Origin of the sequence: Parageobacillus sp. VR-IP (assembly GCF_013357975.1) — a bacterium.
GTDB lineage: Bacteria > Bacillota > Bacilli > Bacillales > Anoxybacillaceae > Saccharococcus > Saccharococcus caldoxylosilyticus.
In genome coordinates this window covers 230,686-288,356 of sequence record NZ_JABVYQ010000004.1, presented here as the reverse complement: position 1 = coordinate 288,356, position 57,671 = coordinate 230,686, and the positions used below count along the sequence as shown (strand labels likewise).

At 45.6% G+C, this 57,671-nt stretch carries 53 protein-coding genes, 1 tRNA gene, 4 pseudogenes and 3 other annotated features (1 of these 61 running past the window's edge); of the genes and pseudogenes, 2 read left to right on the top strand and 56 right to left on the bottom strand.

Annotated features, from left to right (window positions below):
- From HT574_RS12050 to HT574_RS11940, 23 genes and pseudogenes are all read right to left on the bottom strand, one after another.
- Positions 1 to 89, bottom strand: the beginning of a protein-coding gene (locus HT574_RS12050; RefSeq protein WP_175244785.1) for a sporulation initiation phosphotransferase B. Its footprint begins 454 nt before the window's first position; only the first 89 of its 543 coding nucleotides appear in the window; its start codon is at positions 87 to 89; the stop codon falls past the left edge of the window.
- A gap of 152 nt (positions 90 to 241) precedes the next feature.
- Positions 242 to 532, bottom strand: coding sequence for a 50S ribosomal protein L27 (gene rpmA / locus HT574_RS12045; protein ID WP_017435526.1), 291 nt, complete (start codon positions 530 to 532; stop codon positions 242 to 244).
- A gap of 15 nt (positions 533 to 547) precedes the next feature.
- Positions 548 to 880, bottom strand: a complete 333-nt coding sequence (locus HT574_RS12040) for a ribosomal-processing cysteine protease Prp (RefSeq protein WP_175244784.1) — start codon at positions 878 to 880, stop codon at positions 548 to 550.
- Positions 881 to 891: 11 nt separating this feature from the next.
- Positions 892 to 1,200: a 50S ribosomal protein L21 gene (rplU, locus tag HT574_RS12035; protein ID WP_017435524.1), complete on the bottom strand. Its 309-nt coding sequence runs from the start codon at positions 1,198 to 1,200 to the stop codon at positions 892 to 894.
- An 18-nt stretch (positions 1,201 to 1,218) separates the two neighbouring features.
- Positions 1,219 to 1,298 (bottom strand) — a sequence feature (ribosomal protein L21 leader region).
- Between the two features lie 115 nt (positions 1,299 to 1,413).
- Positions 1,414 to 2,277 carry a M50 family metallopeptidase gene (locus HT574_RS12030; RefSeq protein WP_175244783.1) on the bottom strand — a complete coding sequence of 288 codons (864 nt, stop codon included), beginning with the start codon at positions 2,275 to 2,277 and terminating at the stop codon, positions 1,414 to 1,416.
- Positions 2,270 to 3,037 (bottom strand): M23 family metallopeptidase, encoded by a 768-nt coding sequence (locus HT574_RS12025; RefSeq protein WP_175244782.1) that lies wholly within the window; start codon positions 3,035 to 3,037, stop codon positions 2,270 to 2,272. The genes HT574_RS12030 and HT574_RS12025 overlap by 8 nt, the downstream gene beginning before the upstream one ends.
- Positions 3,038 to 3,150: 113 nt before the next feature.
- Positions 3,151 to 3,954 carry a septum site-determining protein MinD gene (minD, locus tag HT574_RS12020; RefSeq protein WP_175244781.1) on the bottom strand — a complete coding sequence of 268 codons (804 nt, stop codon included), beginning with the start codon at positions 3,952 to 3,954 and terminating at the stop codon, positions 3,151 to 3,153.
- A 2-nt stretch (positions 3,955 to 3,956) separates the two neighbouring features.
- Positions 3,957 to 4,676, bottom strand: coding sequence for a septum site-determining protein MinC (gene minC / locus HT574_RS12015; RefSeq protein ID WP_175244780.1), 720 nt, complete (start codon positions 4,674 to 4,676; stop codon positions 3,957 to 3,959).
- 8 nt (positions 4,677 to 4,684) lie between these two features.
- Positions 4,685 to 5,203 carry a rod shape-determining protein MreD gene (gene mreD, locus HT574_RS12010; RefSeq protein ID WP_175244779.1) on the bottom strand — a complete coding sequence of 173 codons (519 nt, stop codon included), beginning with the start codon at positions 5,201 to 5,203 and terminating at the stop codon, positions 4,685 to 4,687.
- Positions 5,200 to 6,063 carry a rod shape-determining protein MreC gene (gene mreC / locus HT574_RS12005; protein ID WP_175244778.1) on the bottom strand — a complete coding sequence of 288 codons (864 nt, stop codon included), beginning with the start codon at positions 6,061 to 6,063 and terminating at the stop codon, positions 5,200 to 5,202. The genes mreD and mreC overlap by 4 nt, the downstream gene beginning before the upstream one ends.
- 21 nt (positions 6,064 to 6,084) lie before the next feature.
- Positions 6,085 to 7,107, bottom strand: coding sequence for a rod shape-determining protein (locus HT574_RS12000; RefSeq protein WP_017435517.1), 1,023 nt, complete (start codon positions 7,105 to 7,107; stop codon positions 6,085 to 6,087).
- A gap of 164 nt (positions 7,108 to 7,271) precedes the next feature.
- Positions 7,272 to 7,951 (bottom strand): annotated as a pseudogene (gene radC / locus HT574_RS11995) (RadC family protein).
- Between the two features lie 44 nt (positions 7,952 to 7,995).
- A complete protein-coding gene (locus tag HT574_RS11990; RefSeq protein ID WP_175244777.1) occupies positions 7,996 to 8,556 on the bottom strand; it encodes a Maf family protein in 561 nt (186 codons plus the stop codon).
- Positions 8,557 to 8,668: 112 nt separating this feature from the next.
- A complete protein-coding gene (locus HT574_RS11985) occupies positions 8,669 to 9,625 on the bottom strand; it encodes a stage II sporulation protein B (protein WP_175244776.1) in 957 nt (318 codons plus the stop codon).
- 113 nt (positions 9,626 to 9,738) lie between these two features.
- Positions 9,739 to 10,200: a type II secretion system protein gene (locus HT574_RS11980; protein ID WP_175244775.1), complete on the bottom strand. Its 462-nt coding sequence runs from the start codon at positions 10,198 to 10,200 to the stop codon at positions 9,739 to 9,741.
- Between the two features lie 19 nt (positions 10,201 to 10,219).
- Positions 10,220 to 10,975, bottom strand: a complete 756-nt coding sequence (locus HT574_RS11975) for a pilus assembly protein PilO (protein WP_254698662.1) — start codon at positions 10,973 to 10,975, stop codon at positions 10,220 to 10,222.
- Positions 10,974 to 11,686 (bottom strand): annotated as a pseudogene (gene pilM, locus HT574_RS11970) (type IV pilus biogenesis protein PilM); the annotation flags it as partial. The pseudogene pilM and the gene HT574_RS11975, both read right to left, overlap by 2 nt.
- Before the next feature lie 8 nt (positions 11,687 to 11,694).
- Positions 11,695 to 12,450, bottom strand: coding sequence for a prepilin peptidase (locus HT574_RS11965; RefSeq protein ID WP_175244774.1), 756 nt, complete (start codon positions 12,448 to 12,450; stop codon positions 11,695 to 11,697).
- Between the two features lie 21 nt (positions 12,451 to 12,471).
- Positions 12,472 to 12,933, bottom strand: coding sequence for a pilus assembly FimT family protein (locus tag HT574_RS11960; protein ID WP_175244773.1), 462 nt, complete (start codon positions 12,931 to 12,933; stop codon positions 12,472 to 12,474).
- A gap of 97 nt (positions 12,934 to 13,030) precedes the next feature.
- Positions 13,031 to 13,261: pseudogene (locus tag HT574_RS11955) on the bottom strand (type II secretion system F family protein); the annotation flags it as partial.
- A gap of 237 nt (positions 13,262 to 13,498) precedes the next feature.
- Positions 13,499 to 16,118: pseudogene (locus HT574_RS20645) on the bottom strand (VWA domain-containing protein).
- Between the two features lie 74 nt (positions 16,119 to 16,192).
- Complete coding sequence (locus HT574_RS11945; RefSeq protein ID WP_175244772.1) at positions 16,193 to 17,488, bottom strand: bifunctional folylpolyglutamate synthase/dihydrofolate synthase; 1,296 nt, start codon at positions 17,486 to 17,488, stop codon at positions 16,193 to 16,195.
- Between the two features lie 90 nt (positions 17,489 to 17,578).
- On the bottom strand, positions 17,579 to 20,221 hold the full coding sequence (locus HT574_RS11940) for a valine--tRNA ligase (protein WP_175244771.1): 2,643 nt from the start codon (positions 20,219 to 20,221) through the stop codon (positions 17,579 to 17,581).
- Positions 20,222 to 20,265: 44 nt separating this feature from the next.
- Positions 20,266 to 20,504, bottom strand: a binding site (T-box leader).
- Between the two features lie 155 nt (positions 20,505 to 20,659).
- On the opposite strand from HT574_RS11940, the gene HT574_RS11935 reads away from it, so the two are divergent.
- Complete coding sequence (locus tag HT574_RS11935) at positions 20,660 to 20,848, top strand: hypothetical protein (RefSeq protein ID WP_017435495.1); 189 nt, start codon at positions 20,660 to 20,662, stop codon at positions 20,846 to 20,848.
- Here the strand turns inward: HT574_RS11935 and ysxE are convergent.
- The 8 genes from ysxE to hemA all read right to left on the bottom strand — a co-directional run bounded on the left by ysxE (position 20,814) and on the right by hemA (position 29,404).
- Entirely contained in the window at positions 20,814 to 21,824 is a 1,011-nt protein-coding gene (gene ysxE / locus HT574_RS11930; protein WP_175244902.1) for a spore coat protein YsxE, read from the bottom strand. The genes HT574_RS11935 and ysxE overlap by 35 nt on opposite strands.
- Before the next feature lie 70 nt (positions 21,825 to 21,894).
- Positions 21,895 to 23,076, bottom strand: coding sequence for a stage VI sporulation protein D (gene spoVID / locus HT574_RS11925; protein ID WP_175244770.1), 1,182 nt, complete (start codon positions 23,074 to 23,076; stop codon positions 21,895 to 21,897).
- 123 nt (positions 23,077 to 23,199) lie between these two features.
- Positions 23,200 to 24,495 (bottom strand): glutamate-1-semialdehyde 2,1-aminomutase, encoded by a 1,296-nt coding sequence (hemL, locus tag HT574_RS11920; protein WP_017435492.1) that lies wholly within the window; start codon positions 24,493 to 24,495, stop codon positions 23,200 to 23,202.
- A gap of 16 nt (positions 24,496 to 24,511) precedes the next feature.
- Positions 24,512 to 25,489: a porphobilinogen synthase gene (gene hemB / locus HT574_RS11915; protein WP_017435491.1), complete on the bottom strand. Its 978-nt coding sequence runs from the start codon at positions 25,487 to 25,489 to the stop codon at positions 24,512 to 24,514.
- The gene (locus HT574_RS11910) at positions 25,470 to 26,273 is read right to left on the bottom strand and encodes a uroporphyrinogen-III synthase (protein WP_175244769.1); all 804 of its coding nucleotides are present in this window, start codon (positions 26,271 to 26,273) and stop codon (positions 25,470 to 25,472) included. Before HT574_RS11910 ends, hemB begins: the two co-directional genes overlap by 20 nt.
- A complete protein-coding gene (gene hemC / locus HT574_RS11905) occupies positions 26,273 to 27,205 on the bottom strand; it encodes a hydroxymethylbilane synthase (RefSeq protein WP_175244768.1) in 933 nt (310 codons plus the stop codon). The genes HT574_RS11910 and hemC overlap by 1 nt, the downstream gene beginning before the upstream one ends.
- A 14-nt stretch (positions 27,206 to 27,219) precedes the next feature.
- Positions 27,220 to 28,050, bottom strand: a complete 831-nt coding sequence (gene ccsA, locus HT574_RS11900; protein ID WP_175244767.1) for a cytochrome c biogenesis protein — start codon at positions 28,048 to 28,050, stop codon at positions 27,220 to 27,222.
- A 16-nt stretch (positions 28,051 to 28,066) separates the two neighbouring features.
- Positions 28,067 to 29,404 carry a glutamyl-tRNA reductase gene (gene hemA / locus HT574_RS11895; RefSeq protein ID WP_042406502.1) on the bottom strand — a complete coding sequence of 446 codons (1,338 nt, stop codon included), beginning with the start codon at positions 29,402 to 29,404 and terminating at the stop codon, positions 28,067 to 28,069.
- 172 nt (positions 29,405 to 29,576) lie between these two features.
- On the opposite strand from hemA, the gene HT574_RS11890 reads away from it, so the two are divergent.
- On the top strand, positions 29,577 to 30,062 hold the full coding sequence (locus tag HT574_RS11890) for a LiaI-LiaF-like domain-containing protein (RefSeq protein ID WP_175244766.1): 486 nt from the start codon (positions 29,577 to 29,579) through the stop codon (positions 30,060 to 30,062).
- A gap of 101 nt (positions 30,063 to 30,163) precedes the next feature.
- Here HT574_RS11890 and yihA read toward each other — a convergent pair whose 3' ends face one another.
- The 25 genes from yihA to HT574_RS11765 all read right to left on the bottom strand — a co-directional run bounded on the left by yihA (position 30,164) and on the right by HT574_RS11765 (position 57,635).
- The gene (gene yihA, locus HT574_RS11885; protein WP_042406505.1) at positions 30,164 to 30,745 is read right to left on the bottom strand and encodes a ribosome biogenesis GTP-binding protein YihA/YsxC; all 582 of its coding nucleotides are present in this window, start codon (positions 30,743 to 30,745) and stop codon (positions 30,164 to 30,166) included.
- Positions 30,742 to 33,078: an endopeptidase La gene (gene lon, locus HT574_RS11880; RefSeq protein ID WP_175244765.1), complete on the bottom strand. Its 2,337-nt coding sequence runs from the start codon at positions 33,076 to 33,078 to the stop codon at positions 30,742 to 30,744. The genes yihA and lon overlap by 4 nt, the downstream gene beginning before the upstream one ends.
- A 289-nt stretch (positions 33,079 to 33,367) precedes the next feature.
- On the bottom strand, positions 33,368 to 35,038 hold the full coding sequence (lonB, locus tag HT574_RS11875) for an ATP-dependent protease LonB (protein ID WP_175244764.1): 1,671 nt from the start codon (positions 35,036 to 35,038) through the stop codon (positions 33,368 to 33,370).
- Between the two features lie 117 nt (positions 35,039 to 35,155).
- The gene (clpX, locus tag HT574_RS11870; protein ID WP_017435482.1) at positions 35,156 to 36,421 is read right to left on the bottom strand and encodes an ATP-dependent protease ATP-binding subunit ClpX; all 1,266 of its coding nucleotides are present in this window, start codon (positions 36,419 to 36,421) and stop codon (positions 35,156 to 35,158) included.
- A 229-nt stretch (positions 36,422 to 36,650) separates the two neighbouring features.
- On the bottom strand, positions 36,651 to 37,937 hold the full coding sequence (gene tig, locus HT574_RS11865) for a trigger factor (RefSeq protein WP_175244763.1): 1,287 nt from the start codon (positions 37,935 to 37,937) through the stop codon (positions 36,651 to 36,653).
- Between the two features lie 178 nt (positions 37,938 to 38,115).
- Positions 38,116 to 39,099: a tetratricopeptide repeat protein gene (locus HT574_RS11860; RefSeq protein WP_175244762.1), complete on the bottom strand. Its 984-nt coding sequence runs from the start codon at positions 39,097 to 39,099 to the stop codon at positions 38,116 to 38,118.
- 114 nt (positions 39,100 to 39,213) lie between these two features.
- A complete protein-coding gene (gene leuD, locus HT574_RS11855) occupies positions 39,214 to 39,807 on the bottom strand; it encodes a 3-isopropylmalate dehydratase small subunit (RefSeq protein ID WP_175244761.1) in 594 nt (197 codons plus the stop codon).
- A gap of 13 nt (positions 39,808 to 39,820) precedes the next feature.
- On the bottom strand, positions 39,821 to 41,236 hold the full coding sequence (leuC, locus tag HT574_RS11850) for a 3-isopropylmalate dehydratase large subunit (RefSeq protein ID WP_017435478.1): 1,416 nt from the start codon (positions 41,234 to 41,236) through the stop codon (positions 39,821 to 39,823).
- 19 nt (positions 41,237 to 41,255) lie between these two features.
- Entirely contained in the window at positions 41,256 to 42,371 is a 1,116-nt protein-coding gene (leuB, locus tag HT574_RS11845) for a 3-isopropylmalate dehydrogenase (protein WP_175244760.1), read from the bottom strand.
- Between the two features lie 17 nt (positions 42,372 to 42,388).
- The gene (locus tag HT574_RS11840; RefSeq protein ID WP_175244759.1) at positions 42,389 to 43,936 is read right to left on the bottom strand and encodes a 2-isopropylmalate synthase; all 1,548 of its coding nucleotides are present in this window, start codon (positions 43,934 to 43,936) and stop codon (positions 42,389 to 42,391) included.
- Positions 43,923 to 44,948, bottom strand: coding sequence for a ketol-acid reductoisomerase (ilvC, locus tag HT574_RS11835; protein WP_175244758.1), 1,026 nt, complete (start codon positions 44,946 to 44,948; stop codon positions 43,923 to 43,925). The genes HT574_RS11840 and ilvC overlap by 14 nt, the downstream gene beginning before the upstream one ends.
- A 28-nt stretch (positions 44,949 to 44,976) precedes the next feature.
- The gene (ilvN, locus tag HT574_RS11830; protein WP_175244757.1) at positions 44,977 to 45,495 is read right to left on the bottom strand and encodes an acetolactate synthase small subunit; all 519 of its coding nucleotides are present in this window, start codon (positions 45,493 to 45,495) and stop codon (positions 44,977 to 44,979) included.
- On the bottom strand, positions 45,474 to 47,207 hold the full coding sequence (gene ilvB / locus HT574_RS11825; RefSeq protein ID WP_175244756.1) for an acetolactate synthase large subunit: 1,734 nt from the start codon (positions 47,205 to 47,207) through the stop codon (positions 45,474 to 45,476). Before ilvB ends, ilvN begins: the two co-directional genes overlap by 22 nt.
- Before the next feature lie 75 nt (positions 47,208 to 47,282).
- Positions 47,283 to 47,552, bottom strand: a binding site (T-box leader).
- 21 nt (positions 47,553 to 47,573) lie between these two features.
- Positions 47,574 to 48,473: a branched-chain-amino-acid transaminase gene (gene ilvE, locus HT574_RS11820; protein WP_061579366.1), complete on the bottom strand. Its 900-nt coding sequence runs from the start codon at positions 48,471 to 48,473 to the stop codon at positions 47,574 to 47,576.
- A 268-nt stretch (positions 48,474 to 48,741) separates the two neighbouring features.
- Positions 48,742 to 48,815: transfer RNA gene (locus HT574_RS11815), tRNA-Arg, on the bottom strand.
- 218 nt (positions 48,816 to 49,033) lie between these two features.
- A complete protein-coding gene (locus HT574_RS11810) occupies positions 49,034 to 49,543 on the bottom strand; it encodes a metallophosphoesterase family protein (RefSeq protein WP_026078486.1) in 510 nt (169 codons plus the stop codon).
- Positions 49,544 to 49,550: 7 nt separating this feature from the next.
- Complete coding sequence (locus tag HT574_RS11805; RefSeq protein ID WP_175244755.1) at positions 49,551 to 50,156, bottom strand: XTP/dITP diphosphatase; 606 nt, start codon at positions 50,154 to 50,156, stop codon at positions 49,551 to 49,553.
- On the bottom strand, positions 50,153 to 50,923 hold the full coding sequence (gene rph / locus HT574_RS11800) for a ribonuclease PH (protein ID WP_081159620.1): 771 nt from the start codon (positions 50,921 to 50,923) through the stop codon (positions 50,153 to 50,155). Before rph ends, HT574_RS11805 begins: the two co-directional genes overlap by 4 nt.
- A gap of 140 nt (positions 50,924 to 51,063) precedes the next feature.
- Positions 51,064 to 52,140 carry a GerMN domain-containing protein gene (locus HT574_RS11795; RefSeq protein ID WP_175244754.1) on the bottom strand — a complete coding sequence of 359 codons (1,077 nt, stop codon included), beginning with the start codon at positions 52,138 to 52,140 and terminating at the stop codon, positions 51,064 to 51,066.
- A 98-nt stretch (positions 52,141 to 52,238) separates the two neighbouring features.
- Positions 52,239 to 53,033: a glutamate racemase gene (racE, locus tag HT574_RS11790; protein ID WP_175244753.1), complete on the bottom strand. Its 795-nt coding sequence runs from the start codon at positions 53,031 to 53,033 to the stop codon at positions 52,239 to 52,241.
- A 9-nt stretch (positions 53,034 to 53,042) separates the two neighbouring features.
- Positions 53,043 to 53,486 carry a MarR family winged helix-turn-helix transcriptional regulator gene (locus HT574_RS11785; protein ID WP_175244752.1) on the bottom strand — a complete coding sequence of 148 codons (444 nt, stop codon included), beginning with the start codon at positions 53,484 to 53,486 and terminating at the stop codon, positions 53,043 to 53,045.
- Positions 53,487 to 53,744: 258 nt separating this feature from the next.
- Positions 53,745 to 53,969 carry a helix-turn-helix domain-containing protein gene (locus HT574_RS11780; protein ID WP_017435464.1) on the bottom strand — a complete coding sequence of 75 codons (225 nt, stop codon included), beginning with the start codon at positions 53,967 to 53,969 and terminating at the stop codon, positions 53,745 to 53,747.
- A gap of 498 nt (positions 53,970 to 54,467) precedes the next feature.
- Entirely contained in the window at positions 54,468 to 55,229 is a 762-nt protein-coding gene (gene sdhB / locus HT574_RS11775; RefSeq protein ID WP_175244751.1) for a succinate dehydrogenase iron-sulfur subunit, read from the bottom strand.
- A gap of 3 nt (positions 55,230 to 55,232) precedes the next feature.
- Positions 55,233 to 56,990, bottom strand: a complete 1,758-nt coding sequence (gene sdhA / locus HT574_RS11770) for a succinate dehydrogenase flavoprotein subunit (protein WP_175244750.1) — start codon at positions 56,988 to 56,990, stop codon at positions 55,233 to 55,235.
- 36 nt (positions 56,991 to 57,026) lie between these two features.
- Positions 57,027 to 57,635 carry a succinate dehydrogenase cytochrome b558 subunit gene (locus tag HT574_RS11765; protein ID WP_175244749.1) on the bottom strand — a complete coding sequence of 203 codons (609 nt, stop codon included), beginning with the start codon at positions 57,633 to 57,635 and terminating at the stop codon, positions 57,027 to 57,029.
- Between the last annotated feature and the right edge of the window lie 36 nt (positions 57,636 to 57,671).

Below are 57,671 nucleotides of genomic sequence, written 5' to 3'. Positions count from 1 at the left end.
GCCAGATTTCCTTTAATAAGCTGAATTTTATTTAGCCAGTCGTGGCGGGAATGGCGCAGTACATCGACAATTCTCCATTGTTTCTCCATCCATAGCGCTCCTATTCCTAATTTACACGACTTTATCTATCATTCATTTATCTTTACTATAGCATTTTTTTACAAAAAACGTGAATGGTTTTTCATCATTTTTGGAAAAACAAAAAACTCTAACCATATGGTTAGAGTTTCTTCACATTTGCTTATGCTTCTTTGCTGACAGGATAGACGCTTACTTTTTTGCGGTCGCGGCCAAGACGTTCAAAACGAACGATGCCGTCGATTTTTGCGTACAGCGTATCGTCACCGCCGCGTCCAACGTTCAATCCTGGATGAACTTTCGTGCCGCGTTGACGGTAAAGAATCGAACCGCCAGTAACGAATTGGCCGTCAGCGCGTTTTGCCCCAAGGCGTTTCGCAATGGAGTCACGGCCGTTTTTCGTCGAACCTACCCCTTTTTTCGAAGCAAAAAATTGGAGATCTAGTCTTAGCATCCTTGTCACCTCCTGCTATCGCTGAATAATGCGAATATATTCTCCGTAATCACGCTCTATCGTCTGCAGGGAAACGAGCATCGCTTCAAGAAGAAGCTGAACTTTCTCTGCCGTCGCTGCATCTTCAATTTCCGGAAGCTCACAGCGAAGATAGCCGCCGGTTTCCCCTAGTGAAACATGCGGCCGAATCTTTGTCAGCGCTTCGATCGCGTTGACGGTGCCGAACGATACGGCCGATGCGCCGGCACAGACAATATCTTGCCCATGTTTGGCAAAATGCGCATGCCCTTTCATCGTAAACGCGCAAATTTTGCCTTCCTTCGTGCGTTCAATTTCTACTTTAATCATTGGCAGCGCCTTTATGCGTTAATTTTTTCGATGACTACTTTCGTATAAGGTTGACGGTGACCTTGTTTGCGGCGATAGTTCTTTTTCGCTTTATATTTGAACACGATAATTTTCTTTTGACGGCCATGTTTTTGTACTTTCGCTGTTACCGTTGCCCCTTCGACTGTAGGGTTACCGATTTTTACCGTTTCGCCGCCGACCAGTAACACTTTATCAAAGGTTACCGTTTCACCTTCTTGGGCATCAATTTTTTCGATGTAAATTTCTTGCCCTTCCTCTACTTTAATTTGTTTACCGCCAGTTTCAATAATTGCGTACATATCAAACTGCACCTCCTTATATAGACTCAGACTCGCCAGCGACAAGGCGGTTCTTGGCAGAACGCTTTGCAACCCGCGCTGAGCGGTTGTAGTACGGGTGCTGTAAAATATATTAGCCGCACCATTTTTGTCCGCCTCCATGACGGCGGCACAAAAATTCTACAACGTAAAGTATAGTATCATACTAAAATGAAAAATGTCAACATCGTTTTCTTACGCATAAATGAGCTGGCCTAGCGAGGCATCGGTTTGTTTTTCGGCAAAAAAGGCGTGCAAAAGTTCATTTTCATCCAGCGTCACCCGTTCACGATTCGCTCTCGTGACAATGACGGAATGTTTTTGTCCACGGTAAAATTTTTGCAAGACATTGGAAATCCGCTCCTCTTCCGAAGCGGCAATCGTCCGCAATTTTGTATAATCGCTCCGTTTCCCGTAATAGCGCTCGAGCAAAAAACGCATGACGATATACCGATGATGCTTCCATTCCTGTTGCAACGATATCATTAAAAACGCGGCAACGATCCATAAATCAAGCTGTTTCGGCTCGATCAGCAAAATGCCGATGACGAAAAAAACAAGCGCCGCAGCGGAAAACAAAACCGTCTTTTGATGTGCTTCGCTAAACGGAAAATAATAAGTGAAAAGAAGAAACGCCAGCCTGCCGCCATCCAGCGGCCAAATAGGCAATAAATTAATAAGAAGAATGGCGGTATTGTAACGGGTAAACATCTCTAATCCTTCGCTTGTGATAAAGCCAATCTTCCATAAAAAAAACGCAACAGCCATCAGCCAAAGATGCTGTACCGGACCGGCGAGTGTTACAATCAGATCTTCACGGAACGGTCGGTTCCCGTATTCCTCGACTTCCGCCATGCCACCAAACGGCAAAAGCAAAATTTGCCTGATCCTCCAAGAAAAAAAAGCGGCGGCAACAGCGTGTCCCAGCTCATGGATAAACACGATCATAAATAATAGAAATAATTGCTGGAAGTGGGCGGTGATGACAGCAATGCCGCAAAACATCCATAATAGCGGATGCACATGAATTTTTGTCAATAACGCGATATACTTATTCAAAGGAAATCACCTGAATCGGATCAATGAAATGGTCTCCTTGTTTTATCGCAAAATAAAACACCCCTTTTGTTTGATCGTCAGCGCTCGCCATTGCTGTCCCAACTTGTTTGCCCGTTTCAACAAAATCATACAATTTGACAGAAATCGCGCCTAAATGGCCATACCACGATTCACTTCCATCCGCGTGTTGAATGATCACCGTTTTCCCCAGCTTCTCTTTCGTGCCGGCAAATGTCACGATCCCTTCATTCATCGCTTCGACTTTCGCATTGCTTGTCGTTTCAATCATCACGCCTTGGCCGTTTTTCTGAAAGCTTTCCAACACACGGCCCGAAGCAGGAACAGCGTACTGATTTTCGGTTGTTTTTGTTTCGCTTTCCGGTTTTTGCGAAATAAAGGCGAGCGGCTCGCCAAACTGTTTTTCATACCATTTGGAAACAGCCGCAAATTGAAATTCTTGCTCCATCGTGTTTTTGACAAACTGACGGGCAGGCTCTAACGAATCAGCTGGATTTTTAAATAAAATGGCTGTCACTAAAACAAGGCAAGCAGAAAGAAGCATTTTAAAAATGAACACCTCTTTGTGAAAAAGAGGATGCGGTTCTTCTAATGAATAGCGGTCGTACGTCACGACTGGCTGGCCGTACCGCTCTTCGTCGGTCAAGTCCCATACTGCCTGCCGGGGTGCCTCGTAGTGATGCGGCCGTGCTTTTCTCCGCTTTTCAATGCGCTTGCGAATTTCGCGGACACGTCGATTCATTATTCTCACCATCCTTCCAATATTGTTTGTACTAGTTTATTAGACAACCTTGTTAGATATGATTTCGATAAAAAAATCCCTGCTTGTTCATTTGCAGGGATTCATTGCGGCGATTAATGCACGCCAAATAGTTTTTTAATTTTCGAGAACAATCCTTTTCGGTCCTCCTCTAACGGCAGCAGTGGAACGGATTCGCCGAGAATTCTTCTGGCGATGTTTCGGTAGGCGATCGATGCTTTGCTATTTGGATCTAAAACGATCGGTTCCCCTTTATTAGAAGCTTTGATGACGTTTTCATCATCGGCAATAATTCCTAATAAATCAATCGACAAGTGCATAACAATTTCGTCCACATCGAGCATATCGCCGTTTTTGACCATATGGCCGCGAATGCGGTTAATGATCAGGCGAGGCGGCTTCATATGTTCTTCGCTTTCTAGCAGACCGATGATTCGGTCGGCATCGCGCACCGCAGATACCTCCGGAGTCGTTACGACAATCGCTTCATCCGCTCCTGCCACTGCGTTGCGGTAGCCTTGTTCAATACCTGCCGGGCAATCAATTAGCACATAATCGTAATCTTGTTTTAATTCGTCCACCAACTGTTTCATCTGCTCTGGGGTAACGGCGGACTTGTCGCTCGTCTGCGCAGCCGGCAATAAATAAAGATGATTGTCAAACCGCTTATCCTTTACTAGCGCTTTTTGCACGGTGCAACGCCCTTCGACAACGTCTACCAAGTCATAAATAATGCGGTTCTCGAGCCCCATGACGACGTCAAGATTGCGCAGCCCGATATCCGTATCAACAAGGCAAACCCGCTTCCCAAGTATAGCAAGCGCCGTGCCAACGTTGGCAGTTGTCGTCGTTTTTCCGACGCCGCCTTTTCCGGATGTAATGACGATAGCTTCTCCCACTGTCACATTCTCCTTTCTAACCGCGTCAAATTCGGCCGCAAATGCATAAGCAGCTGCAAGCGATCAACAACAATTTGGTTATGTTCATCGATATAGGCGCACTCCATTTCGTTCCCTTCATCCGTTTTATAATCGGGAGCCCGATTCATTACATCACTAATTCGCAGCTGTGTTGGCTTCATCACTGATGCAGCAATAACCGCTTCTTTATTCCCATAATACCCAGCATGAGCGATGCCGCGCAATGCTCCAAGTATAAAAATATTCCCGCCGGCAATCACCGTTCCCCCCGGATTGACATCGCCGATCAATAAAAGGTCTCCCTGCACATGCAGCACTTGACCGGAACGAACAATTTTAGAAACAGATACAATCTCTGTTTTTCGCTTCCACTCGAGCGCCTCTTCCTTTGTCAAGACATTGCTTTCGATAGAGGAGACGACAAAATTTTTTGTACGGCGGATTAACGTGCGCAATTCTTCCTCCTGCTCCGGTGTCAAATAACGGTTTCCGACTTTGAGATGAACGGAAACGAGCGGACTGTCCGGTTCTATTTTTTCGCTAACCGTTAACTTTTCTTCCAGCTCTCTCAACAAATCGTCATAGGAGCAATTGTCATCGAGATGCAACGTTAGCCCATCTTTCGTTCCTTTAATCATTACGTATTGTTTTTTTTTCGTCACAACGTTCACCTCAACGAATAATTCTACAAAAATACTCATTTTCCTTTTTAATGTTCCTGTTCGAGGCGTTTGATTTTTACGAGCCGCTGCTTTAACGGGTAAGAAAAGACAAGCAAAAATGCGCTGTTAAGCAGCAGCGTCGGCCATAACCGGTGTGAACAAAACGTTTGCCAAGGCATATCGGTCCGCCCGATGAGCAGTTGGATGCCGTACACATAAAATTCCAGAACGGTGATAAAAAAGAGAGCAAGCAAGCAGGCGATGAACCAATGTTGGTAAAGTACCTTCATCGCCTTGGCAGCGAGATAAGCGATTAATGTAAACGCAAACGCATAAACGCCAAGCAATTCGGTATAGACGCAATCATACAAGAGACCAAAAATAAGCCCGTAAATCATTGCGCGCATTTTTCCAATATAGACCGCCGTAAACACAAGAAAAACAAGAAAAAAGCGCGGCACAAAAAAATAATCGATATATAAATCATTCTTTGGCCACAAATCGACAAAAATGCTTTCGGCTACAAAACATAAAATCGCAAGGAAAGGAAGCATCCATTTTTTCACTCTGCTTCCTCCTTTTCTTGCAGCGTTTCATCAATTTTTCTTTTGACAATAATGACGTCATCAACGTCATATAAATTGGCGGCTGGCTTTACGTAAACGACTTTCGTAAGGCCATATTGATCCGGCTCTACTTTCGTCACTTCCCCGATAGGGAGTCCTTTTGGGAAAATACCGCCTAGACCGGATGTTAGCACTTTTTGCTTTTTCTTCACTTTTGCATCAAATGGAATTTCTTTTAGCAATAACTCTCTCCGCTTTTCATCGTATCCTTCGATGAGGCCGAAGACGTTTTCTTTCCCCTGTACGTACGCAGAAATGCGGCTATTTTGATCGAGCGCGCTCAATAATTGAACGGTGGAAGTAAATTGAGAAGCATGCTGCACTTTTCCGACTAATCCTTCCGGAGTAATGACAGCCATATCCTTTTTGACACCGTGCTGCTCTCCTTTGTTCACGATGATCGTTTCCCGCCAACGTTCCGGATTTCTGCCGATCACAGTGGCTTGAATTGGGATAAAATCGCGCAGGCTCTCTGTTTTATGCAACAAGGCGCGCAGGTTTTCATTTTCTTTTTTTAATGTTTGCACTTGCGCTTCTAGCGTGACATATTCCTCGAGTCTTTCTTTCAGCAGCTTGTTTTCTTTATATGTATTTTTAATGTCGTTGATATTCTCAAAGAAGCCCGCAACGAGCTGTGCGGGCTTATGGAAAATCAATTGTACAAAACCGGTTGTATCTTTCAAAAACTGCTCCGGCCATGTAAGTTGGCGATCTTTTAAAGAAAAACCAATCAATGCCACGAGGACAATCATGCTAACAAGCAATAAAATGAGCCGTTTATTTAAAAAGAACTGTGGCATGATGTTGACACCCTCTTACTGTCAGCGATGGTCTCTCGCTTTATTTTTGAATAAATCGATATGATCAAGCGCCTTTCCTGTTCCGATTGCGACACAATCGAGCGGATTTTCGGCGACAATGACCGGCATATCGGTTTCTTTGCTGATCACTTTGTCGAGATTGCGTAGCAATGCGCCGCCGCCCGTTAGGACAATGCCGCGGTCCATAATATCCGCCGCCAACTCCGGCGGCGTTTTTTCCAACGTATTTTTGACAGAATCAACAATCGCATAAACGGTATCGCGCAGCGCTTCGGCAACTTCTTCGGCGCTGATTTCAATCGTTTTCGGAAGCCCTGTCAATAAGTCACGGCCGCGGATTTCCATTTTGCCGATTCCTTCCGGATGTCCTGCCGAGCCTATTTCAACTTTAATCGCCTCCGCCGTCCGCTCGCCAATCATTAAATTATATGTTTTACGAATGTATTGAATAATAGCTTCATCCATTTCATCGCCGGCGATGCGGATCGATTGGCTCGTGACGATGCCGCCAAGCGAAATGACGGCTACTTCCGTCGTACCACCGCCGATGTCAACAACCATGCTGCCAGTCGGCTCCCATACAGGAAGATTCGCGCCGATCGCCGCAGCAAACGGCTCTTCGATGGTATAGGCATCACGCGCTCCTGCCTGCCGCGTCGCGTCGATGACGGCGCGCTCCTCCACCGCAGTGATCCCGTATGGCACACATACCATTACGTACGGTTTTCCAGCAAAAAATCCTTTATTTTTCGTCGCCTGTTTAATGTAATATTTCATCATGGTAGCTGTCGTTTCATAGTCGGCGATCACTCCATCTTTCATCGGTCGCAGTGCAACGACATTCCCAGGCGTACGGCCGATCATGTTTTTTGCTTCATTGCCGACCGCGACAATCTGCTTCGTATCCTTTTGTATGGCGACAACCGATGGTTCTCTTACCACAATCCCTTTTCCTTTTACGTATACAAGCGTATTTGCTGTTCCTAAATCAATGCCGAGATCCTTTGTCCCAAATCCAAACATATTTGATATCTCCCTTTCTGAAACGAAATGCTTTTTATAAATCATTCACTAAATTTGTCGATTTTGCTCATCAGTGTGTTTCCCTGTTCCGTACAACACCGCCCACAGCTTTCATAAAAACTCATAATTGATATTATAACTGATTCGACAAAAAATGAGAACCGCTATACATACCCTTTTTCTTTCAAACTGACGAATTTTTGATCGCCAATAATTAGATGATCTAGGAGTTCAATACCAATGATCCGGCCGCATTCGGCAAGCCGCTTCGTTACATCAATATCTTCTCGACTTGGGGTTGGGTCGCCGGAGGGATGGTTATGCACGCAAATAATGGAGGCAGCCGAGCGCTTGATTGCTTCTTTAAACACTTCGCGCGGATGAACAATAGAGGCGTTTAAACTGCCGATAAATACCGTTTTGCGGTGAATCACTTGATTTTTTGTGTTTAAATAAATGGCGACAAAATGTTCCTGCGACAAAAAACGCATGTCTTCCATCACATATTTTGCCCCATCTTCGGGAGAACGGATCACATAGCGGTCATGGTAGCCAAGACGGTGAATGCGCCGTCCAACTCTATCGCCGCCAAAATTTGGATCGCTTTGGTCGCCCCGATTCCTTTAATGCTTGTTATTTCTTCGACCGTCGCATCTTTCAACAGCCGAAGTCCCTCAAAGCGCTGAAGCAGGCGGTGGGCAAGCTGCAATACGGATTCTTCTTTCGTTCCCGTCCTCAGCAAAATCGCAAGCAGCTCATGGTCCGCCAAACTTTCCGGTCCAGAGGAAAGAAGACGTTCGCGCGGACGAACATCCTTTGGCACATCGCGAATCATCCATGTCATTTGAATTGCCTGTCCCCCTTTTATCTTTTCCGGATCAAAGCCAATTACCAGCCAAGCTGCTTTAGTTCACGCACGGTTCGCGACAGCGGCAGCCCGACAACGGTAAAATAATCGCCTTCAATTCGTTTCACAAACAATGCAGCCCGTCCTTGAATGCCGTATGCTCCTGCTTTGTCCATCGGTTCCCCCGACTCAACGTAAGCAGCAATTTCTTCCTCGGTTAAATCCCAAAAAAACACTTTTGTTTTTTCCACAAACAATGCTTGTCCCCTCGGAGAAAGAATCGCTACACCTGTCAATACTTCATGCTCCTGTCCCGACAACATACGCAGCATTTGCGCTGCTTCTTCCTTCGTTTTCGGTTTTCCTAGTATGTTGTTTTGATAGACGACAATCGTATCTGCCCCGATGACGTACGCATTAGGATGTTGGGTAGCAATCGCTTTCGCCTTTCGGTAGGCAAGCGACTGCACCGTTTGCTCTGGTGCTTCCCCTTCATGAACATATTCTTCAATGCGGCTGGCGAGGATTTGAAATGGGATGTTCGCTAATTCAAGAAGCTGTTTCCGGCGTGGGGAACTGGACGCTAAAATTAACTGTTTCACGATCATCACCCTTTGCACTCGCTTCAGATTGGAAGATACAACTGTATCGTACCAAATTTTGCGGGCAGGCACAATTTTTCAAAGTCGAAATAACACGAAAAAAAGAAGCTGTCTAGCTTCTCAATGGAAAAATGGACATGTATGATTGCAGTGCTTCTAGCAGCTCTTGCTGTGTTTTCCGCAGCAGCTCTTCCTGCTGATTCGTTTTGTATGCAACTAAGGCAAGATAGGCATTTTTTATCGCGGAAACATATTGTTTTACATGCTTATCATTCGGAATCGATTTAGCAGCAAACTGCTTATAATGTTTTTCTAATTCCTCCCACGCATCGCCTTTTACGTCGCCTTTCCCCAACAAAACGGCAGAAATAGCCGCCATATACATATATAACGTTTCCCCTTCCTGAATGACGGAAGTGCGTTTGCTGCTATCGGCATCGTTAAACGACAATGATTTAATATATGTGCTTTGCACCCCGTCTTCATACAGCTGACTGACTTTCCGCAACGTCTCCTTGTCCTGCCCGACGCCGATCAACAAGGCGACCGGCTGCTCCCCCACCGTCACAACAGGAATGGAAGAAGACTTCAGCCGCTTGGCATAGCCAGCTGCCGCTTTGGCATTTGAAAATACTCCTGCTTGAATGACGCTGATGGTAAATGGAGAAGAAACGTCCCTATTTTCATTAACTGGTTTGATGTCCGACTGCGTCGAAGTTTCCGTTTCTATGGGAGCAGATAGCGCTGCTTCCCCCGCAGGCAGCGAATGACTTTTTTGCTTTGGAATCATATTTAATACAATGAAACCAAAGCTTGTCCCAACAATAACCGCGATGACAGTGGAGACGAGCGCTGATTTTGCGCGGGCATTCCATCTAGGTCTCTTGTTTTGCTTCTTTTTTATCGATGGGAAGGAGGCGGTTTGCTTCGAAGCTTCTATGCTGCTCACGTTTTCTTCCATCACGACTTTCAGTGGTTTTGCTTTATCGTTTTGCTGCGGGTGATCCACCGCAAATGGGCGCTCTTTTCCGTTAATTCTCACCGTAATTTCCTGTCGCTGCTTGTCCATTGTGCCACCATCCTTCTCATTTCCCTCTTTTCCGCCTATCTTATCATAAACAAAGAAAAAAAGAACAAGACATTTGTCGTCTTGTTCGCAAATCATTTCGCCAAATTTTGTGCTTATTGGTCATGAATTTGTTCCACAGACAATGCTTCGACAGGAACTTCTAGAGATGTGTCGGAATAAGTGCAAAGTTGCTTCGTTTCTCCTTTTAAGCAAATAGAATAGTTTAGCGATCCGTCTTCACCTTTGGTGATAAGCACATAAGACGGATTCGTTTCCCATGGCAGCACATTGCCGGTAAACGGATCTTGGAGCGGATGAAGCAGTCCTTCTTCGACAAGCTGGCGGTATGTCAACAACGCCGAAGAGCGCGCTGGCAAAAACTCCACTTTTTCCGCCCCGACATAAAGCCGCGCTGCCTCATAAAGCGCATAGGCATCCGATACAAACGCCCTCTCTTTTGATTTTTCGATCAGCTGCAGCACCGCAATCACCACGATGGATGATACAACTCCGAAAATAACAATGACAGCCAGCAGTTCGATCAGCGTCATTCCACGATTGCCCCTCAGCAGCATATGATCACTCCGCCATCCGTTACTGCCGCGCTGGCAGTTGCTCCCCGGGAATCACTTCGATCAGCGGGTTGTCCTTTTCACTCGGCGGGGGAACATCCAGCTGTGGCAGCATCTTTTGTAAATGTGCTAGTTTTGGATAATAAAAAGCGCTAGCGGTCAGTGAATAAGTCAGCGGGTTTACTTCTATATCGACCGATGTCAGCTCCGGATTACCGACAAATGAAAGCGATTCGACGGAAACAATTCGGCCCAAATTTTCAAGCGTCTGTAAAAAACGTTCCAGCTGATAATAGGACGGCGATTGCACCGTTAGCTGCATGGTCACTTTTTTCAGCCCGTCCGGCAAAGCGGCTGAGAAAGATTGCTTTTTCGCTGACGCTATATTGGTTTCTGTTTTTCCCACTGTTGCGTTTGTTTCTTTTCCCCCTGCCGCAGCATTTTCACCTTCAGAAACGCTGATGCTGGTAATCATGCTGTCAGATACGACCTCTGCTTTTTCCAAATCAAGAAGAAGCTGCTCGGTCAGCGGTTTCACCGGAATTTTCTTTTGCAGCGCTACAATGCTTTCCGGCATGCCGTCCCGTTGTCTGGCAGCTTCTGCTTTAATGGCCGCCAATATTTTTTTCTCGCTAATAACCGTGCTGGTTAACTGTTCGATTTGTTGAAGCCGCGGATAAAGCCAATAAAAATACAATCCTGCAAATATGACGCCAAATACGACGAACAACAGCAGCAAAATAACAACTTGTCGTTTTGAGAAACGTACGGCCATCATATATATCTTCAAACGGATCGATAAACGGCGATGCTTTATCAATTTCCATTTCCTCATACGGCTCGAGCGGAAAATGACGCATAAAAGCGGGTTTATGTTCATAGAACGCACTCACATTCACGGAAGTTTGATCAAATTGAATGAGCAAAATATGATCATCGCGTGTCATCTGGCGAGCGATATAAAAAAGCCGGTATGCACATAGAGGAGAAACATCGGCGGCAATCGGGCGCAGCTTTACCTTTTCGAATAACCCGGTATAATGAGACACCACCTCTTCCGGAGCGGCAAACAGCAAAATGACCGTTTCCTCCTTCTTCCTTTCTACCACAACATAATCAAATACCGGGTTAGGAAACGGCACCGGAATCGTCTCTCCCAACTCCATAAATAAATAGCCGCGGATTTCACATCTTCGAGATTAGCAGAAAGCGGAATGCGCCGAATCATCACGAAAGAATCCGGAACGATAAAACGGACGCGGCGCCCTTTTAATTTCCATTCGTCCACGCATTCTTCCAAAATCATTTCTAGCGTCTCGCTGTCGATCGTTTTGCCGTCTTGAATGATTCCTTTTGGAAGAGGACGCTCGCCCCATTTCTGCATCGACAACGGGTCGCCCGGCTTTGTCTCGACATAGCGGATGACATGATCTTTAATCACTAAATTAGCAGTTTTATGCTTTCGTTTCCACAGCCTAACCATGCTCATGTTTCCCTTTATATTGAAAAGAAAATAAATCCCTTGTACCATTGAATGATATCGTAGCCGAAGAAATGCGCCGTTAATGCGCCAAGCGCAATCGCCGGCGCGAACGGCATCGGCTCGCGGCGCCGCACTTTGCCGAGCGCCATGCCGGCCAGTCCAATGATCGTCCCGTAAAAGGTAGAGAAAAAGAAAGCAAGCAGCACCGTTTTCCATCCTAACACAAACCCAAGCAGAGCAAACAGTTTAATATCGCCGCCGCCCATGCCGCCTTTGGAGATAACAGCGATGAAAAAAAGCAGCGAAAAGCCAGCGGCCGCGCCGATCAGCGCGTCCCGCCATGGAATGAACGGAATAAACAGCCGCTCAATGAGAAACAGAAAAGCAAAGGCAAGCAGCACTTTATCAGGAATGACCATATAGCGGATATCCGAGACAACGATAATCATCAACAGCGAAATGAGCGTCCAACTGACGAGCAATTCTTTGGACCATCCTATCAACAGCGGCGAAATCGTAAAAAGAAGCGCCGTCGACAGCTCGATAAACGGATATAACGGCGATATTTTTCCTCCGCATCCCCGGCACTTCCCGCCCTGCATCACATACGACACGACCGGAATCAGCTCCCGCGCTGCAAGCGTACGCTTGCAGCGTGGGCAATGCGAACGAGGGAAGACAATCGACTCTCCAACCGGCACGCGCAGACCGACGACATTAAAGAAAGAGCCAAGGAGGAGGGAGTATATAAAAATGAATACTTGTATCATTTCAAATCAAGCCATTATATATTATGATGGACTATCACGTACTCCAGAACGTTTTAAGTCATCTTCAGCGATAGGTCCCCCTGGCTTAGTTTGAACTCCTCGTTCTGCATTAATGAGTTTTACACTGTATGATAATTTGTTGTTCTCATTAGCTATCCTCACATATAAATTATTTTCATCATAACCATTCTGAGTTTTATCCGGATCTTTCACCGTTTCTAAATATCCATCATCCTCTAGCTGTTTTAATGTAATTTTTTTAGTGCTTTTATCTGCCGGAATCAAATCTTTATCCGACGTTACCGCGATTTTCGCCGCGTTAATCATTTGCTGCGCGTTTGCTACATGCGCGTCTTTTTTCGAGTTGTCAATCAGTCCCCCAATCGCTGAAATCGCAATCGCCCCGATAATCCCTAAAATGACGATGACGGCGAGCAATTCGATTAATGTAAGCCCTCGTTCGTTTTTCACCAATCGTTTCATCGCAACAATACCCCTCTCCCTATTTTTGTGTTTATCACACTTTTTTCCTAATAATTTTACATTATTTATGAATATATGAGAATATATTCCTTGCTACTTATTGCTGAATATGGTTAAAAACATCGTACATCGGTACGATAATCGAGGTGACAATCGTCCCGACAAGTCCTGCCAGCAGCACGATCATGAGCGGCTCGATGAGCGATTTGAGCCGGTCAGTGCCGGCGTCGACTTCCGCTTCATAAAAATCGGCGACTTCGGCCAGCATTGCGTCCAGCGATCCCGTTTCTTCGCCAATCGTAATCATTTGCGTCACCAGAGGCGGAAAAACAAGGCGGACTCCTTTCCTTCATTCCTCCTTCATCGCCGGATCAAACAGAAGAATCCCGCTTTGTCATCCGCCATGATAAATCAGTATTTATCAACCGTGGTGAAGGATTGCCGTTTGTGAAAAAGCTGTCTCTTGTCGTTGACAAGTTAGTGGTAAAATAAAACGACGCAGGAATGTTCTTTGAGTAAAAAAGAAAGGGAGCCTAAAAGCGAATGTTCAGGCTCCCTTTTTGTTTTACCATCTATTCTTTCCGCTTTCTCCATCGTTGGACGATTCCTCTCGGACAATCACCGTGATCGAATCTTTGATTTCTTTACCATCCTCCGTTTTCGCTTTGGCAATCGCGGTAATCGTCGAATATCCGACATCTTTGGCAACGATATACCAGTTGCCCTGCTGAAGGCGCGCTTCGACATATTCCGGAGCGGACGATTGTACAGAATCAAGGCGTTTATCTGTCGCATCACTTGGAATAAAGGTTAATTGCGATTCGATGTCAAGCTCTTCGCCTATCGTCATATATAAAACTTCCTGTTGGAAATGGATCTCTTTGAGCGGCACGAACGCATCAATGACCGTAATGGTAGCCTTTGCCGCCGCATTGCTGCCGTCTGTTGCTTCCACCGTAATCTCTACCGTTCCCGGCTGAACCGCTGTGACTGTTCCATTCAACACCGTCGCGACGTCCGGATTGCTCGAAATCCATTGCAGCATTTTATTCGTCGCATCGCTTGGCACGATCGTAACCGGAATTGTCTGCGTTTCGCCGATTTCCATCATCTGTTTATAGCTTCCTAATGTTAATTGGCGAATGAGCTTAATATACGTAAGCGATACAGTCGTAATGCCGTCCCCTTTCGTTAAACCGCCTTCCGCCTTCACGTATATTGTCGATGTTCCATCCGAAGTGATCGGAATTTCGTACGGCGAAGAAAGCGGCGTCCAATCGCTGCTTTGCTTTGAATTTTCGATTTTATATTCGTACGTAACGCCTTCCCCCACGACAAAACCGGTGATTTTTACGATCGGCGGTTCTGTGACGGTCGCGCCGCTTGCGACAGATTGGCCGCTTTCCGTCATGATTGACACGCGCGGTTTTACATATAGCGTTACCGTCTCATCGTTATTGTACGTGACGAGAAGAACGGAATCGTCGTCTTCCTTAAATTGCATCGCCTTTACTGGAAGCATCAACAATCCGTCATCGTTTGGATATTTCGTCATCCCAAGCAAATTGGTCGCTGAATCAAACGCTTGCCATTTTGTAATAAGGCCGCGGCTGTCCGCTTCATAATACATATCAAATGATTCATGCAAGCGGACTTTCATTGCAATCCGCTGCGAAGGAGGAGTTAAAGATGCCGTCCGCGCGCCGTATTTGCTGTCTTGGAACGAAACGACAGCCGGCGGCAAGCTGCCCTACTTTATACGAAATCGAAAACGTGATATAGGCATTTTCTTTTTTCTCATCGAGCCAAACGTCATCCGTCTCGACAATTTCTACGTTTCCGCCAAACGAGGTTAGCGGAATTTTCACTGTTCCGCTCAACGTCGGATCGGTCGCCAGCTTCGAGAACTCCTGGAAAATCTCTGTTAAGTTTTGCGGCGTCCCTTGCTTCGCTTGTCCGCCTGTCATTGCGGATAGCTTTTCTAAATAGCCCATGTCGACTTCTTGATGATTACCGAAGCCGATGGAATAGAGTACGATATTGTTCATGCCGAGATTCCTAGCAATATTGATTGCGTCCGTACGAATTTTCTCCTCTGTATCTTGATAATTTACATATCTTGATTGTTTAATTCCATGTTGCGAATAAGCTGTTCGCACGGCAGTTCGTCCGTCAGCTAGTAGTACATACTCAACATCTGCCATTTCTGTCCATGTAATTCCCAAAAAATCAAACGTGACTTTTTCTTTAGTTCTTAACACCGTCGGTATTCCATCAGTTAAAAAAATGATATATTTTTTTCGCGATGGATCATTAAAAAATGATTGCGTTGTTTGCAACGCCGCCGAATAGTTCGTTCCTCCGCCGGCATTAAAGCTGTTCGCCGTGCTGGCAATAAGATCTAATTGGTCTTTGACATCTTGTTTTGCAGAAAAAGGAACTACTTTATTAGCTACTACTGTATCGGAAAACGGAATCAGAGCAAAACGATCGTTCGGATTGGAGTTCGCTTTAAAATAATCAACAGCGGATTGAAGCGCACATTTAGCGCTTTGCAGCTTCATCAGCGTCATTGATCCCGACACGTCAAACACAAACACGACATCAATCGGAGGGCGAACGATGTTGTCCACTCTTCCTTTTGGGGTTAATGTTACATCCAATCTTCCTTGCGCATCCCCGTTCGGCGGCTTCGCGTATTCATTTTGCGGGGATGTAAAGGCAAAGTCTAAATCTGTGCTGCTTTGGGAATTTCTTTTCACGTATTCATAAGGGAGAGATGGGAAAGAAAAATATTCCCCGTTCTCTCGATAGGCATCAACGACAATTTTGTATGTTACCGTTTCTCCTTGCGCCGCCGGCCATTTGCCGATCATATCGAGCGAAAACGTATATTTTTTCTCGCCGTTTCGGTCGGCCGGCGCTTCGACCGCGTCTACGCGATAGCTTCTTACCGTTGTGTTTTCCTGTCCCTTTACGTTAATGCGGACAACAAAATGGCTGATCGTGTTTCCCTTTCCGTTCCCTTCCCCCGGGGATGTAGCCCATCCTTCAATTTTTTCATCCGTTACTAAAGTAATATTCCCTTCTTTTTTGCTATCTGCCCGTACAAATTGTGCATCGATATGTAAAAAGCCTAATATAATCACAAAAATTCCGATGAATGATATTCGCTTTCGCCACAATGCCGCACCTCCCCTTCCCCCTTCTAAAGTACTATTTTTCTTTTATTATACCAATGGCTTTCATGACAATGTTATTACTTTTTTAAAAACTTTCTCACTTCCGCAATAAAGTAAAGCGATCCGGTAATCAAGAAAAGAGCGTCGCCTCGTTTTTGTTTTTTCGTTTCTTTCATCCAGCCTTTCCAGTCGTCCGCCGTCGCTTTGTTCGGATGGTCGCACAGCTCAGCAAGCTGTTCGGCGGATGCAGCGCGCGGAAAATCGAACGAAGTAAACGTAATCGTTTCGGCGATTTCGGCAAGCGGCGGAATCATTTTATCAAGCGGTTTATCCTCCAACGCCGCAAATAACACGTGAATATCTTTATCGGGATAGTGCGAACGTACCGTATCAACAAGACTATGAATTCCTTCCTCATTATGAGCGCCGTCAATAATAATAAGCGGCTTATTGCTTACACGTTCGAATCGTCCGATCCATTTCGCCTTTTCCAGTCCTTCATAAATATGTTCTTTTTCAATCAAAAACGAATAGCACATCCGCAAATACTCCGCTGCCATCACCGCCAGCGCCGCATTTTGCACTTGATGTGCCCCGAACATCGTAATTTTTAAATCCGGATATTGCGAAAACGGCGTTTCCAGCGAAAAACGCTCTCCATCAGTGATCGGCACGTGCCGAACAATAAAAAAGTCCTCTCCAAGCCGATACGTTTTTGCTTTCAGCGATGCCGCTTTTTCCGAAATCACCGTCCAGGCTTCCGGCTGCTCGGCGCCGGTAATCAACGGTACACCTGATTTAATAATGCCTGCTTTTTCAAACGCGATTTTATCTAATGTTTCTCCCAAGATATTCATATGGTCATAGCCGATGTTGGTGATAATGGAAAGAATCGGATAAATGATGTTTGTTGAATCAAGACGGCCGCCAAGTCCTGCTTCTATAAGCACAACGTCTTGAATGTTCTTTTTCCCGAAATAATAAAGCATCATCGTAGTAATCACTTCAAATTCCGTCGGCGCGCCAAGTTCCGTTTGCTCCAGTTCCTCGACAAGCGGCTTGATCACTTGGACGAGTTTGACAATTTCTTTATCGCCAATCGGCTTGCCGTTGACGCTGATGCGTTCGTTAAATTGTTCGACATACGGCGAAGTAAACGTGCCGACAGAATAGCCTGCCGCTTGTAAAATATGGCGCAAATAGCTCACCGTTGACCCTTTGCCGTTTGTTCCCGCGATATGAATCGCCCTGATGCGGCGTTCTGGATGTCCGAGCTTTTCCATAAACCATTCCATTCGTTTTAATCCCGGTTTTATTCCTAAACGCAAACGTCCATGAATCCACTCTAGCGCTTCCTCATAGGTGCGAACCATTGGCATGTTCCTCCTTGTATGATGATAAGAAAAAGACGAATCCAAAATCATGGACTCGTCTTCATGATAAAAGAAGCAGCATTCCCTTGTCTATTTTTTTAATTCCGCCAGACGGGCGCGAACCGCTTCGCGTTTTTCTAAATAGTCTTTTTCTTTTCTCCGCTCTTCTTCAACGACATGCGCCGGGGCTTTGGAAAGAAATCCTTCGTTGCTTAGTTTCTTTTGCACACGTTCGACTTCTTTATTAAGCTTTTCCAGTTCTTTTTCGAGCCGCTTGATTTCTTCTTCGATATTGATAAGCCCCTCAAGCGGCAAAATCAATTCCGCACCGGTAACGACCGCGGTCATCGCCTTTTCTGCCGCTGGAATGTCGGTTGCAATCACAAGCTCGCTTGGATTGCAGAACCGTTCTAAATACGCACGGTTTCTCTCCAGCGTTGCCTGCACTTGTTCATCTTTTGCTTTAATGTGCAATTTAACCGGTTTGCTTAACGGTGTATTCACTTCAGCGCGAATGTTGCGGACCGCGCGGATAATATCAACAAGAAGACGCATTTCTTCCGCTGCTTTACGATTCGAAAGCTCAGGGCGCACTTCCGGCCATTTTGCAACTGTAATCGACTTTCCTTCATGTGGAAGGTGCTGCCAAATTTCCTCGGTAATGAACGGCATGAACGGATGAAGTAGACGCATCGTATTGTCCAACACATAGGCCAATACGGAGCGAGTCGTCTTCTTCGCTTCCTCATCGTCGCCGTAAAGCGGCAGTTTCGCCATTTCAATATACCAGTCGCACAAATCGTCCCAAATAAAGTTGTACAGCACGCGTCCGACTTCACCAAACTCGTATTTTTCAGCGAGTTTTGTCACTGTTTCGATCGTTTCGTTCAAACGAGTTAAAATCCAATGATCGGCAACGGTTTTTTCTCCGCTTAAATCAAGCTGATCGTACGTCATTCCGCCCATGTTCATCAGCGCGAAGCGAGACGCATTCCAAATTTTATTGGCAAAATTCCATGTGGCTTCGACTCTCTCGGTACTAAAGCGCAAATCTTGTCCCGGCGAACTTCCTGTTGCCAAGAAAAAGCGGAGCGAGTCGGCGCCGTACTGGTCGATGACATCCATCGGATCCACGCCGTTGCCAAGCGATTTACTCATTTTTCTTCCTTGCGAGTCGCGGACAAGTCCATGGATGAGTACATCTTTAAACGGCCGCTTGCCCGTAAATTCAAGACCTTGGAAAATCATGCGCGATACCCAGAAGAAAATGATGTCATATCCGGTGACAAGCACATCGGTTGGATAATAGCGTTTGTAATCCGGCGTCTGTGTATCCGGCCAGCCCATCGTTGAAAAAGGCCATAGGGCCGAGCTGAACCACGTGTCTAATACATCTGGGTCCTGCTCCCAATTTTCAATATCGGCCGGCGGTTCATGATCGACATAAATTTCTCCTGTTTCTTTATGATACCAAGCCGGAATGCGATGCCCCCACCATAATTGTCTAGAAATGCACCAGTCGCGAATATTTTCGAGCCAATGCAAATATGTTTTCTCAAATCGCTCCGGAACAAAATGTACTTTTCCTTCTGTTTTTTGCAGCTCAATCGCTGCTTCGGCAAGCGGCTTCATTTTTACAAACCATTGCGTCGACAAATACGGTTCCACCACAGCGCCGCTCCGTTCGCTATGGCCAACGGAATGCACATGCTCTTCGACTTTAAATAGCACGCCTTGTTCTTGCAAATCTTTCACGATTTGCTTGCGGCATTCAAAGCGGTCCAATCCTTGATATTGCAGGGCATTTTCATTCATCGTGCCGTCTTCGTTCATAACAAGGATGCGCGGCAAATTATGGCGGTTGCCGATTTCAAAGTCGTTCGGGTCATGCGCCGGCGTAATTTTCACCGCGCCCGAGCCAAATTCCATATCGACATATTCATCGGCGATAATCGGAATTTCCCGGCCGACAATCGGCAAAATCACCGTTTTGCCGATGAGATGTTGATAGCGCTCATCATCCGGATGAACGGCTACAGCGGTATCGCCGAGCATCGTTTCCGGACGGGTCGTTGCCACTTCGATGTATCCCGATCCATCGGCAAGCGGATAGCGCATATGATAAAGCGCGCCTTTTACTTCTTTATAAATAACTTCAATATCCGATAATGCCGTTTTTGTTACCGGATCCCAGTTAATAATGTATTCACCGCGATAAATAAGTCCTTTTCGATAAAGCGATACGAACACTTCGCGCACCGCTTTCGATAATCCTTCGTCTAATGTAAAGCGCTCGCGCGTATAATCGAGGCCAAGCCCCAATTTCGCCCATTGCTGGCGGATATGGTTCGCATATTCTTCTTTCCATTTCCACGTTTCTTCGAGAAACTTTTCCCGGCCTAAATCATAGCGGGACAGTCCTTGCTTGCGCAGTTTTTCCTCTACTTTTGCCTGTGTGGCGATGCCGGCGTGGTCCATTCCCGGAAGCCACAGCACATCATAGCCTTGCATCCGTTTCATTCGCGTAATAATGTCTTGCAGCGTCGTGTCCCATGCATGTCCTAAATGCAGCTTTCCTGTTACGTTTGGCGGCGGGATCACAATCGTAAACGGCTTTTTATCAGGATCACCTGTCGCTTCAAAAAATTTCCCGTCAAGCCACCATTGATATCGATTAGCTTCCACCGCTTTATGGTCGTATTTCGTAGACATCGCAATCTCTTTTTGCTCCATTGTGTTTTCCCTCCTTCTTAAAAATAAAAAACTCCTTTCATCCGGAAAAGGACGAAAGGAGACTCTTTCGCGGTACCACCTTTTTTCTTAAGCAAATCAAACTTGCTTAAGCGCTTCATTGCGATAACGGTCTGCGACCGGCTTCCTCTACTAGGCAAACACCGTTCAAAGAAGCAGCTCCAGGGCGACCTTCCAACGATAACTGTCCTAGGAAATCTCGCAGCTAATGATTTCCCTCTCTGAAGGCGTTATTCGTTGTACTCTTCCCTGTCTTCGCTTTTGGCTATTTTTCTGTTTATTATACTACCGAAAAATTTATTTCATCGTCAATCATCTTTGCCAAGTTTTTATTTATTTATTCCATCCATTCGTTTTTGGTGACAAAAAGATCGTCCAATCATATTTTATATATTAACGAAAAGAAGGAGGGACGGATCGATGAAACGATTTAATCCATATTCATGGCCACCATGGCTTCGCCAAGTGCGCGCCATCTGTGCGCAAGTCATCATTCCAATTACCATTTTTCAAGCCGTGCGTACCATTTTGTTACCGACGACGTTTGATGTCATCTTATTGGCCATTTTTGTGCTTATTGCTGTGGCTCTTCATCTGGAATGGATTTAGTGTTTTCCGTCTCGTTCTGCTGAACAAGATGCATGACGATGTATTCCATATTTTTCATCGCAAAATAATGACGCTGCAATTCAGCGACATATTCACGTTCGTTTTTTTCGGGCTTTCGTTTTGTTTCATATTCATCAATGCAGCGACAAAAAAAATGCGGTTGGGCAAGATGGCTGTAGAGAAAGGAGCGCTCCTCTTCCGTGAACGGCAATATTTCTTCATACTCTTTTACTCCTTCTGCCCATTCATTACTGACTGGCGGGAATGTACGCATATGATGGCGAAGCGCCATGACGATATCGAAAAGCGGCGAATTCCAGCTGGCCCGTTCCCAGCTAAAAAAATAGCGCTGTTCTTTTCCCGTTTCAAGATAATGAGAAAGCCGTGCTTTTCCGTGAATCCAGGCGATTCTCCATTTTTTTGTTTCCTTTATCTTTTCATACCATTTCTCTAGCTCCGTCTCCGCAAACCAATAGGCTTGCATGATTTCATAAAAATAGGCGCAGCATTGCAGTTGAAATGGCGACATATACCATGTATTTTCGCATTTTTCTATATAAGCTTGCAAAAAGGAACGCTGCTGTTTCCATTCCTTCTTTTTCTGCTCATAATAGGCGCTGATCTCTTCTTCGCGAACATCGATCTGCTTGAGCGACGTTTGGTGCAAATAAGCGAGAGTGCGGAAAAAAGAGCGAATTTGTTCGTGTTTTTCTTTTCTTTTCTCTATCGCAATCCACGGCATTAAATAATAATGCCGGCCATGCGAGACAAACGGCAAACCTTGCCTAGATAAATAAAGGGGAATCATTTGTTTTCCATACAGCATGTATGATTGCTGGACGGCCGCCATTTCCCTGGCGCTTGTTATTTCTTTTAAAGCAAATAGTCCGGCGTTCGCGTAGACTTTTTTTACTTTCCCGTAATCATCGACACGAAACGGCTTTAACCCGTATTGCTGCAAAATGGGAGCGTACATGCGGATGTGTTCTTCGTTCAAAAAAACGACCTCCCTCCACAAAAAGAAGTGAGGAATCATATTTCCCTCACTATAAAGGGCGGCTCCCCACCAGCGCCGGGATATATAACAATTGCCCTTCATGAATGTCTTCCGGGCTTTCCAATTGATTGACACGCAGCAGTTGCTGAACGGTTAAGTCGTACCGTTCGGCGATCTTGTCCAACGAATCTCCTTGCTGAACGATGCAGATTTTTACTCTCGTAAATTCCTCCGCTTGGTTTTTGGCAAATAGTTTTGTTAAATATAACGCATTTTCGCTTTTTACTTTTGTTTTTTCGTTTTCATCTTCTACTTCTTCCGTTTTGTTTTCATCATTTTCTTTGATGGCGCCGATCGACACTTTTGCCTCCTGCTGCGGTACAGCCGTTTCTTCTTCCATTTCGTTTTCTCCTACCACTTTATTTTCTTCTTTTTCTTCTACTACTTTATTTTCTTCTTCTGTCTGCACCGGTTCGTTTTCCATAAACGGCACCGCTGTTTCTTTCTTTTCCGCCGTTTGTTCCGCCGGATTTAACGGCACCACATTTTCTTCTTTGATTTTCTTTTCTTCCTTGAGTTTCTTTTCTTCTTTGAATTTCTTTTCTTTTCGATCAGCTGCTGCTTCCTCTTGCTCCTCATTCTGCTCTGCCAGCATGCCATCCGCAACAAAAACCGGCTCTTCTTCCGGCTGCTCGTTCCGCTGTTCATCTTCATATGCCTCTTTGCGCGCCACTACCTCAAACGGTTCAAACAACGGTTCGTCATCTTCTTCCGCAGCTGCCAAAGATTCCTGATGAAGCGGCACTTCGCTAATGCCGCTGATTGAAATATCCGCCGTCACTACCAATCTCCCATCTTCACTTAAATCATAGTCAAACGATTCGACTGTCACGTATACATCCTCTAAATGATGAATGCGGTTTTTTGGAATCGTAATATCGATGGGAAAACGGTGCGACAATTCGCTGATGCCGTCTTCACGCGTGGAAATGCGCTGAATAAATCGATGGCTGACAAAATCAAATGAATCTGTATCTATATCGCTCTCTTCCCCTTCCGCCATGCGAAATTCCCCGCTTAATTGCAAAGCCCCGCGAATCGTAATATATTGCTCGTATTCATCGACGGAGACGACCGGATCAAGCGAAATAGAAAGAAATTCGGCGACTTCCTGTCCTTTTTTAAACCAGACCGATTCCTCGAGGGAAAAACGCAAATACGATTGCTCCAACCGTGTTTCCTCCTTCCGTCCCTTTGCGAAATTTTTCTATGACATTATCCATTGTATGAAGGAAAAAGAAGCAGTATGAATAAAAAAACGGGTTGTCCCACCAAAAGTGGACAACCCGTTCGTTTATTTCCCTTCGCGAATTTTCGCAAATGCGCGTTCTGCCGCGGCGATTGTTTTTTCAATATCTTCCTCTGTATGTTCCGTGGACAAAAACAATCCTTCAAATTGCGACGGCGGCAGGAAGATTCCTTGTTCCGCCATTTCGCGATAATAGATCGCAAACATATCTAAATCGGATGTTTTCGCTTTTTCGTAGTTTATCACTTTTTCGTTTGTAAAGAAGAAACCAATCATCGAACCAGCGCGGTTAATTGTATGCGGGATTTCGTATTTTTCTGCCGCTTTGCGCAATCCTTCTTCCAATCGATCCGCTTTTTTGCGGAATTCATCGTATGTTTCCGGCGTCAGCTGAATCAATGTTTCATATCCAGCCGTCATGGCAAGCGGATTTCCCGATAAGGTGCCGGCTTGATAAACCGGACCGCTCGGCGCGACTTTTTCCATAATTTCCGCTTTTCCGCCGTACGCTCCGACCGGTAGTCCACCGCCGATGACTTTTCCAAGACACGTCAAATCCGGTTCAATGCCGAAATATCCTTGCGCGCAATGATAATCCACGCGAAAGCCGGTCATGACTTCGTCGAAAATAAGCAGCGCCCCATATTGTTTCGTAATGTCCCTTAATCCCTGCAAAAAGCCCGGAACCGGCGGAACCACACCCATGTTTCCAGCAACCGGCTCGACGATGACCGCAGCGATATCTTCGCCAAATCGTTCAAATGCGTAGCGGACGCTTTCTAAATCGTTGTAAGGAACAGTGATCGTATTTTGCGCTACCGCTTCTGGAACGCCAGGGCTATCCGGCAATCCAAGTGTCGCTACTCCTGAACCAGCTTTTATCAGCAGCGAGTCACCGTGACCATGATAGCTTCCTTCAAATTTAACAATTTTATTGCGCCCTGTGTAGCCACGTGCCAGACGAATCGCACTCATCGTTGCTTCCGTTCCGGAGTTCACCATCCGCACAATTTCGACGGACGGTACCCGCTCAATCACTAATTTCGCTAATTCGTTTTCAATTAATGTCGGTGCGCCAAAGCTCGTGCCGTTTTCCGTCACTTTTTTTAACGCTTCGACAACACGAGGATTCGCATGGCCTAAAATAAGCGGACCCCAAGATAACACATAATCGATATATTCATTGCCATCGATATCGTAAATTTTCGAACCTTTGCCGCGCGCCATAAAGATCGGTGTCATGCGGACGGATTTAAATGCGCGGACAGGACTGTTGACACCGCCCGGCAGCAGCCGAACCGCTTCTTCATACGCCGCTTTTGAACGTTCATAGCTTCGCATCTATTGGTTCTCCTTTCTACTCATTTAACCAGCGAGCCACATCTTTAGCAAAATACGTGATAATTAAATCCGCGCCGGCCCGCTTCATGCCAGTAAGCATTTCCATCACAATTTCTTTTTCGTTAATCCAGCCGTTTTGCGCCGCTGCTTTTACCATCGAATATTCGCCGCTGACATTATAGGCGACAAGCGGAAGATGGAAATGGTTTTTCATATCACGGATAATATCCAAATAAGCAAGCGCTGGTTTTACCATTAAAAAGTCGGCGCCTTCGCGTACGTCCGATTCCGCTTCCCTGAACGCTTCAAGGCGGTTGGCCGGATCCATTTGATATGTTTTCCGATCGCCGAATTGCGGCGTGCTATCTGCAGCATCACGGAACGGACCATAGAACGCGGATGCATATTTAATCGCATAAGACATAATCGGTACATGCGTAAATCCTGCTTCATCGAGTCCTTGGCGAATCGCAGCAACGAAACCGTCCATCATGTTCGAAGGCGCGATAATATCAGCGCCTGCCTGCGCCTGGCTGACCGCGGTTTTCACCAGCAATTCAAGCGATGGATCGTTTAATACTTGCTCGTTTTCGATCACGCCGCAATGTCCATGGCTCGTATATTCACATAAACATGTATCAGCAATGACAATGATATCTGGATAATTTGCTTTGATTTGGCGGATCGCCTGCTGGACGATCCCATGCTCACAATATGCTTGCGAACCGACTTCATCTTTTTCTGCTGGCACGCCGAAAACGATTACCGATTTAATGCCTAGTTGGACGACTTCGTCCATTTCTTCATTTAAGCGGTCAAGCGAAAATTGGTATATTCCTGGCATGGACGGTACTTCCCGTTTTACCCCTTTTTCTTCGACGACAAAAATCGGATAAATAAGGTCGTCTACATGCAGATGCGTTTCTCTTACCATCGCCCGTAAATTCGCTGTTTGCCGCAAACGGCGATGGCGATCAAATCGTAATGTCGCCATTTATTTTTCCCTCCATCGTTCGTTTTGCAAAATATTGTTCCATCTCTTTTATCATATCATCAATCGTATACTGATCCGGACAAATATGCACAGAAAGCCCCGCTTTTTCCGCTGTTTCCTTCGTAACAGGGCCGATGCAGGCGATCACGCAACCGCTAAGTAACGAAGCGATGTCTTCTCCTTCCATCATCCGCATAAAGCTTTGTACGGTAGAAGAACTTGTAAACGTGATCACATCCAGTTTTCTTTTCCGCAACAGATATAGCAATTGCTCTTTTCCTGATTCGTTCATTGATGTTTCGTATGCGATAAGGTCCGTTACGTCTGCTCCCATGTTGATCAGTGCATCTCGCAATACCGGCCTTGCTAAATTTCCTTTCACTAGAAGGATGCGGTCGCGCGGCTTAACAAGCGGTTTTAGCGCCTCAATAACCCCTTCGGCGACAAATTCATCAGGGACCACCGCTGGAGAAACACCATACGCTTTTAACGCCGCCGCCGTTTTTTTGCCGACTACCGCTACTTTTGGAAGCGGCGTTTCCTTTTTTACAAATGGGAAGAAAAACTTTACCCCGTTGGCGCTCGTAAAAATAAGCCAGTCATAATTAGCCAGATGACGGACGCACTCGGCAATCGTTTCCGGTTTAGAGGAAGGGGAAATAGAGATGAGCGGAATTTCAATCGGCGTTGCTCCCGCTTGGCGCAACTTTTCCGAGAACGTTTTCGCCTGCTCTTTTCCTCTTGTCACAAGCACCGTTTTCCCCATCAACGGACCGCTTGCCATTACCGATTCATCTCCTCTTTCACCCGCTCGATTAACACTTTCGCCCCTTGTTCGCTTAATAGGGCTGCCGCTTGGATTCCAACTTCCTCTGGATTCGTTCCGCTTACCATCTCTTTATATATTTCTTTTCCATCCGGCGATGCGACAAGTGCGGTTAACACGATGTCGTTGCGCTCATCAATATACGCATAGCCGGCGATCGGCACTTGACAGCTGCCTTCCATCTGCTGTAAAAAGGCACGTTCCGCCCGTACCGCCCGCTCGGTATTGACATCGTTTAATTTTTGCAACCACTCGCGCAGCTCGTCATCATTTTCGCGGCATTCCACCGCCAGCGCCCCTTGCCCAACGGCAGGAAGACATACATCGGTTGATAAATATTCGGTAATGACATCGCTTGCCCAGCCCATGCGCACCAATCCGGCCGCTGCCAAAATAATCGCGTCATACGCTTCACTTTCCAACTTTGCCAGCCTTGTATCAATGTTGCCGCGAATCCATTTAATGTTGACATCCGGCCGCTTAGCGAGTATTTGCGCAGACCGCCGCAAACTGCTTGTCCCGATGATTGCCCCGCTTGGCAGATCGGCAAACGTTTTTTTCTGTTTGCTGATGAGCACATCGCGATGATCTTCTCTTAGCGGCACGCAGCCGATCACCAAGCCTTTCGGCAGCAAAGCCGGCATATCTTTCATGCTATGTACAGCCATATCAATCTCTCTATCTAACATAGCTTGTTCAATCTCTTTCACAAACAGCCCTTTGCCACCGACTTTGGAAAGCGTCACATTGACAATTTTATCTCCTCTCGTGACAATTTCTTTTACTTCAAATTCAAACGGCGCTCCTAATCGTTTCAGCTGCTCAATCACCAAGTTGGTTTGCGTCAGGGCGAGTTTGCTGCGCCGCGATCCGACGATGATTTTCCGCATTTTGCACTCCTCCGTTATGAATCCCAAAAATGAAATCTCGATAAACTGCCGAATAAGAAAAAGTTTACCAATAAAAATAAAAACGAACCGATATTCCAAAGCGCAATCGCTTTTCCTTGCACTTGCTGGACAGCGCGCTTGTAAAAGTAAACGCTGTACACCGCCAGCACCAAAAAGGAGCCTAACACTTTAGCATCATACCAATGAAAATTTTCGACTTTGATATAGGCCCAGATGACTCCAAGAATTAATCCTAATAACAACATAGGCAATCCAAGCAAATTTAAAACATACGACATAAAATCTAATTTCGTTAAATCCGCCATCCGCCACAACCGTTTGCCCCATTTTTTCCGCTTTAATAAGCTATATTGCAGCATGTATAAGATCGAAAAGATAAATGAAAGCGAAAACGCCGCATACGCGAACAGCGTTATAGCAATATGGATAATAAGCAGCTCAGAAATGAGCCGCTCGGCAACAGCCGGTGACTGATGGTTTGGCGCAAACGTATGAATAGCCAAAATCAAAAAAGCAAGCACATTCGTGAAAAAAACGATAAAATCCACGCGCATGAACCGGTTAATGACCAAAGACAGCGTAATAAGCAGCCAGGCGTAAAAGTAAAGGCCTTCCGATATCGTTAAAACTGGAAAGCGCCCTGTCTGTATGATGCGAAACAAAAAAAAGAACGTTTGAAACAGCCAAACAATAGAAAGTAACCAGAAGGCGAGTTGATTCGCCTTCCGGTTATGTTGGAGAAAATCAATGAAGTATAAAAGTATGGACAGTACATACAGAATAATAGATAGCTCGTAAAACCGGGTCATGGTCATCTCTAACATATGCCAAAATCCTCTCTTATGACTGCAGAGACGGCATAGCGGCGCGTTGACCATCTGCTTTTCCTTGTTTTTGTTTTTGCTCCTCAACGGCATCCTCAATATTGAAAATTTTCATAAACAATTGCAACGCTTCTTCCGCATTTGGCTCTGCCGCCAGTTCTTTTGCCCGTAAAATCGGATCGCGCAGCAATTGGTTAATGATGCTTTTCGTATGCTTATTTAATACTTTACGATCCCGTTCCGATAAGTGCGGCAACTTCCGCTCGATGCTTTTCATCGTCTCGGCTTGAATCGCCAATGCTTTTTCGCGAAGCGCGGCAATCACCGGCACGACGCCAAGCGTCTGCAGCCATTGCTGGAAGGCGACAAGTTCCGTACCGATCATATTCCCGATTTGTCTGGCCGCTTTTTCGCGCTCTGCCAAATTCGCTTGCACAATTCCTTCTAAATCATCAATATCATATAAAAAGATGCTTTCCAATTCAGCAAGCGCCGGATCTAAATCGCGCGGGACGGCAATATCGACCATAAACAGCGGGCGGCCTTTTCTCATCTTGTCTAACGGAGCCATCATTTCTTTCGTAATGATATAGCCTTTTGCTCCTGTCGAGCTGATGACAATGTCGGCTTCAAGCAACGCACAAGACAGTTCGGAAAGCGATTTGGCCGTCCCGGAAAACTTTTTCGCCAGCTGCTCCGCTTTTTCGAGCGTGCGGTTGACAACGGTTACCTTTTTCACACCGTTGCCATATAAATTTTGTGCCGCCAACTCTCCCATTTTGCCGGCGCCGATAATTAAAACATGTTTGGAAGATAAATCGCCAAAAATCTTTTTGGCAAGCTCGACCGCCGCATAGCTTACCGACACCGCGTGCGCGCCGATTTCTGTTTCCGAATGGGCGCGTTTGGCAAATGTCACCGCCTGTTTGAATAAATGATTAAAAATCGTGCCGGTCGTTCCTGCCTCCTGAGCAAGAAGGTAGCTTGTTTTCACTTGTCCTAAAATTTGCGTTTCCCCTAAAATCATTGAATCGAGACCGGAAGCAACACGGAATAAATGCTCCACCGCTGCTTCATTTTCAAGCACATTTAAATACGGTGCAAGCGTGTCGAGGTCGATATGAAACCAGTCCGCTAAAAAAGCTTTTATATAATAACGGCCAGTATGCAACTGGTCGACAACGGCATAAATTTCCGTACGATTGCATGTAGACACGATTACATTTTCTAAAATGCTTTTTTGTTGCTGCAACTGCTTCATCGCATCAGCCAATTCCGGTTCGCTAAACGTCAGTTTTTCACGGATTTCAACAGGGGCCGTTTTATAGTTTATGCCAACGACAACTACATGCACGTTCTTTATACCCCCTTATTTTGTCAAATACGTAAAATATCTTTTACAATTATAACACATGTGTCTTTCTTCTTTGTGAAAAAAGTGTGAACATGGTAGAACGCATATGATAAACTTGATACTGTAATTATTGTATCATAAAAAAAGTTTGACAAGAAACTGGGAGGAACCGATGAAAAAACACGCGACGTTCTCTGGCATTATTCTTGTTGGACTGGGCGTTTACTTTTTGGTGAATCAGCTTCACTCCTCATTTTCACATCTTTTTCAAGATTGGCCGACGCTGTTAATGATTTTCGGAGCGGCGCTGATCGGCCAGGCGTATTCTGCCCGTGAATACCAACATCTTTTTCCAGGCATCCTTTTGTTTGGGTTTGGACTTCACATTTTATTTGTCCATTGGTTCAAACAATGGCCAAATCATATCGGCGTCTTTTTCTTTATCATTGCGATAGCGTTTTTCATTAGCTCCTTAAAAGTAAAAAACGGGCTTGGCCAAGGCTTCTTTTTTTTGGCATTAGCCTTTATTACATTGTTTTCCGAACAATTTCAGCCGCTGTTTTATATCGTCGAAACAGGCATCACATCGATTTGGAAATTTTGGCCGCTTGGGCTAATCCTTGTTGGTATATACATATTATTGGTAAAGCGGAAATAATCCATGCAAAAAACACCAGCTTGATGAACGCTGGTGTTTTTCTCGTGAACTACCCGCCACCTGCGCTTCGCTTAGAAGCGGGAGACTTCTTTCGGGATATGTTAAAGAAATCGCTCCAATGCCGCCCATGCTTCCTCTTTTCCTTGCCCTGTTTCCGCCGAAAACAAGATCAATTCATCTCCGTCTGCCATCTTCAACGTTTCGCGCACGACTTTTCTATGCTTCTGCCACTTCCCTTTTGGAACTTTATCCGCTTTTGTGGCAATAATGATCGTCGGAATATCATAATGCTTTAAAAACTCATACATCATGACATCATCTTTCGTCGGCGGATGGCGCAAATCAACGATCAGTACCACCGCGCGCAGCTGCTCTCGTGTCGTAAAATACGTTTCCATCATTTTGCCCCATGCTTCCCGCTCTGATTTCGACACTCGCGCAAAACCGTATCCTGGGACATCGACAAAGTAGAGCGACTCATTAATTAAATAAAAGTTTAATGTTTGCGTTTTTCCCGGTTTCGATGAGGTACGCGCCAAATTTTTCCGGTTCACCATTTTATTAATAAATGAAGATTTGCCGACGTTCGAACGCCCAGCGAGCGCAAACTCCGGCAAGTTGCCGGCTGGATATTGCTCCGGCTTTACCGCACTGATGACGATTTCCGCTTTGGTCACGTTCATGGCCGATCCCCTACCAACGCATGTGGCAATACTTCATCAAGATGGGAAACAAGAACAAATTGCAAATCTTTTTTTACCACATCAGGAATATCGTCTAAATCTTTTTCATTGTCCTTTGGCAAAATGACTTTTTTCAAGCCGGCGCGATGGGCGCTTAACGTTTTTTCTTTTAATCCGCCGATTGGGAGAACGCGGCCGCGCAGCGTGATTTCTCCCGTCATGCCAACAAAACGGCTTACCGGCCGGCCTGTTAAGGCGGAAATCAGCGCAGTTGCAATCGTAATCCCGGCCGATGGCCCGTCTTTCGGCACCGCGCCTTCGGGAACGTGAATATGAATATCGTATTTTTCATGAAACTCTGGATCGATGCCAAGCTGTTCGGCCCGCGAACGTACATAGCTAAATGCCGCTTGGGCTGATTCTTTCATGACATCGCCTAATTTTCCGGTCAGCACCAGCTTTCCTTTTCCCGGAGCCAGCGACACTTCAATCGATAACGTATCGCCGCCAAACGCTGTGTAGGCAAGCCCCGTCGCCACGCCGACTTGATCTTCCAATTCTGCCTGCCCGTAACGGTATTTTCTTTTGCCTAGAAATTCTTCAATATTTTTTTTCGTGATAATAACACGCTTTTTCTCTTCCGCGACAATCAGGCGCGCCGTTTTACGGCAAATCGCGGCCAGCTGCCGCTCCAATTCGCGCACCCCTGCTTCCCGGGTATAATGGCGGATGATATCAAGCATCGCCTCATCGCGGATTTGCAAAGCCGATTTTTTGAGTCCGTGCTCTTTCAGCTGTTTTGGCAGCAAATGACGTTTCGCGATTTGCAGCTTTTCCACTTCCGTATAACCAGGAATATGGATGACTTCCATCCGGTCTAAAAGCGGCTGCGGAATCGTCGTTAAGTTGTTCGCCGTCGCGATAAACATGACTTTCGATAAATCATAAGGTTCTTCAATGTAATGGTCGCTGAACGTATGGTTTTGCTCCGGATCGAGCACTTCCAAGAGCGCTGCGGACGGGTCGCCGCGAAAATCGCTCGACATTTTATCGATTTCATCAAGCAAAAATACCGGATTAATCGTCCCCGCTTTTTTCATTCCTTGAATAATCCGCCCTGGCATCGCGCCGACGTAGGTGCGGCGATGGCCGCGAATTTCCGATTCATCGCGGACGCCGCCTAAAGAAATGCGAACAAAGCGGCGGTTGAGCGCTTTTGCAATCGAACGAGCCAGCGATGTTTTTCCAACCCCCGGCGGCCCTGCCAAACAAAGAATCGGGCCTTTTAACGATTTCGTCAGCTGCTGCACAGATAAAAATTCCAGCACCCGCTCTTTGACTTTTTCAAGACCGTAATGATCTTCATTTAATATTGCCTCCGCTCGTTTAATATCGTGAATGTCTTCCGTCTGTTTCGACCACGGAAGGGCAATCAGCCAGTCTAAATAGTTTCGGATGACTGCGCTTTCCGCCGAGGTCGCCGGGATTTTTTCGTAGCGGTCCAGCTCTTTGAGCGCGGTTTCTTTTACATGGCTAGGCATGCCGGCCGCTTCGATTTTTTCTTTTAATGTTTCAACTTCCCCTGCTTTGCCCTCTTTTTCGCCTAGTTCTTTTTGAATCGCCTTCATTTGCTCACGCAGATAATATTCTTTTTGCGTGCGCTCCATCGACTGTTTGACGCGCATGCTGATTTTTTTCTCAAGCTGAAGAACTTCTTTTTCATTATGTAGAATTTGAATGATTTTATTGATTCTCTCTTTTATATCAATCGTTTCAAGAATACGCTGTTTTTCTTCAAGTTTCAGCGGCAAATGGGAAGCGATAATGTCAGCCATTCGTCCCGGCTCATCAATATCGACAATCGAAGCATAAATATCCGCAGATAACCGTTTCGACAAGTTTATGTACTGTTCAAAATATTCGAGCATCGTCCGTTTTAACGCTTCATCTTCTAAATCCTTTGCAGAACGATCAACAAATTTTTCCACTTTTACAACAAAATATGGTTCTTCGCTGACTACTTCGGTAATGAATGCCCGCGCCATTCCCTCCACTAACACGCGAAACGTTCCGTTCGGAAGCTTCAGCAGCTGTTTTACGCGAGCAAGCGTCCCCATTTTATACAAATCATCCATATCCGGTTCATCGACGGAAACATCTTTTTGCGATGTCAATAAAATGATATGATCCTCGACCATCGCCTGCTCAAGCGCTTTTACCGATTTCTCCCGTCCAACATCCAAATGCAATACCATCGTTGGAAAAACAAGCAATCCCCTTAGCGGCAAAAGGGGAACGACAAGCTCCTTTTTCTTCACCACGAACACCTCCATATCTCGCTTCTATTCGTCTATTGTATAGCACGGCAGTACAATTTGTAAAATTCCATGACGCAATTGAGCTCGATCTATTTCCTCACAAATCACTCACTATTTTTGGCAGACAAAACAGTCAGCCTAAAGGACGTTCTTCGTTCGCATGTGAAGACGGAAAAGCTATTCCTGAACAAAACGCCTAATGTCAAAATCCGCTTTTTCTTGTAAACCTCTTGTTTAAGAATATAATACAAAGAAAAACCGACTTCGACATCTTTTTTGTTTCGTCGAAGTCGTCACATTACGGTCACACGCTCTTCGTTTCGGAGCGATCAGCAGCCGCAGGAATAGCATCGTTCGGCAAGGCGGCCTCTTCGCCAAATACGTGCGAAAATACTTCCTCTAAACGGCGAACCGGAATGACTTCAATCCCTTCTACTTCCTGTAAAATCGACTGCATATTTTCGGCCGGAATGATTACTTTTTTTGCCCCAGCCTGTTTCGCCGCCTTGATTTTCGGAAAGATTCCTCCGACCGGCTTGACATAACCGCGAATGCTGATCTCCCCTGTCATGGCTATGGTACAATCAACAGGCAGCTGGTAAATCGCGGAATAAATTCCGGTCGCAATGGCAATTCCCGCCGATGGTCCGTCAATGGGCACCCCGCCTGGAAAATTCACATGGATATCATAGCGGTCCGCCGGCACTCCCATCGCCCGCAATACGGTGATGACATTTTCCGCCGACCCTCTTGCCATGCTTTTGCGGCGAATCGATTTTTCCCGGCTTCCGATGCTTTCTTCTTCGACGATGCCAGTGATATTGATGGTTCCTTTTTCTTTTGCCGGCAGTGCAGTGACTTCAATTTCCAAAAGTGCACCAGTATTCGGTCCGTATACCGCCAGACCGTTAACAATCCCGACTGACGGCGTTCCTGCAATTCTCTTTTCATACCGAGGTGACAATTGGCTCGAGTGGATGACCCATTCAATATCTTTATCTAAAATCTTTTCGCGGTTTTCGGAAATGGCAATCCCCGCAGCAATTTGCATGATATTGACCGCTTCCCGGCCGTTGCGCGCATAGGACGCAAGAGTACGAATTCCATTTTCCGACACTTTCAACCGTATTTTTTCCGCCGCCTTTTTCGCAATAAGCGCAATTTCATCTTGGTCCAGTTCGCGGAAAAATACTTCTAAACAACGTGAACGAATCGCTGGCGGAATTTCATTCGGCGTTCTTGTCGTCGCTCCTACAAGACGGAAGTCCGCCGGGAGGCCGTTTTGGAAAATGTCGTGGATGTGGCTCGGAATTTGTGGATTTTCCTTGCTGTAATAGGCGCTTTCAAAAAATACTTTGCGATCTTCCAATACTTTTAATAATTTATTCATCTGAATCGGATGAAGCTCGCCAATTTCGTCAATAAACAAAACTCCGCCGTGCGCATTGGTGACCGCGCCTTGTTTCGGCTGCGGAATGCCTGCTTGGCCCATTGCCCCGGCACCTTGATAAATTGGATCGTGCACCGAGCCGATTAACGGATCGGCGATGCCGCGTTCGTCAAATCGCGCTGTTGTGGCATCCAACTCGACAAATACGGCGTTTTTCTTAAATGGAGAAAGCGGATTTTTTTTCGCTTCTTCCAACACAAGACGGGCTGCTGCCGTTTTTCCAACGCCAGGAGGTCCGTAGATAATGACATGCTGCGGATTTGGGCCGCATAATGCCGCTTTAAGCGCTTTAATTCCATCTTCCTGTCCAACAATATCCTCAAAACTTTTCGGTCGCACTTTTTCCGCCAACGGCTCAGTCAGGGAAATGGACCGCAGTTTCCGCAGCTGCTCCATTTCTTTTCGGGATTCCTTGTCAATGGAAACTTTTTGCACCCGCTGGCTTTTCAGCAGATTCCAAAAATAAAGGCCGATAATAATCCCGAAAAACAATTGTATCAATAGCACAACGTTTGTCCAATTCATTTGCCGAAATCCTCCTGCCTTCAAATAGTATGTAGTATGATAGTATCTCCGCGAACAGGCAGGAATAAACAAAAAAAGAAACCGCCTTATCAATAAAGGCAGTTTCCTTCTGACTGATTATGCCGATGTTTTCCGTTCTTGTTCCACAACGGTGCCATCATGGCGAATTAATTTTGGCGGCTTATTATCGCGAACCGTTTCGAGCGTAATAATGCATTTTTGCACGTCTTCACGGGACGGAAGCTCGAACATGACATCAAGCATAATGCCTTCAATGATCGAGCGAAGGCCACGCGCCCCTGTTTTCCGCTCAATCGCTTTTTTCGCGATTTCTCGCAATGCTTCCTCTTCAAATTCGAGTTCGACTCCATCGAGCTCCAACATTTTTTGGTATTGTTTGACAATCGCGTTTTTCGGTTTTGTCAAGATATCGATCAGCGCTTGCTCATCAAGCGGCTCTAATGTAGTAATCACCGGGAGACGGCCGATAAATTCTGGAATCAATCCAAACTTTAATAGATCCTCCGGCAGCACTTTGGACAGTAAATTCTTCTCGTCCACGTCTGACTGCTGCATGTCAGCGCCGAATCCGATTACTTTTTTCCCTAGACGGCGCTTAATGATCGGCTCAATCCCATCAAACGCGCCGCCGCAAATAAATAAAATGTTCGTCGTATCAATTTGAATAAACTCTTGATGCGGATGTTTGCGGCCGCCTTGCGGAGGAACGCTTGCAATCGTCCCCTCTAAAATTTTCAGCAGCGCCTGCTGCACCCCTTCACCAGACACATCGCGAGTAATGGATGGATTTTCTGACTTACGGGCGATTTTATCGATCTCATCAATATAAATGATGCCTTTTTCCGCCCGCTCTACATCGTAGTCGGCTGCCTGAATCAGTTTCAGCAAAATGTTTTCTACGTCTTCCCCAACATATCCAGCTTCCGTCAGCGATGTCGCGTCGGCAATCGCAAACGGCACGTTCAAAATGCGCGCCAATGTTTGTGCCAGCAGCGTTTTTCCGCTTCCTGTCGGCCCGATCATTAAAATGTTGCTTTTCGATAATTCAACATCATCGATTTTACTGCCGGAATTAATGCGCTTATAGTGGTTGTAAACGGCCACCGCCAGCGATTTTTTTGCCTCATCCTGGCCGATGACATATTCATCTAAAATTTCGCGAATTTCCATCGGCTTCGGCACATCTTTAAATTCGAATTCTTCTTCATTGCCCAGCTCTTCTTCCACAATTTCCGTACAAAGCTCGATGCACTCGTCACATATGTATACGCCTGGTCCGGCAACGAGCTTGCGGACTTGATCTTGCGTCTTTCCGCAAAACGAACACTTCAATTGCCCTTTCTCATCATTAAATTTAAACATTTGTTTCACCCCTTGCTCCAAAATCGCACCACTTGTATGTATTTTATTTCCTTTGCAAAACTTCGCCGACAAAACTTATGTATTCGTCATTTTATCATAAATTATCCTCAAAAGGCTAATGAAAAAAAATATAATTCGTTAGAAAAATTAGAAAATTTTTTATCACGCCCCATTTTTTGTTATAAAGAACAAGGCACGAACGTCTCGCGCCTTGTTCCTCTATACTATATTATGCCGCAACTTTGCTATGCTCTACAAGAAAATCAACCGTTTTGCGCCATTTTAAATCTTCTTTGACGCCTTCTAGGCTTCCTAATAGCTCTTTTAATTTTCCGACTTCCAAATTATAGGCTTTCGCCATTTTTTCCAATTCTTCGTTGACTTCTTCTTCTGTTACTTCAATATTTTCTGCCTTTGCGATTGCTTCAAGCGTCAAGGCAACGCGGACGCGTTTTTCGGCATCTTCTTTCATTTGCTCGCGCAAAGCTGCTTCGTCTTGGCCAGAGAATTGATAGTAAAGGTCAAGGTTAAGCCCTTGCATTTGCAAACGTTGATCAAATTCGCGCAACATACGGTCGGTTTCATTTTTTATCATCACTTCTGGAATATCAATTTCGGCATTTTCCGCTGCTTTTTCGACCAACGCGTCGCGCAGCGCTGCTTCCGCTTCATTCTTTTTCGCTTCTTCCAGTCTTTTGCGGATTTTTTCTTTTAATTGTTCCAGCGTTTCTACTTCATCGTCTACATCTTTGGCAAATTCATCGTCTAATGCCGGAAGACGTTTTTCTTTTACTTCATGCACTTTTACCTTAAATGTTGCCGGCTTGCCTGCCAACTCTTTCGCATGATATTCTTCCGGGAATGTCACTTGAATTTCTTTTTCTTCTCCTGCTTGCATGCCGATCAACTGATCTTCAAACCCCGGAATGAATGTGCCAGACCCGATTTCGAGCGAGTAGTTTTCCGCTTTGCCACCTTCAAACGGCTCGCCGTCAACAAATCCTTCGAAGTCGATTACTGCGGTGTCGCCGTTTTCAATTTTGCCATCCTCTTTGACGACAAGCTCTGCATAGTTTTCTTGCAGACGTTTTAATTCATTTTCTACATCTTCATCGGTCACTGCCGTATCCATTTTTTCTACTTCTAATCCTTTATATTGACCTAATTTCACTTCCGGCTTCACTGTTACTTTTGCTTTAAAAATAAGGTTTTTTCCTTTTTCCATTTGCTCAATATCAATCTCCGGAATATCAACAGGCTCAATTCCTGCTTCTTCGACCGCTTTGGCATATGCTTCCGGCAATAAAATGTCTAATGCGTCTTGATATAAAGCTTCGACACCAAAGCGTTTTTCAAAAATCACGCGCGGCACTTTGCCTTTGCGGAATCCTGGAAGTGTAATATTTTTCACTACCTTTTTAAATGCTGCATCCAAGCCTTCATTTACTTTTTCTGCATCCACTTCAACCGTAAGAACGCCCTCGTTTCCTTCGAGTTTTTCCCATTTGACTGACATAATATTCCCTCCAACCAAAAATCATTATAAATAAAAAAGCGGAAGATAATGAAACGGTTCCGGTTTTCATTATCTTGTTATCTTTCCCATATATGTAGTGAAACATACAAAAACATATACGCAATACAGCCATTATATTATAACATACAACAATAATGTTTCAATATGAAGTAAGCGATTAAAAGTAGGAAAAATTCTCTATTTCGCAAAGTTTGTCGCAAAGCGGGGCGATCTCTTCCCCTGAAACACCATATCGGGCAGCAATTTTCTCCATCGCTACAGGCACTCCTTGAAATTGGCAAGCAACAAAATGAAGCGCCGCCATCCATGCTTTGCTTGCGGCAGGCTCGGGAGAAAATGGATAAAGAACATACGTGTAACGAAGCCAAATCTCTGCCGCAACACCATACAACCCTGGATTTTCGCTTGCGAGGCAATGTTCCAGACGCTCTAGCAGCTCTGCCGCAAACGCGGTTTCCGCCTGTTCGTTTAACAGCGCCGGCGTCACTTCAATTCTTTTCCCAAATTTTTCAACTATCACGACATCATCAATCTTTTTTAACGTAAGCAAACGCAGCAGCATCGTTTTGACGATCGGGCTGTTTGTTTCATTGACTAAATATTGCTTTAATTGGGGAAGTACAGGAACAATATCTTCTTTCTCCAGCTGCCTGATTACATGCATATGTTCCGTTATATCGCTTGACTCGAGCAACCTCTGCACTTTCGCTTGTTCGGCAGGAGGCAACGGGCGTTTATTCATTTTTTGGACGAAACGAAACAGGTTTAGCAAGTTTTCCCGTAAGGAAGCAGGAAGAGGATGATGACGCAGCGCATCGTGGATGACCGTTTCTGCTTGTTCATACCGGTGCGTTTGCATTAAGATGGACAAATACATTTGCAATAAATCCATATTCCCTTCATTTTCCTGCAACAATACGCGCAAGCGGCGCTCCGCTTCATGGAAATTCCCGAGTTCATAATGGCAGACAGCTATGCTGAGCTGGACGGAAAAACGGCGCTCCCCAAGCTGCTCTGCCTCGCTGAAAAAATAAAGGGCTTCCTCGTACCGTTTCGCCTGCAATGCCTCCAGTCCTTCTTCCACAAGCCGTTCCTTTACGCGCGGAAACAAAATAACTTTTCCGTTTTTATCCTTGTTCATCTTCGCCCGCTCCAATAAAATTTTTGACACAAGTGTAACAAGTTTTTCGGCAAGATACAAGCAAAACATGCAAAAAGCTGTTCCAACGTTTTTTGTCGGAACAGCTTTCCACCGTTACGGCATCGGGCAGTGCTTTCTTTCGTATTCAGCGATATACGGCTCATAAACGAAAGTCAAATCGATTTCATCCCAGCCTTTTAATAGGAGCTGTTTGCGGTATGGATCAATAGCAAACGCCCGCACAAATCCGTGATCGTCATATACCTGCTGCTTTTCCAGCGAAATTGTTAGTTCGTAATCCGCCTTTTTGCTTTCCCGCAATAAATATTCCACATCTTCTTTCGCCAGTTGAATTGGCAGCAGCCCATTTTTTAAACAGTTGTTGTAAAAGATGTCAGCAAACGAAGGAGCAATAATCGCCTGAAATCCGTAATCTTGCAACGCCCATGGCGCGTGTTCGCGCGAGGAACCGCATCCAAAGTTTTCGTTGGCAACGAGAATCGTGGCTCCTCCGTTTTCCGGCCAGTTCAGCTCAAAAGCAGGATTCGGTTTTTCTCCGTCGATATAGCGCCAATCGTAAAAGAGAAACTTACCGAACCCGGTTCGTTCAATTCGTTTTAAAAACTGCTTCGGAATAATTTGGTCTGTATCAATGTTGGCGCGGTCAATGCCGGCTACTTTCCCTTTATGAATGGTAAATGGCTTCACACGTTTCCCCTCCTTAATGGACCGGTTCTTTCTTCAATTTGCGCACATCGACAAAATGTCCGTAAATCGCAGCAGCCGCCGCCATCGCCGGGCTGACTAAATGCGTTCTTGCTCCTTTTCCTTGCCGTCCCTCAAAGTTTCGGTTTGATGTGGAAGCGCAATGCTCCCCTTCCGGAATAATATCCGGATTCATTCCTAAACAGGCGCTGCAACCGGAGTCGCGCCATTCGAATCCCGCATCGATGAAAATTTGCGCTAATCCTTCTTCTTCTGCCTGTTTTTTCACTTGCTGCGATCCCGGAACGACGAGGGCGCGCACTCCTTTCGCCACTTTTTTCCCTTTGACGATTTTTGCCGCTTCACGCAAGTCGCTGATGCGCGAGTTCGTACAGGAACCGATAAAAACGTGCTGCACCGGAATTTCCGTAATCGGGGTTCCCGGCTTCAACCCCATATATTCCAACGCGCGGCGCACGGCTTTTTGTTCCGTTTCGCTTGCAAACTCTTCCGGATGTGGCACCGTTCCATCGACAGAGGTGCTCATCGACGGATTTGTTCCCCACGTGACCATTGGCGCAATTGTTGAGGCATCTATTTCAATCGTTTTATCGTATTCGGCCCCTTCATCGGTTGCCAAAGCGCGCCAGCGTTCCACCGCTTTTTCAAACTCTTCTCCCTTTGGAGTGTATTTGCGGCCCCGCAAATAGGCGAATGTCGTTTCATCCGGACTTACTAGACCGGCGCGCGCTCCCGCTTCAATCGACATGTTGCAAATCGTCATTCTTTCTTCCATCGACATATTGCGGATGACTTCACCGGTAAATTCGATGATATATCCGGTGCCGACGCCGACCCCATAACGCCCGATGATCGCTAAAATAACATCTTTTGCCGTAACCCCTTCACCTAATTTTCCATCGATGCGTATTTGCAGCGTTTTCGGCTTATGCTGCCAGAGCGTCTGCGTAGCAAGTACATGTTCGACTTCGCTCGTTCCAATTCCGAAAGCGAGCGCCCCAAACGCCCCGTGTGTGGATGTGTGGCTGTCTCCGCAAACAATCGTTTTCCCCGGCTGTGTCAAGCCAAGCTCGGGACCGATGACATGGACAATTCCTTGTTCTTCGCTGTATAAATCAGCAAGCGGAATCGAAAATTCGCGGCAGTTGCGTTCTAGTGCGGCAATTTGATTTCTCGCCACTTCATCGGCAATGACAAAGCGATTCACCGTTGGAACGTTATGATCCATGGTCGCAAAGGTCAAATCAGGGCGGCGCACTTTCCGCCCTTTTTGCCGTAATCCTTCAAACGCCTGCGGAGAGGTGACTTCGTGCACTAAATGCAAGTCGATATAAAGCAAATCCGGCTTTCCGTCTTCCCGATAAACGACATGGTTTTCCCAAATCTTATCAATAATCGTTCTCGGCTTCACTACTTTCACCTCGCATGTGTTATGCATATACAGCCATAATGTGGGAAATCGTTTGATGGTCTAAAATTACCGTTTTAATTTCATTCACCATTTCATCTGTGGAAACCACCCGTTGTCCTTTCTGCGCGATATCCGCCGTCCGCAATCCCGCTGCCAATACTTGTTGCACCGCTTTTTCCACCGCCTCTGCTTCTTTGGAAAGTCCGAAAGAAAGACGGAGCATCATCGCGGCTGATAAAATGGCCGCAATCGGATTCGCTTTATTTTGTCCGGCAATATCCGGCGCAGAACCATGAATCGGCTCATACAAACTCGGTCCTGAAGCCGATAAACTTGCCGACGGCAGCATGCCAAGCGAACCAGTCAGCATCGATGCCTCATCGCTTAAAATATCGCCAAACATGTTTTCTGTCACGACCACATCAAATTGCTGCGGAGAACGGATCAGCTGCATGGCTGCGTTGTCAACAAGCATATGTTCAAGCGTGACATCTGGAAACTCTTGTGCCACTTCTTCAGCAATCTCCCGCCACATTCTGCTCGATGACAGCACATTCGCTTTATCGACTGATGTCACTTTTTTCTTTCGCTTGCGCGCCAGCTCAAACGCTACTTTTACAATCCGTTTAATTTCTTCCTTTTTATATAGAAGCGTATCTACCGCTTTTTCTTCTCCGTTTTCGACCATTCGCCCGCTCGGCTTGCCGAAATACAGCCCTCCAGTTAATTCACGGACGATGACTAGGTCGACTCCTTGAATGACTTCCTGCTTTAATGGCGAAGAATCCGTTAAACTATCGTAAAATTTCACGGGCCGCAAATTGGCAAACAAATTCATCTCTTTGCGAATTTGCAATAATCCTCTTTCCGGACGCAGATGTGGAGGATGTTGATCCCATTTCGGACCGCCGACTGCCCCGAGCAATACCGCGTCGCTTTCCCGGCAAAGAGCAAGCGTTTCCTCTGGAAGCGGCGTACCTTTTTGATCAACGGCAGCCCCGCCAATCCATCCATATGCAAACTCAAAATGATGTCCAAAACGAGTTTCAATCGCCTTTAAAACTTCAACAGCTCCCCTTGTTACTTCTTTACCGATTCCATCTCCCGGCAATACGGCAATCCGATAATTTCCCATGCTGTTTCCCTCCCGTTTTATTGCATTGCGACTTTTTGGTTTTCCATACGCATCGTTTCAATCATAAATACACGGTTAACAGCGTTAATATAGGCTTTTGCGGATGCTTCGAGCACATCCTGCGCCGTGCCGCGCCCGCTCGTTTCGATGTCGTTCACCCGCACCTTCACAAACACTTGCGCCAGCGCATCGCGTCCGCCGCTAACCGATTCAATCCGATAGTCCAGCAACGTAACCGGCGTTTTAAAGCAGCGCTCTAACGTGTTATACAATGCTTCGACGCTGCCCGCTCCCGTAGCCGCTTCTTGAATCTCGTTTCCTTCTCCGTCTTTTAGCACAACCACTGCGGTCGGAATTTGGTTCGTGCCATATTGAACTTGAATCGAAGATAATTGATAAAAATCTTTAAAGTGGTCAAATTTTTCTTCGAAAATAAGCGCGACTAAATCATCATCGGTAATGTCCTTTTTCTTATCGGCAAGCTCTTTAAAGCGAACGAACAATTGATTGATTTCTTCATCGGACAAGGTATAACCGAGCTCTTCCACACGGTTGCGCAATGCGTGCCGTCCGGAATGCTTGCCAAGCACCATCGAGTTCGATTGAACCCCGACCAGCTCCGGCGAAATAATTTCGTACGTTGTTTTTTCTTTTAGCACGCCATCCTGATGAATTCCCGATTCGTGGGCAAACGCATTTTTGCCGACGACCGCTTTATTTGGCGGAATGATCATGCCAGTTAATTTGCTCACTAAATTGCTCGTCCGTTTAATTTCTTGCAGGTTCAGGCGTGTTTCCGCCTGGTAGTAATCTTTGCGGATGTAAAGCGCGACCGCAATTTCCTCGAGCGCCGCGTTTCCTGCCCGTTCACCGATTCCGTTGATCGTTCCTTCCACCTGCGTTGCCCCGTGCTCAATGGCGGCTAAAGAGTTGACGACCGCCATTCCCAAATCATCATGACAATGAGCGGAAAGAGATACTTTTTCAATATTCGGAACATTATTGCGTAAAAAAGTGAAAATATTTCCGTATTCTTTCGGAGTAATATACCCTACTGTATCTGGGATATTAATAACCGTCGCTCCTGCTTTGATCACTTCTGTAATAATCTTAGCCAAAAACGGAAGTTCGCTGCGGCAGGCGTCTTCCGCCGACCATTGCACAATCGGAAAATAACGTTTCGCATATTTGACCGACTCTACCGCCGTTTCAATGACTTGTTCCGGCGTCATCCGCAATTTATGAATCATATGAATCGGAGAGGTGGCGATGAAGAGATGGAGCCGCGGCTCCGCTCCGCCTTTTAAAGCCTCCCACGCCGTATCAATATCGCTCTGCACCAAGCGGGAAAGCCCGGTGACAGAGCATGTCTTGATCGTTTCCGCAATTTGTTTGACCGCTTGGAAATCCCCCTTTGAAGCGGCAGGAAAGCCCGCTTCAATGATGTCGACGCGAAGCCGCTCAAGCTGGCGGGCGATCTCCAGCTTTTCTTGCAAATTCAAATTCACTCCAGCCGACTGCTCACCGTCACGCAATGTCGTATCGAAAATATTAATTTTTCGCACTCGTGACCACCTCATCTTTCTGTTTTGCTTTGACAAACGGCATCATGCCGCGCAATTCACGGCCGACGATTTCAATGAGGTGTTCGTTTTCGCGACGGTTGATCGCATTGAACTCTGGACGGTTCGCTTGATTTTCCAAAATCCAGCCTTTGGCGAATTTGCCTGTTTGAATGTCATGAAGAACCTTTTTCATTTCCGCTTTCACTGCATCGTTGATAATGCGCGGCCCAGAAATGAAATCTCCCCATTGCGCCGTATCGGAAATCGAATGGCGCATCCACGCAAGGCCGCCTTCGTAAATCAAATCGACGATTAATTTCATTTCGTGCAGACATTCAAAGTAGGCTAATTCCGGCTGATACCCTGCTTCGACGAGCGTTTCAAATCCTGCTTTAATGAGCGATGTTAATCCTCCGCACAATACCGCTTGTTCGCCAAATAAATCCGTTTCTGTTTCTTCTTTAAACGTTGTTTCCAACACTCCCGCTCTTGTCGCGCCGATTGCTTTCGCGTAGGCAAGTGCTGTTTCTTTTGCTTCTCCTGATACATCTTGATGCACCGCAATTAATGCCGGCACTCCTGCTCCTTCTGTATAGGTGCGGCGCACTAAATGTCCCGGGCCTTTCGGCGCGACTAAAAAGACATCGACATATTCAGGAGGAACAATTTGGTTAAAGTGAATGTTAAATCCGTGCGCAAAGACCAGCGCATTTCCCGGCTGAAGCTCTGGCTCAATCTCTTCTTTGTATACACTTGGCTGCTTTTCATCCGGCAGCAACACCATCACGATATCAGCTCGTTTTGCTGCTTCGCGAACGCTACATACCGGAAAACCGTCTTTTTCCGCTTGTTCCCATGACTTCCCTTGGCGAAGGCCGACGATCACGTTCACTCCACTGTCGCGAAGATTTTGCGCATGCGCATGTCCTTGCGAACCATAGCCGATAATCGCCACCGTTTTTGATTGTAAGTATTTCTCATTTGCATCTCCGTTATAGTAAACTTTTGCCACTGTTCCTCTCTCCTTTTTTCATTGTTTTTTAGATAATGAAAGCAGTTTTATACGTAGCGGCTGTTTTTTGAGAGCCGCGTGTAAACGCTGTTGTGCCTGTTCTTGCCACTTCTTTAATTCCGTAAGGCCGCAATAACTCAATAAGAGCTTCTACTTTTTCGGATTCGCCTGTTACTTGAATAACAAGGCTATCTTTGCTTACATCGACAATCGAAGCGCGGAATGGTTCAATAAGCGTATAAATCTCTTGGCGAAGCGCAGGAGTTACGGATACTTTTACGAGCGCCAGCTCGCGCGCGACGATCGCTTGCTCGGTAATATCGTTGACTTTAAGCACATCAATTTGCTTGTTTAACTGCTTAATAATTTGTTCGGCCATCCGCTCGTCTTCGACATTGACGACAAAAGTCATGCGGGAAATTCCTTCGATTTCTGTATGGCCGACGGTAATGCTTTCAATGTTATAATGCCGCTTTGTAAATAACCCGGTAATGCGGTTGAGAACACCAGGACGGTTATTGACAGTCATTGTGATAATTCTCCGCACGCTTTCACCCCCACCATTTCATGCAATCCTTTTCCAGGCGCAACCATTGGATAGACGTTTTCATCCGCTTTAACATGGAAATCAAGTAAAACCGGACCGTCGATCGCAAATGCTTTCTTCAGTACCTCTATTGCTTCCGCCTCCGTTTTCGCCCGGAAGCCCGGCATATTGTATGCTTCTGCTAGTTTTACAAAATCCGGCTGATTCGGAATGAGAGAATGGGAATATCGTTTTTCGTAAAAAAGTTCTTGCCATTGGCGAACCATGCCGAGTGCTTGATTATTGATGATGACCACTTTAATTGGCAACTGCAGCTCTTGAATAACCGATAGCTCTTGGAATGTCATTTGAAAACCGCCATCACCCACAATGGAAACAACCGTAGCATTTCGGTCCGCCAGCTGTGCGCCAATCGCCGCCGGAAGGCCAAATCCCATCGTTCCGAGCCCGCCGGAAGTCACCCAGCGGTGTGGTTTATTAAACTTGTAGTATTGCGCCGCCCACATTTGATGCTGGCCAACGTCGGTAGTAATAATGGCTTCCCCGTTCGTTAATTCATAAATCATTTCCACTAGTTTTTGCGGTTTAATCGTTTGCGCATCTTCTTCGTAATAAAGCGGAAATCTCCGTTTCCATTCATTTAGCTGACGCAGCCATGCGCTTGTGTCCGCCGGCTTTCCTTGCTGATGAATTAATTCTTGCAAGGCTGCTTTTGCATCGCTGACAATCGGAATTTTTGTCGGCACGTTTTTCCCGATTTCTGCCGGATCAATATCAATGTGGGCCACCGTCGCCTTTGGCGCGAAATATTTTAAGTTTCCTGTTACGCGATCGTCGAATCTTGCTCCGATATTAATAAGCAAATCGCATTCATAAAGCGCCATGTTCGCTGTGTATGTGCCGTGCATGCCAGCCATGCCTAAAAACAATGGATGATCGGCTGGAAATCCGCCCAATCCTAGCAATGTATGAATAACCGGGATGTTTTGTTGTTCCGCATATTGCCGCAATTCATTGGAAGCATTGGCATGCAATACTCCTGCTCCTGCTAAAATAACTGGTCTTTTCGATTGGCTTACCGCTTCGACAAGACGACGGATTTGCAAGTGGTTCGGCTGGGTGGTCGGCTGATAGCCCGGCAAATGAACTTCTTGTTCGTAATCAAACTCTCCCTCTGCTGTCGTAATGTCTTTCGGAATATCGATGAGCACCGGGCCAGGTCTTCCTGTTGTAGCAATGTGGAACGCCTCTTTAATAATTTTTGGCAGCTCGCTAATATCGCGGACTTGATAATTATGTTTCGTGATTGGCATCGTAATCCCGACGACATCCGCTTCTTGGAACGCATCCGATCCAATGACGCTGGTTGCCACTTGGCCGGTAAATACGACAAGCGGCAGCGAATCCATCATTGCATCTGTTAAACCTGTCACAATGTTTGTTGCTCCCGGGCCTGATGTAGCGATGACCACCCCTGGCTTTCCGGAAATGCGTGCATATCCTTCGGCCGCATGAATCGCACCTTGTTCATGTCTCGTTAATACATGGAACACTCCCGATCGATATAACTGGTCATAAAGCGGAAGCACGGCGCCGCCCGGATATCCGAAAATCACTTCTACCTTTTCCGCCTTTAATGCTTCGATGAGCATCAGCGCTCCGCTCAGTTTCATTTTTTCTTTTGCCTTTTCCTCCACTTTCATCCTCGTCATGCTCGATCCTCCCCTGTCTTTTTCATCACATATGAAAAAAACCTTTTCGCCCACGATGGCCTACTTTGTTTCGGCCAAAGGGGCGAAAAGGTTTCCTTTCCGCGGTACCACCCTTCTTCGTGGTCATACCGACCACCTCAGGAGCAATTGGAAAGCGTCCAATTGCTCTTTTTAATAACGAGTGAAGCAAATGCTGCCCCACCCGTCCAACCCTACTAGTCGCATGACGTTCAGGCTGGCACTCAGAGGTGAGTTCATCAAGCGGCAACATCACCGGTTTCCAGCTCCCCCGGCTCTCTGTGGATGTTGTCCCCGCTGACTACTTATCCTCTTCAACGCTTTTTCTTATCCAATTATCATGGTTCATTACCCGACATTTACATTCGTCGGATATACTTTTACCCCTTCGGAAACGACACGGCGTCTAAATTCTTCTAGAAGCCGTTTTGTATGCGGCCCTGGAACCCCTTCACCGATGACACGTCCATCGACCTTCACCACGGCGATCACTTCTGCGGCCGTTCCGGTTAAAAAGACTTCATCGGCCACATAAACGTCATGGCGGGTAAACGGCTCTTCTTTTACAACATAGCCAAGGTCTTGGGCAATCTCGATAATCGCTTGGCGCGTAATTCCTTCAAGTGCCCCGACATATCCAGGCGGTGTATACACAACATTGTCTTTAATGATAAAAACGTTGTCTCCTGAGCCTTCGGCGACATAACCTTGATCGTTTAAAATTAACGCCTCGCTTACATTCGCAAGATGGGCTTCGATTTTGACAAGGACGTTATTCAAATAGTTCAGCGATTTTACTTTCGGACTGAGTACATCCGAGCGATTTCTTCGCGTTGCTACCGTCACCACTTCAATCCCTGTTTCATATAAATGTTTAGGGAACAATGCTAACGGTTCAGCAATAATCACTACTTGCGGCTTTTGGCAATTATACGGATCAAGCCCTAAATCGCCGACTCCACGCGAAACAACAAGGCGAATGTAGGCATCTTGATATTGGTTTTTTCGTATCGTTTCGACAACATAATGGATCATTTCTTCTTTCGTATAAGGAATGGTGAGTAAAATCGATTTAGCGGAATTGTATAGGCGATCTATATGCTCACGCAATCGAAATACGTTGCCGCTATAGACGCGAATACCCTCAAATACACCGTCGCCATACAAGAAGCCGTGATCATATACGGAAATTTTTGCGTTCTCTTTTGTTACAAATTCGCCGTTTAAAAAGATCCATTGTTCACTCAATTTTGTTCCCCTCTTCCTTGATAAGTGCGACGCTTCCATTCATCCAGCACCTTGATGATGATGGATCATTTGATTTATTTGAAAATTATAATAATCCGAAAATAAGAGGGAGTCAATAGCATTTTTTTGAATATTTTGATTCGTTAGACTATTTGTATGCGCTTACATATCGATGAAATCAATGGTTTTCCATCGTTAAAAAAATTTTTTGTCCGTATAAAAGTAAAAACCTCCTTTTCGGTTTACCGAAAAGGAGGTTTTTGTTCAGCGTCCCAGGAGAGATTCGAACTCCCGACCGACGGCTTAGAAGGCCGCTGCTCTATCCAGCTGAGCTACTGGGACATAGTATTATTACACTCCTATTTTTTAATTAGCTGCCTCTTCCTCTACTAGCTGACTCAGAGAAGCTGGATGCGTCGAGACAACTCGTAGTGAATTCATGGATGTAATGCTCGTCACTACTGGGACATAAATAAAAATTATTATTTGCCAAAGACATTATATATTATAAAAAAGTTTTTTAGTAAAGTCAAGATAGGGAGAGCGGGGGAATGCCCCGCTCACATGGTAAATGTTTTTGCAAGCGACGGTATTTCCTTTCCATCAAGGTCGTAAAATTGCACGGTTGCTTTTCCGTTTTCGATTTGCAATAGTGCGTATGTCTTTTCTTTCCGTCCTCTTGGCAATAAGATGCTGCCCGGATTGATAAACAAAATATCATCGATTTTTTCGGCTCCTGCGATATGGGAATGGCCGAAACATACGACGTTGGCCTTTGTCTCTTTGGCTCGATAGTACAAGTTCAACAATGACATTTTGACGTTATAAAGATGGCCGTGAGTGATGAAAAAGCGGATACCTTCCACCTCTTCGATTCGTTCGTTTGGAAATGCAGCGGTAAAGTCGCAATTTCCGCGCACGATGAAGAAATGGGCGATTTCTTTGTGATCAGGAGATAATTCCGAATCTCCGCAATGAATGAACACGTTTGCTTGATGCCGGTGGCGCTCCGCAATTTCCTCCAGTTCTTTTGTTAATCCATGGCTATCGCTGACAATTAATGCTTTCATCATTCCCTTACTCCTTGCCGTTTATGATTTCATCCCATTGTTTATCTAATTTTTCCAACGCCTTGGCCCTATGGCTGATTTGATTTTTCTCTTCCGCCGACAATTGCGCCATTGTTTTTCCCTTTTGCGGGATGTAAAAAATCGGATCATAGCCAAACCCGTTTTCTCCTTGCGGCTTTTCGGCAATGTATCCTTCACACGTTCCCTCGACGACCGCGGTGCGCCGTCCTGGGGCAGCAACGGCAAGCGCGCAATGGAAACGGGCGGTCCGCTTTGCGAAAGGAACTCCTTCTAACTCTGATAACACTTTGACGATGTTTTTTTGATCGTTCTTTTCTTCACCGGCGTAGCGGGCGGAATACACTCCCGGCCTTCCGCCTAACGCGTCAATCGACAGACCAGAATCGTCGGCAATGACCGTCGTGTTGAAATAGCGGGCCATCGCTTCCGCTTTTAGTATCGCATTTTCGGCAAACGTGTTTCCTGTTTCTTCTACATCAGGGCAATTGGGAAAGTCAAGAAGCGATTTTACTTCAACTCCTCTTTTTCCAAGAAGCGCTTGAAACTCTCGTGCTTTTCCAGCGTTTTTTGTCGCGATAATGACTTGTTTCATGATGCATTCCCACTTTCTTCGCTTCGTTTCATGTCAATTTGTGCGGCAAGCTCTCCTAACGTACTCCGCTGAATTTCAATCAGCTGCTGAATTCCAAATTGCGCCGTATCTAACAGCTCATTTAATTGCTCACGGGAAAATGTCGCTTCTTCTCCTGTCCCTTGAATTTCAACAAAGCGTCCCGCTCCTGTCATCACCACGTTCATGTCAACCTCGGCACGCGCGTCTTCGCTGTAGTTTAAATCAAGAATAATCCCGTGTTCCGGATCGATTCCGACAGATGTTGCCGCAAGGAAATCATGGACGGGAAGTTCATCTAGTTTCTTTTCCTCGACTAATTTGGCAAACGCCAATACCATTGCTACGTATGCTCCTGTAATCGATGCGGTCCGCGTTCCCCCATCTGCTTGAATGACGTCGCAGTCAATCCATACTGTTTTTTCACCTAACTTGTCCAATTGCACGACAGAACGAAGCGCTCTTCCGATCAAGCGCTGGATTTCCATCGTGCGCCCTGACACTTTTCCTTTGCTGGACTCCCTAACATTCCTCTGCTCCGTCGCCCTCGGCAGCATCGCATATTCCGCCGTAATCCATCCTTTGCCGCCGCCACGCATAAACGGCGGCACTTTATCATCGATGCTCGCCGTACAAATGACTTTCGTATCGCCAACGGTAATCAGTACAGATCCTTCTGCATGTTTAATGAAATGTTTTTCCATATGTACAGGGCGTAATTGCTTGTTGTCTCTGCCGTCAATCCTCATCAAAAAACCTCCTTTGCCATAAAAAGAAAGAGGTAGAACACCGTCTACCTCTTTTTTATATCATAATATTGTATGGATCTGCCAGCCACTCCATCTATATTCCATTGTATTTTCTGAAATAATATTAATCCTTTTACCATTTAGAATCTGCCCGTATTTACATTTTCTGGCCTTGTTACAGGCTTGGCTAACGGTTTGCCGTCTTCTCTCACTAGATTAGCTTTTCCATTTACCGTAATGGCGACACTTTCCACTCCTTTTTGCTCCGTTAGCGACAAAACAAGGCAGTTTAATACATCGTCAGCAATAACGTTTTTCTTATTGCTGCCGTAAATCGCTTCGTTAAAGTTTAATGTCACTTTTCCGTCTTCGTATTTTGGTTTTTCTAATAGTTTAGTATCTGGCTGAAAACTGCTGACAAGTCCGCTGCCGTAGTCCGGACCTTTAATTAACTCATTCACCGCAGCGGTAATATTGTCTTTTTCTTTATTGGATACGCGCCGTGTTACTGGAACGTAGTACGTTTCATTTCCTTGCTGTGTGACAAAATAGACGGTAACTGGGTGGGTGTTTGTAATATCATTGACGCCGTTAGCTTCGATATTAATTCCATCCGCACGGCTGACCCCGCCTTGGATAGGGGTTTTGTTGACTGGCATCACATCTTGGTCATAACCGTTAATACGAATTTTGACTCTTTTTACATTATCAAACTGGGTCAGCGTCCACGTAATGGCTTGTAAAATTTTTTTCTCGTCTTCTGGTTTATAATGGGCAAATTCTGGAGAAAAATCGGCAATAAGCGTCCCATCCTTCTCCAACTTGGTCCCTAACACTGTTGTACCTGCCGGCAAGACAGCACGAAATCCATTTGGTAATATTTCAGAAACAGGACCGTCTTCGACTAAATATTCCAACACTTGCTTCGCTACTGCCTGTGTTTTTGGTAATTCTACCGTTTGCGGCACGACAAAACCATTTTTATCAATTAAGTAAAGTTCGCGTTTAACGGTTTCTGTTGCTTTTTCTTTCTCCTGTTTTCCCTCGTTCTCTTTCGTTACTTCCTGCAGCGATTGGCCATCTTTTAAGTAACTGACATCTTGCGGCGGATCAATTTCTTTTACGGCATCATCCTTTTGAAATAACCCACAGCCGCTAAGCAATAACAGCGATGTCACGACGGATGCGGCTAATTTCCATGATCTCCGATTGAACATGAAAGTTCCCTCCTACTCATAGTTTGTACTACTATGTATACGAGCCTTTTAGAAAAATAGAATAAAAAAATCCTTTAGCTTTGACGCTAAAGGATTTTTTATAATTCGATCGTTTGTACGTGTTCGACTGGTCTTCCAAACCATTTCGATGCAATTTTTTCGAACAGCTCCTTCGACCCGGTCGTGAAAAATAAATGTTCCACCTCACGCTGTCCTGTATAAAGCAGATGGCTGTGGTGCAAAATTGCACTCACTTCGCGTGCTGTTTCACCACCGGAGCAAATCAGTTTTACACGTTTTCCCATATATTCTTGAATAAGAGGACTTAACAAAGGGTAGTGAGTGCATCCTAAAATAAGGACATCAATATTGCTTGATTTAAATGGTTCAAGTGATTCAGCAACTATTTTTCTTGCTTCTTCTCCTTCGAAACTTCCACTCTCTACAAGCGGAACAAACTTCGGACATGCTAAGCTTTCAACATGAACTCGATGGTTAATGGACTTCAGCGCCTTTTCATACGCACCGCTTTTTACCGTACCAATCGTACCAATCACGCCAATATGCCCGTTTTTCGTCACTTTTAGCGCTGCACGCGCTCCGGGATGTACCACGCCTAATACCGGGATATCGAGCTGTTCCCGAATTTCGTCTAGTACGACAGCTGTTGCTGTATTACAAGCAATCACCAGCATTTTAATATTATACTGCAATAAATAATTCGTCATTTCCCATGTGAATTGACGAATCTCCTGTTCAGGACGCGGTCCGTATGGACAACGCGCTGTATCCCCAAGATAAATAATCTGTTCTTTTGGCAATTGCCGCATAATTTCTTTTGCAACTGTTAATCCGCCAACTCCTGAATCAATAACTCCGATTGGTCTTTCCAAGTGATCGCCTCATTCTTTCTTGATTTCTTGATGTAGTTTACGTAAGCATTTTTCTAAAAAAACAATTTCTTCACCAGAAAAATGTTGCAGTACTTGCGCCAAATCATGTTGGCGCTTTTGAATCACTTCTTCAATAATTCGTTCCCCTTTTTCAAGGAGATGGATGCGAACGACCCGTCGATCATGCATATCTTTTACTCTAGCAACAAGGCCGTTTCGTTCCATTCTGTCCACTAAATCAGTTGTTGTGCTACATGCCAAATACATTTTGTTCGATAATTCGCCGATCGTCAAGTCCCCTTCTTCCAACAGCCATTGTAACGCGACGAATTGCGGCGGCGTGATTGGATATTGTGTTAAAATTTCACGACCGCGCTGCTTTAAATTCGCAGCAATGTACCGAAGCAGCTTTTCCAACTCAGCGACGGTCTTTTCATCCATCGAAAACGGCATACGATCTCCCCTACAAAACTACATTTATTATTTTTAACGTTTTTTTTAAAAAATGCAAGAATGATGTCAGACAACCGAATCCCTTTACGTTGTTCGACATGATTCGATATATTTCATTTTACACCACTTTTTTCTATAATCAATATAAAAATTCATCTTATCCATTCATCAGCATATTATACGATAAACGACTTTTCGATCATGGACCAAAAAAGATAACAAACCGGCTACCTTAAAAATAAGGTAAGCCGGCATTGTTTATAGTTCAAGCTCCCCCATTCGAAGCAACTCGATAACAGCTTGCGAGCGCCCCTTTACTCCAAGCTTTTGCATTGCGTTCGAAATGTGGTTGCGAACCGTTTTTTCGCTAATAAACAATTCTTGCGCAATTTCCTTTGTCGTCTTATCCTGTACTAATAATTCAAATACCTCTTTCTCTCTTTTTGTCAGCAGCGGCTTTGGTTGAAATGATTTGTCCTTCAAGTGTTGTAACCCTCCTTGCTTCACTAGACCTGAACTACCGGATGGGTATTTACTCACCATATAGTATGTGAAAACGAGGGTTACGGTGACGGAATTTCGCTTATCTAATAGAAAAATAGGTGTTTTTTCTATACAAGCGACAAACGCCGTCTGGGACTGTTGAAGCATTTGTCTCATCCCATCACCCCATAGGACATTTTTCCCTGCGTAGTGTAATCGATTTGCTTCATCGCTTGTGTCTCCTAATAGAAAAAGGGTGTCTCAAAAGTAACTGCTTTTGGGACTCCTTTACTTTTGTTTGGCAAAAAAAAAATAAGAAAACCATTTCTCCCTTGGGACAATAGAGTCACCATAACTCACTGCCGCAAAAGAAAAGAAAGAGGCAGAAGCGATTTTTCTTGGCAAACATCCAATAACAACCAAAAAGAGAAAAAAGAAAAGGAGAGGCTGACTTCAAAAGGTCGATTCATCAACCTTTTGCGCCAGCCTCTCTCGTCATTACACTTCGTCGCTTCCAAAGAAGTCGCGGAACATTTGAATCGTCGCTTCGCGGTTTAGCGCGGCAATGGACGTCGTTAGCGGAATGCCTTTTGGACAAGATTGTACACAGTTTTGCGAATTACCACAGCCCTCAAGGCCGCCTTCCCCCATAATTGCGTGCAATCTCTCAGCTTTATGCATTGCCCCAGTTGGATGGGCATTGAACAAGCGAACTTGCGAAAGCGGCGCAGGACCAATAAAGTTGGATCTGCTGTTGACGTTTGGACATGCTTCCAAACATACGCCGCATGTCATACATTTCGACAGTTCGTATGCCCACTGCCGTTTCCGTTCCGGCATGCGTGGACCAGGACCTAAGTCGTATGTTCCGTCAATCGGAATCCATGCTTTTACTTTTTTCAGCGAGTCAAACATGCGGCTGCGGTCAACTTGCAAGTCCCGCACAACCGGAAATGTGCGCATTGGTTCCAAACGGATCGGCTGCTCTAATTGATCAATTAACGCCGTACATGCTTGCCGCGGTTTGCCGTTAATGATCATCGAACAAGCGCCGCATACTTCCTCAAGACAGTTCATTTCCCATACAACCGGGGTCGTTTTTTGGCCTTTCGCGTTCACTGGATTACGGCGAATTTCCATCAGCGCAGAAATGACGTTCATATTCGGACGATATGGAATTTCAAATTCTTCTTCGTATGGCGCAGAATCAGGACGGTCTTGACGTGTTACAATGAGTCGAATCGTTTTTTTCTCGCTCATGGCTTATTTCACTTCCTCTTTCTTTTTCGTGTAGTCGCGTTTGCGTGGCTTAATCAGCGATACATCGACATCTTCATAATGGAACGCCGGGCCATCCGGAGTGTAGCGAGCCATCGTTGTTTTGAGCCATTCTTCGTCATTTCGCTCTGGAAACTCTGGTTTATAGTGCGCACCGCGGCTTTCATTGCGGTTGTATGCGCCCAATGTAATCACGCGGGCAAGTTGAAGCATATTGTACAGCTGACGGATAAATGGCGCTCCTTGGTTGCTCCATTTGGATGTATCGGTTACGCTGATGTTTTTATAGCGCTCGAGCAATTCTTGAATTTTTTCATCTGTTTTTAGCAGCTTGTCATTGTAACGGACGATCGTCACGTTTGCTGTCATCCATTCGCCAAGCTCTTTATGCAATACGTATGCGTTCTCTGTTCCATCCATCGATAAAATGTTGTTCCAGCGTTCTTCTTCTTGTTTAACATAGCGATCGTACAACGATGACGGCATTGCGTCTGCCGATTTTTCTAAACCGCGAATGTAGCGGACTGCGTTTGGACCAGCGACCATACCGCCGTAAATCGCCGACAACAAAGAGTTAGCCCCAAGACGGTTCGCGCCGTGAATCGAATAGTCGCACTCACCGGCGGCAAACAATCCTTTAATGTTTGTCATTTGATCATAATCGACCCATAAACCGCCCATCGAATAGTGTACAGCCGGGAATACTTTCATCGGCACTTTGCGAGGGTCTTCCCCCATAAATTTCTCATAAATTTCGATAATTCCGCCAAGTTTTACATCAAGCTCTTTCGGATCTTTATGGGAAAGATCGAGATATACCATGTTTTCGCCGTTGATGCCAAGCTTCAAATCGACGCAGACGTGGAAAATTTCCCGTGCTGCAATATCACGAGGAACAAGGTTTCCGTAAGCCGGATATTTTTCTTCAAGGAAGTACCATGGTTTCCCGTCTTTATATGTCCAGACTCTTCCGCCCTCCCCGCGGGCAGATTCACTCATTAACCGCAATTTATCGTCTCCAGGGATCGCCGTCGGGTGAATTTGGATAAACTCCCCGTTTGCATAATAAGCACCTTGCTGATAGACGATCGATGCAGCCGAACCGGTATTGATGATGGAGTTCGTCGATTTGCCGAAAATGACCCCTGGTCCGCCTGTTGCCATAATAACTGCGTCCGCAGGAAACGCTTTGATTTCCATTGACTTTAAGTCTTGTGCGACAATGCCGCGGCAAATTTGTTCATCGTCTAAGACAATACCCAAAAATTCCCATCCTTCATATTTCGTTACAAGCCCGGCTACTTCATGGCGACGCACTTGTTCATCAAGGGCATACAAAATTTGTTGGCCTGTCGTTGCTCCTGCGTAGGCAGTACGGTGGTGCTGTGTGCCGCCGAAGCGACGGAAATCAAGCAACCCTTCAGGAGTACGGTTGAACATGACTCCCATGCGATCAAGCATATAAATGATGCTCGGCGCTGCCTCACACATCGCTTTGACCGGAGGCTGGTTCGCTAAAAAGTCGCCGCCATATATAGTATCGTCAAAATGTTCCCACGGAGAATCGCCTTCCCCTTTTGTATTTACCGCACCGTTAATCCCGCCTTGCGCACAGACAGAGTGAGACCGCTTTACAGGCACGAGCGAAAACAATTCTACAGGTACCCCTGCTTCCGCGATTTTAATGGTTGCCATTAGACCAGCTAAACCGCCGCCAACTACTATGATTTTTCCTTTTTTCATTGCTACTCACTCCCTAAAAGATTGCTAGTTGTCGAATCAGGCAAATGCTAAAATGGCACGAATGCCGACAATGGAAAGCGCGACAAAAATAATCATCGTTAAATAAGTGAAAACTTGTTGTGAACGAGGAGACACTGTTAAACCCCAGCTTACACAGAAAGACCATAAACCGTTGGCAAAGTGAAACACCGTTGACAAAATTCCGACAATATAAAAACCAAGCATAATCGGATTGTCCACGATATTGGCCATCATTTCATAGTTTACTTCCGCTCCAAACGCGGCTTGAACACGAGTTTCATACACATGCCATGTCACAAAAATTAACGTGATAACTCCCGTAATCCGCTGCAGCATAAACATCCAGTTACGGAAATATCCGTAATTCCCGACATTAAATTTCGCCGTAAAAGCGATATAAAGACCATAAATGGCATGGAACAGCAGTGGAAGAAAAATGACGAATATTTCTAAAAAATAACGAAACGGTAGATTCTCCATAAAAGAAGCCGCCCGGTTAAACGCCTCAGGGCCTCTTGTCGCAAAATGGTTTACGACTAAATGTTGTACTAAAAAGATCCCTACTGGAATGACTCCTAACAGTGAATGGAGCCGACGGTAATAAAATTCGCGATTTCCTGCCATATGTAAACCCCCTTTAATAAATAAACAGTGAAAAAA

What these genes read in the sequence shown, in the direction of transcription:
- rpmA (WP_017435526.1), bottom strand. Translation starts at nt 532, where the DNA reads ATGCTAAGACTAGATCTCCAATTTTTTGCTTCGAAAAAAGGGGTAGGT.
- HT574_RS12040 (WP_175244784.1), bottom strand. Translation starts at nt 880, where the DNA reads ATGATTAAAGTAGAAATTGAACGCACGAAGGAAGGCAAAATTTGCGCG.
- rplU (WP_017435524.1), bottom strand. Translation starts at nt 1,200, where the DNA reads ATGTACGCAATTATTGAAACTGGCGGTAAACAAATTAAAGTAGAGGAA.
- HT574_RS12025 (WP_175244782.1), bottom strand. Translation starts at nt 3,037, where the DNA reads ATGAATCGACGTGTCCGCGAAATTCGCAAGCGCATTGAAAAGCGGAGA.
- minC (WP_175244780.1), bottom strand. Translation starts at nt 4,676, where the DNA reads ATGAGTATTTTTGTAGAATTATTCGTTGAGGTGAACGTTGTGACGAAA.
- mreC (WP_175244778.1), bottom strand. Translation starts at nt 6,063, where the DNA reads ATGCCACAGTTCTTTTTAAATAAACGGCTCATTTTATTGCTTGTTAGC.
- HT574_RS12000 (WP_017435517.1), bottom strand. Translation starts at nt 7,107, where the DNA reads ATGTTTGGATTTGGGACAAAGGATCTCGGCATTGATTTAGGAACAGCA.
- HT574_RS11985 (WP_175244776.1), bottom strand. Translation starts at nt 9,625, where the DNA reads ATGGACAAGCAGCGACAGGAAATTACGGTGAGAATTAACGGAAAAGAG.
- HT574_RS11980 (WP_175244775.1), bottom strand. Translation starts at nt 10,200, where the DNA reads ATGCTGCTGAGGGGCAATCGTGGAATGACGCTGATCGAACTGCTGGCT.
- HT574_RS11975 (WP_254698662.1), bottom strand. Translation starts at nt 10,975, where the DNA reads ATGATGGCCGTACGTTTCTCAAAACGACAAGTTGTTATTTTGCTGCTG.
- HT574_RS11965 (WP_175244774.1), bottom strand. Translation starts at nt 12,450, where the DNA reads ATGATACAAGTATTCATTTTTATATACTCCCTCCTCCTTGGCTCTTTC.
- HT574_RS11960 (WP_175244773.1), bottom strand. Translation starts at nt 12,933, where the DNA reads ATGAAACGATTGGTGAAAAACGAACGAGGGCTTACATTAATCGAATTG.
- HT574_RS11945 (WP_175244772.1), bottom strand. Translation starts at nt 17,488, where the DNA reads ATGGTTCGCACCTATGAGGAAGCGCTAGAGTGGATTCATGGACGTTTG.
- HT574_RS11940 (WP_175244771.1), bottom strand. Translation starts at nt 20,221, where the DNA reads ATGGAGCAAAAAGAGATTGCGATGTCTACGAAATACGACCATAAAGCG.
- HT574_RS11935 (WP_017435495.1), top strand. Translation starts at nt 20,660, where the DNA reads ATGAAACGATTTAATCCATATTCATGGCCACCATGGCTTCGCCAAGTG.
- ysxE (WP_175244902.1), bottom strand. Translation starts at nt 21,824, where the DNA reads ATGTACGCTCCCATTTTGCAGCAATACGGGTTAAAGCCGTTTCGTGTC.
- hemL (WP_017435492.1), bottom strand. Translation starts at nt 24,495, where the DNA reads ATGCGAAGCTATGAACGTTCAAAAGCGGCGTATGAAGAAGCGGTTCGG.
- hemB (WP_017435491.1), bottom strand. Translation starts at nt 25,489, where the DNA reads ATGGCGACATTACGATTTGATCGCCATCGCCGTTTGCGGCAAACAGCG.
- HT574_RS11910 (WP_175244769.1), bottom strand. Translation starts at nt 26,273, where the DNA reads ATGGCAAGCGGTCCGTTGATGGGGAAAACGGTGCTTGTGACAAGAGGA.
- hemC (WP_175244768.1), bottom strand. Translation starts at nt 27,205, where the DNA reads ATGCGGAAAATCATCGTCGGATCGCGGCGCAGCAAACTCGCCCTGACG.
- ccsA (WP_175244767.1), bottom strand. Translation starts at nt 28,050, where the DNA reads ATGTTAGAGATGACCATGACCCGGTTTTACGAGCTATCTATTATTCTG.
- HT574_RS11890 (WP_175244766.1), top strand. Translation starts at nt 29,577, where the DNA reads ATGAAAAAACACGCGACGTTCTCTGGCATTATTCTTGTTGGACTGGGC.
- yihA (WP_042406505.1), bottom strand. Translation starts at nt 30,745, where the DNA reads ATGAACGTGACCAAAGCGGAAATCGTCATCAGTGCGGTAAAGCCGGAG.
- lon (WP_175244765.1), bottom strand. Translation starts at nt 33,078, where the DNA reads ATGGAGGTGTTCGTGGTGAAGAAAAAGGAGCTTGTCGTTCCCCTTTTG.
- lonB (WP_175244764.1), bottom strand. Translation starts at nt 35,038, where the DNA reads ATGAATTGGACAAACGTTGTGCTATTGATACAATTGTTTTTCGGGATT.
- clpX (WP_017435482.1), bottom strand. Translation starts at nt 36,421, where the DNA reads ATGTTTAAATTTAATGATGAGAAAGGGCAATTGAAGTGTTCGTTTTGC.
- tig (WP_175244763.1), bottom strand. Translation starts at nt 37,937, where the DNA reads ATGTCAGTCAAATGGGAAAAACTCGAAGGAAACGAGGGCGTTCTTACG.
- HT574_RS11860 (WP_175244762.1), bottom strand. Translation starts at nt 39,099, where the DNA reads ATGAACAAGGATAAAAACGGAAAAGTTATTTTGTTTCCGCGCGTAAAG.
- leuB (WP_175244760.1), bottom strand. Translation starts at nt 42,371, where the DNA reads ATGGGAAATTATCGGATTGCCGTATTGCCGGGAGATGGAATCGGTAAA.
- ilvB (WP_175244756.1), bottom strand. Translation starts at nt 47,207, where the DNA reads ATGACGAGGATGAAAGTGGAGGAAAAGGCAAAAGAAAAAATGAAACTG.
- HT574_RS11810 (WP_026078486.1), bottom strand. Translation starts at nt 49,543, where the DNA reads ATGAAAGCATTAATTGTCAGCGATAGCCATGGATTAACAAAAGAACTG.
- HT574_RS11805 (WP_175244755.1), bottom strand. Translation starts at nt 50,156, where the DNA reads ATGAAACAAGTCATTATCGCGACAAAAAACGCTGGAAAAGCACGAGAG.
- rph (WP_081159620.1), bottom strand. Translation starts at nt 50,923, where the DNA reads ATGAGGATTGACGGCAGAGACAACAAGCAATTACGCCCTGTACATATG.
- HT574_RS11795 (WP_175244754.1), bottom strand. Translation starts at nt 52,140, where the DNA reads ATGTTCAATCGGAGATCATGGAAATTAGCCGCATCCGTCGTGACATCG.
- HT574_RS11785 (WP_175244752.1), bottom strand. Translation starts at nt 53,486, where the DNA reads ATGCCGTTTTCGATGGATGAAAAGACCGTCGCTGAGTTGGAAAAGCTG.
- sdhB (WP_175244751.1), bottom strand. Translation starts at nt 55,229, where the DNA reads ATGAGCGAGAAAAAAACGATTCGACTCATTGTAACACGTCAAGACCGT.
- sdhA (WP_175244750.1), bottom strand. Translation starts at nt 56,990, where the DNA reads ATGAAAAAAGGAAAAATCATAGTAGTTGGCGGCGGTTTAGCTGGTCTA.
- HT574_RS11765 (WP_175244749.1), bottom strand. Translation starts at nt 57,635, where the DNA reads ATGGCAGGAAATCGCGAATTTTATTACCGTCGGCTCCATTCACTGTTA.